This window comes from Oscillospiraceae bacterium NTUH-002-81 (assembly GCA_032620915.1).
Lineage (GTDB): Bacteria > Bacillota > Clostridia > Lachnospirales > Lachnospiraceae > JAGTTR01.
Map to the genome: position 1 here is coordinate 328,015 of CP136052.1, position 57,671 is coordinate 385,685.

The window sequence follows — 57,671 nt, forward strand, 5'->3', positions numbered from 1 at the left end:
GATATTGTGGGATAAATTTAGAAACATTAAAAATATTGCCTTAATGGGATTTATAGCTACAAGTTTAATTGAAATATCACAGATTTTTACTTTTAGAACGAGTGATATAAACGATATTATTACAAATACTGTTGGTACTATAATTGGATATTTTATTGTACATAGGATAACTGATAATTTTACGAAGCGAATCTTTTCAAATTCAAAAATGGGTGACTTTTACATAATATGTGTATCTGTAGCACTTATTATGTTCTTCCTTCAACCATTTATTTCATCATTGTTATGGGAAATGGTGCTGTAACTTCCAGTTTGGAGAATTGAAAAAAACGAAATTTACCTATTAAGACATATAAACTCTTGAAAATAAAACTCCTATATAGTATGATTTTATAAACTACTATATAGGAGCTTTTGTATGGAAATGAATGGAGGATTTCTTGTCACAAAAATAAAACAGCTTGGGGACCGGATTTTTGAGAAGATTCTCAGCGAAAAGAATATTGATGCGTTCAATGGAGCCCAGGGGCGCATTCTTTATGTGCTGTGGCAGGAGGATGGAATCTCGATCAGGTCACTCTCGGTCAAATGCGGATTAGCGATAACATCTCTTACGACGATGCTGGAAAGAATGGAACATCAAGGACTGATAAGCCGTGTTCAGTCTGAAACGGACAAAAGGAAAACACTCCTGTTTCTGACTGAGAAAGCACATGCCTTAAAGGGCGAGTACGATTCTGTATCTGATGAGATGGGCAGCATTTACTACAAGGGTTTTTCAGAGGAAGAAATTACCCGGTTTGAGGAATGCCTCGACCGCATCAGAAAGAATCTTGAGGAGTGGCAGAAGTCATGAGTATTTGTATCAAAGATCAGATTCAGAACATGAATCTCGTCATCGGCTGCACAGTGGGGTGTGCATATTGCTATGCCCGCAACAATGTGAAACGCTGGCATATGATCGATGACTTCGCTGATCCTGAGTTCTTTCCGGGTAAGCTCAAGATGATGGAAAAGAAACGTCCGCAAAACTTTCTTCTTACCGGCATGAGCGATCTCTCCGGATGGAAGCCGGAATGGAGAGACGAGGTATTTGCAAAGATCCGTGAAAATCCACAGCATCAGTTCTTGTTTCTTACCAAGCGCCCCGATCTGCTGGATTTTGATACCGATCTGGAAAACGCATGGTTTGGCGTTACGGTGACGAGGAAAGCAGAACTGTGGCGTATCGACGCCCTTCGGAAAAATGTCAGAGCAAAGCATTACCATGTTACCTTTGAGCCGTTATTCGACGATCCCGGCACAGTTGACCTTTCCGAAATCAACTGGATCGTTGTCGGCACTATGACCGGGGTTCAGAGCAGGAAGGTTCATACGGAGCCGGAGTGGGCATGGTCTTTGACAGACCAGGCACATACGCTCGGCATTCCGGTGTTTATGAAGGAAGACCTTGTCCCTATCATAGGGGATGAAAATATGATTCAGGAAATGCCGGAAGAATTTAATAAAGTGTTAGAGGTACAGAGATCATGGCAGAAGTAATAAATGGAATCCTCATTCGTGAGGTGGAAACAAAGAACATCATGACCAAGTCCAGTCTGCCGGTAGGCGGTTACTCGGTCAATCCCTATGTAGGCTGTACACATGCCTGCAAGTATTGCTATGCTTCTTTTATGAAGCGCTTTACCGGACACACGGAGGAATGGGGTACTTTCCTTGATGTGAAGCATTGGCCGGAAATTAAAAATCCGAAGAAATATGCCGGACAGCGGGTGGTCATTGGTTCTGTGACGGATGGCTACAATCCACAGGAGGAGCAATTCGGGAATACCAGAAAACTTCTGGAGCAGTTGATTGGCAGTGACGCAGATATTCTGATCTGCACAAAGTCTGATCTTGTGGTAAGGGATATTGATCTGCTGAAGAAGCTTGGACGAGTGACCGTTTCATGGTCGATCAACACACTGGATGAAAATTTCAAGAACGATATGGACTCTGCTTCGAGCATTGAACGGCGTATCGCTGCTATGAAGCAGGTATATGACGCAGGAATCCGTACAGTCTGTTTCGTATCCCCGGTATTCCCCGGGATCACGGACTTTGAAGCCATTTTTGAGCGGGTAAAGGATCAGTGCGATCTGTTCTGGCTCGAAAACCTCAATCTTCGGGGCGGCTTCAAAAAGACGATCATGGATTATATCGCCGGAAAATATCCTGATCTTGTACCGCTTTACGATGAGATCTATAACAAGCATAACCGCAGCTACTTTGAAGCGCTTGAAGTAAAAGCTGAGGAAATGGCTAAGGAGTATGATTGTCCCTTTGCGGATAATGAAATGCCTTATGGAAGAGTCCCGCAGGGATATCCGGTGATCGTAGATTATTTCTATCATGAGGAAATCCGTGGGACAGAGAATACCGGAAAAAGAAATCGCTAAACAAAAATTTGATCCAGCTCTTTGAACGAGGAAGACCCCTTGTCCGAAGGGTAAGAAGGTGCAACCGAAAAGGCTTAGAGCAATTCGTGTTTATCGCACTGTTTAAAAATATAATCCGTTAACTTTCTTATCAAGGAAGAAAGTTAACGGATTTTTTGCGCTGAAAATGTTCCATATTTGGGCAAGTATCCTAGTATATTGTTGAAGACTCATAAAACAAGTCATTCACAATATACGCATCCTGGTGTATGATAAAATGGGTATAAATACTGGCAGGGACAGGTTCTCTGTATACAGAGAAAAGCAGGATGAAGAAGGCGTAAAACGAAGAGAGGCTTTTTATAAAATGAAAATGGAAAATTATGAAGAAAAAATATATTCTTTAGGTGAGACTGTAACGGGACAGACACAGGCTATGTCACAGGCAGTACAGAAAACACTGGAAAATAATGGCGGGGTAGGTATAATGACAGGATCTTATGACCAAAACCTGTCTATTTTGTCTGTGGATAATCTGCTGTTGCATAGTACAGGATATACATTCGATACTTTCATGGAACATACAAAAGGCTCATTGATAAACTTCTTTTATGACGAGGAAGATATACTGGAGCGAGACCGTTTTTTGCAGCTTCACGGAACAGGGGAAGCACAGATCCTTGCAGCAGACGGTACAGTGAATAATGTACGGCTTTGTAAAGAGGATACGACAGATGAGACGGGCAGACAGATCTGGGTTATGTCCGTACAGGTCAACTGGGATCATGTAAATTTGGCACTGCTCAATGAAGCTATCTATTCCGGCTTCTGGTATTTTGACTGTGACGAAAACAGTGAAATTGTGAATGCAAACTGGAGTCATGAATTCCGAAAAATGCTCGGCTATCATGACACTATGGACTTTCCGAATAAACTGGAATCCTGGTCAGATCTTCTGCATCCACAGGATAAAGAAAGAGTAATGGTGCAGCTTCAGGCGGCAATTAAGGATAAGACGAACCAGATAAAATACCAGGTAGAGTATCGTATGAGAATGAAGGATAATCAATACCAGTGGTTTCGGACATCGGCAGAAGTAATACGCCGTCTGGATGGTTCTGCCAGCAGGATTGCCGGGATTTTTATTAACATTGATGCGGAGAAAAAAGAAATCATGCAGGCACAAAAATCTGCTGCTTTCCACCGGGCTTTTACGAAAGCAGATCTGTGCGAGTATTATGTGAATCTGGAAGCGAATACTTTTGATACCTTTAAGGTTGAACCGTCCCTGATGACCGTCTTTGAACAGAGTTATACGTGGGATGAATTGATTCGGCATTTTGTGGATTCCTATGTTGTGGAGACAGATAAGAAGGCGGTATCCTCTTTTTACGACCGTGGTTATATTGCAGAAAGGCTGAAGGGTCTGGAAACGGAATTGGCTTTAGAGTGCCGTATCACTCTGAATGGAGAAGAACGATGGGTCCGCAATGTGGTCATACGTGGCGAAATAGAGAATTCAGAATATGCCATGATCTTTCTGCGTGATATCACAGAGGCAAAGGTAGAGAGCGCACGGCATCTGCAGATGGCAGCGGATAATGCTTCCATGGAGCAGCTGATTCAGAGTATTGTGCGCCTGGTTGACCGCTTTGTTGTCTGTGATCTGGAAAATGACAGATATGAATTCTACACTCTGAATGGACAGATGATATATAAACCTCTGGGATCTTATCATGATTTTCAGATGCAGGTTCTTGAAAAATATAAGACACAGGAGCCATTGGAAGCTATAGATATCCTGATAGCTCCGGATAATATTCGGAAGAAACTGAAAAGTGAAAATGATATTTATAAGTTTGAGTATTGCAGCCTGGATGAAAAGACTTATAAAATCGCTTCTTATATTCCACTGGAATGGAAGAATGGAAAGCTGGAAAAGGTATTGCTGGCATCCATGGATGTGACACAGGAGAAGAAAGCAGAGATTGAATCCCGTCAGGCACTGAAAGAGGCTTACCGGTCCGCAGAAAATGCAAATCGTGCGAAAACAGAATTCCTTTCCAATATGTCCCATGATATCCGGACACCGATGAATGCGATTGTCGGTCTGACGGCAATCGCAGGAGCAAATATTGAGAGTCAGGACAGGGTTATTGAATGTCTCAGCAAGATCACAGAATCAAGCCGTCATCTGCTGGGGCTGATCAATGAAGTGCTGGATATGGCACGTATTGAAAGTGGAAAAATGACGCTGGCACAGGAGGATTTTAATCTGCCAGATCTGGTGGATAATCTCATTACACTAACAAAACCGGTGCTTGATGAACATAAACACAATTTTGATATACGCATTAATCACATTGAACATGAGGCTGTCTGTGGTGACAGCCTGAGGATCCAGCAGGTGTTTGTGAATCTGATGAGTAATGCAATCAAGTATACACCGGATGGTGGGAATATTACTTTTTCCATAGAGGAAAAGCCAAATGGATTTTCGGAACTTGGATGCTATGAATTTACAATTGAGGATAATGGGATCGGTATGTCACCGGAATTCCAGAAAATCATGTTTGATCCTTTCAGCCGCGCAGATGACCACCGGACAACCAAGGTTCAGGGAACTGGTCTGGGAATGGCAATCAGCAGAAATATTGTAAATCTGATGAATGGTAATATTAAAGTGGACAGCACCTTACATAAGGGAACTAAAATTACAGTAACCATTTATCTTGAACTTCAGGAAAAAGAAAAAGAACAGGATAAAAATCTGATGAATCTGCCAGTTCTGGTTGTAGATGATGATAAGACATGCTGTGAAAGTACAGTTGCCACACTGAAAGAAATCGGTATTACAGGTGAATGGGTTCTTTCTGGCAAGGAAGCTGTTGAACGTTGTTATGCACGTCATGAGCTAAAAAATGATTATTTTGCTGTTATCCTGGACTGGAAGATGTCGGAGATGGATGGTATAGAAACTGCCAGACAGATCCGGAAACGGATCGGGAAAGAGATTACCATCATTGTACTGACATCCTATGAATTCAGCGAAATTGAAGAAGAGGCAAAGGCGGCAGGTGTAGATGCTTTTATTGCAAAACCGCTGTTCCGTTCCCGACTGACGGCTACACTGCGGCAGTTTACTTCAGGCAGAAAAGAAAATACAGCGAGAAATTATCTGGAGAAACTGTCAGAAGCAGATTATACAGGAAAAAGGATTCTGCTGGTTGAGGATAATGAGTTGAACAGAGAAATTGGTGTTGAAATTTTGCAGATGACAGGGGCAGAAGTGGAAACAGCAGAAAATGGAAAAATCGCAGTTGAAAAAGTGGAAGCATCTCCGAAAGGTTCGTATGATCTTATTTTTATGGATATCCAAATGCCTGTCATGAATGGTTATGAGGCAACTGCAGCAATCAGGAGCCTTCATGGGGAAAAGGGAAAACTGCCTATTGTTGCCATGACTGCCAATGCTTTTGCAGAGGATGTACAGTTGGCCAAAAATACAGGCATGAATGGACATATCGCGAAACCGCTGGATATGAATAAGCTGAATGATGTTCTGGAAAACTGGCTGTAATTGCCTTTCTGGATGCATGGGAAAAGCAGCTAGGAACCAATCCGGCAACTCGACCATTTTGTGAGGTTGTAGGAAGTGGGATAGGTGTGAAGGAAAAGCAGATTAAATCGGAATTGACAGAGGTAATGAAATGTTTGAAGAATTAGGAATTAGTTTTGGCACAGCACTAATCGTCTTGCTTGCATTATATTTAATAATTAAGTGGGCGGTCAAAAATGGAATAAAAGAAGCCTATAGGGATATTACAGGGAAAGTCATTACCGAGGATATTGAGGCAGAACAAATATGTAACGAAGAGAAAAAATAGTTAATAAAGAGAGGCGCATATGCTATGCCAGGTATACTTGTGGTTGAAGATGATGAAAATTTAAATCGTGGAATTACATTCTCACTGAAAAAATCCGGATATGAGGTTTTTTCAGCAGAATCAGTGAAAAAAGCGAAAAGAATTGCAAGTGATCATAATGTGGATGTTACCATTTGTGATGTGAATCTTCCGGATGGGAATGGACTGGAATTTGTAAGGTGGATGAGATGCAATTATAATACATACATTATTTGTCTTACAGCACTAGATCAGGAGATGGATCAGGTCATGGGATATGAAGCAGGGGCAGATGATTATATTACAAAGCCGTTTAGTCTTTCGGTACTTCTTTTGAAAATAGAAGCACATTTCCGCCGCAGACAGGAGAAAACGGAAGCCGGAAAGATGATTTCGGGAGATATCGTATTTATCGCAGGAGAAATGAAAGTTCTGATAAAGAGTCGTGAAATCAGTCTGACAAAAACAGAGTTGAAAATGCTGACTTTTTTTCTTCAGAATCCGAAACAGATTCTTTCAAAAACACAAATATTGGAAAATGTGTTTGATCTGGAAGGGGATTTTGTGGATGAAAATACAATCGCTGTCAATATCAGAAGACTCCGTGAGAAAATCGAAGACAATCCGGCTGCACCGGTCTATATAAAGAATATCAGAGGTCTTGGGTATATATGGAATCAGGAGGTAAGGCAGTGACAAAGAGATATCGCAAGAAGATTACAGTAGTGCTCTCCTTGGTATTAGCTGTCATATTATTGTTTGCAATATTAAATTGCTTTACCACGTATGTGTTTTATGAAGATTATAAATATAAAATGAATCTTATGACAGAGATTGCTGCAAAGGAAGAATTTTCCGGGCTGGATGCTGTTTCGGAATTGCTTAAGGATAAGGATATTGAAACTAACGAACAGGGAAGGCGATTATTGGAGCAATATGGATACTGGGGGAATAAAGGGAATGCATTTTATTCGCAATTCCGGCATCAGGTTATGGTGACCGGTGCTGTAAGCACTGTGATATGCGTGCTTCTTTTGACTTTTTTACTTTATTGGAAGAAAAAAGAAGATGCGTGTCATCAGAAAATTTTAGACCAGTTGGAAGAAATTCTGATCAGATTCCGTGAAAATAAATTTGATGATTTACTGAAAACGGAAAATCATGCAGAACTGGAAAAATTGAATGACCAGCTTGAAGCAATCGGACATCATATTCAGTTGATAAAGGAAGAAGCAAGGGCAGAAAAGGAGAACACGAAAGAAATGGTTTCTGATATTTCTCACCAGTTAAAGACACCGGTTGCAGCTTTGGATACATGTTTTAGTGTGCTGATGCAGAATGACTTAAGTGCCACAGAACAGGAGGAGTTTCGTATCCGTTGTCGGAGTGCTCTGGATGGACTGGAGACATTATTGCAGTCGCTTCTTGAAATATCCAAGATGGAAACTGGACTGATTCAGATTAATAAGAAAAAACTTCCGCTTATAGATACTGTCATATCTGCTGTGAACCCCACTTATCCTAAAGCGGATGAGAAAGAAATTGAATTCGTTTTTGACTATGAAAAAGAGCTGGAAACATGCATGATTATGCAGGATAAAAGGTGGCTTGGCGAAGCTGTGATCAACGTTCTGGATAATGCGGTCAAGTACAGTCCGGGTGGTTCAAAAATATTTATCCGGTTACAAAAAAGAAACGATCTTGTAAGAATGGAAATTGAGGATCAGGGAATTGGTATTCCGCAGAATGAGTATCACAAAATTTTTCAACGATTTTACAGAGGAAGTTCCAAGGAGGTCATGGAAAAGAGTGGTACAGGAATCGGACTTTTTCTATCGAGAGAAATTATCGAAAAACACGCAGGTACGATTACGGTAACCTCCGGCAAAAAGAAAAAAGGAAGCACGTTTGTGATTCAATTACCATATGATTGTTGCAATTAACTATACCGGAGCAAAAAATGATGTAGATGCAATATGTATTGCTTGTGGTTATAAATGGAAAAGTCGTGCAGATCATTTAGCAGATAGATGTTGGTGTCCTGCATGTAGAAAGAAAAATAATTGTCTTGTTTAGGTTAGAAATCCACCCGTTTTTATTTAGTTGCATTATTGAAAAAAAGGAAGTCTGAAAGGCTTCCTTGGAGAAGAGAAGGTACCACCAAAGTACCATTCAAAATGAAAGATATTAAAAAAGAGAGAACAGATTTCTCTATTCCCTCTTTTGATAATCCTTATTCTATGCGGTTTTCGGATTAGCCGAAGTATCTCTTAAGCAGTCCTTCGAAAGCTTTTCCGTGTCTTGCCTCGTCACGAGCCATCTCATGAACGGTGTCATGGATTGCGTCCAGGTTAGCAGCTTTTGCACGTTTTGCAAGGTCGAACTTACCAGCGGTAGCGCCGTTCTCAGCCTCAACTCTCATCTCCAGGTTCTTCTTGGTGCTGTCTGTTACAACTTCGCCCAGAAGCTCTGCGAATTTTGCTGCATGCTCAGCCTCTTCATAAGCTGCTTTCTCCCAGTACAGGCCGATCTCCGGATAGCCCTCTCTGTGAGCAACTCTTGCCATAGCCAGATACATACCAACCTCGGAGCACTCGCCCTCGAAGTTTGCTCTTAAGTCGTTGAGGATATCTTCGCTGCAGCCCTGTGCAACACCTACAACGTGCTCAGCAGCCCATTCTCTCTCTCCGCCAACCTCTTTGAACTTGTCAGCGCCAACATGACAGACAGGACATTCCTTCGGTGCAGCCTCTCCTTCATAAACATAACCACATACAGTACATACGAATTTTTTCATTGTTTTGATCTCCTTTTCTGATTGTTTTATTTTGTTTTCTTGTTATTAATATCAGTAATTGTTACTGATATTAATATAGCATCTTTTGTTTCATTTGTCAATAGAAGTTGAACATCTTTTTTTGCTTTTGTAGCTATCTTTTATTGCTGCTGTCGGAGCCTGTCCATGCGGGTTCGAATGACCGGAAAACGGTTCCGGCAGCAGCGGGATGTTGCTTCTGATCGACAACGGGAACGGTTATTGCGCTTTTTTATTTTGCAGGCAGTCGGTACAGGTGCCGTAAAAATAGGTGACATGTCCGTCGATGTGTCCGCCGAATTTCTTAGAGGCAATGTCGTGAACCGCCTCCAAATCCAGATTCTCCATATCCATGTCCATGACCTGTCCGCAGGTTTTGCAGATAAAATGGTAATGGGGCTGGACATTGGCATCGAAGCGGTCCGGGCCCTGGCCGGGCGTCAGCTTCTGAATCTCGCCAAGATCTGCAAGGAGAGACAGGTTGCGGTAGACCGTGCCGAGACTGATGTTCGGGAATTCCTGGCGGATATTCATGTATACGGTGTCTGCCGTGGGGTGATCATAACGGGTCTTGAGAAATGCCATGATGGCCTCTCGTTGTTTGCTGTGTTTGATCGCCGGCATATTGCTCCTCCTTTCATAACAATAATTATTACTGTTTTTATTATAATGAGGTTATGAGTATTTGTCAATATTTTTTTCTGTTATGAATCAAAATATGGGAACGATATTTTTAAAGATGAATTTTGGGAAAAATCCGGGTATAATGAAAATACAGTTGGAAAGGGAATATTTTATGCTGGAAAAAGAAACTGCAAAAATGTGGTGTACATGGAAGTGTATATTGCAAGTGGAAATTCGAACTGTAATAACAAGGAAGAAGGAGAATACGGATGGAAACTTTATATGACGTAATCATCATTGGTTCGGGCCCGGCGGGGCTGGCGGCGGCGATCTATGCCAGACGGGCGTGTCTGGAATCCCTGGTGCTGGAAAAAGAATATATGAGCGGCGGACAGGTACTGAACACCTACGAAGTGGATAATTATCCGGGACTGCCCGGGATCGGCGGATTTGACCTGGGGATGAAAATGAAGGAGCACGCGGATCAGCTGGGAGCGGTGTTTGTCATCGGTGCGGTAAAAGCGGTGAGAAGAGAGTCTTCTATTATAATAGTAGAAACGGCGAAAGCGACATACCGGACGAAGACGATGATCATTGCAGCCGGCGCCGGACACCGGAAGCTGGGCATTCCCGGGGAAGAGAAATTTGCCGGGCGGGGCGTATCCTACTGTGCCACCTGTGACGGCGCGTTTTTCCGGGGAAAGACGACAGCGGTTGTGGGCGGCGGCGATGTGGCCGTGGAGGATGCCATTTTCCTGGCCCGGATGTGTGAGAAGGTGTACGTGGTGCATCGAAGACATGAGCTGCGGGCGGCAGGCAGTTTGCAGGAGAAGCTGTTCGCGCTTCCCAATGTGGAGATGGTGTGGGACAGCCAGGCGGTACGCATCGAAGGAGAAGAAATGACGCAGCGCCTCATCGTAAAAGATGTGCACACCGAAGCGGAACGGACGCTTCCGGTGGACGGCGTGTTTGCGGCCATCGGCATCACCCCCCAACAGTGCCCTTTATGAAGGACTGGTGGAGCTGGATGCGCAGGGTTATATCGTGGCCGACGAGACCGGCCGGACCAGTGCGCCGGGGGTGTTTGCGGCAGGGGATATCCGCACGAAAGCATTCCGGCAGATTATTACGGCTGCAGCGGACGGCGCCAATGCGGTGCACAGCGTGGAAGCTTATCTCAATGAACGGGGCTACAACATATAGAGGTTTGAGGGCCTTTGGAAAATACATCCAGTAGTTGACAATAATTCTCGAGATTGTTATAATCAGTGTAACATATTTAATAATTTCGTAACAAATGCGAAACGAGAATGAAATGATTATTGGAGGACCTGATGAATAAATTTGTAGTCAGAACTGCGGCGTGCTGCCTTGCGGGGGCATTGCTGGTGGGAAATACCGGGATTCATGCGCAGGCTGCAGGGAAGGCATCTTCTTTCGGCGCAGGCATGTCTGTGAAACTGACACAGGCGTATGCCGTGAAGTCGGATGAGATTGACAAAGAGATTGAGAAAACATTGGAGGACGCTACGGTAGCGCCGGAAAACACAGAGAGCACCGTTGCCACTTTCGGCGCCAAGTTAAGTGCCGGTGCGGCAGCAGATATTTTAAAGGAAGAAGGCGCGGTATCCACAGCGGATGTCACAGCGGCAGAAGTACCGGCGCAGGAAGCACCTGTTCAGGAGGAAGCACCTGAGGCACAGCCGGAGCAGGCAGTGGAAACAGAGGAGGCAGTTCCTGCAGATGAGAGCACACCGGCAGATACCGAAGCAACTGGTGAGGAAACCGTTTCCGAGGAAGAGACGGAAGGTCAGACCGAAGATCTGAACAGCAATGAACTGGCAGAGGCGGAGAGCGTGGCAGATCCTGTGGAGACAGACAGTGAATATGCCAACATTGCCATCGCACAGGTAAGCAATTACGTGAATGTCCGGGACATCCCCAGTGAAGAGGGAGAGGTTCTCGGTAAGCTTTACAACAATTCCGCAGCGACTGTGGAAGGAGAAGAGGACGGCTGGTACAAGATCACATCCGGCAGCGTTTCCGGCTATGTGAAGTGTGAATACGTGGTAACCGGAGCAGAGGGAGAAGCCCTTGCCAAACAGGTAGGCCGTAAGGTTGCCGTGGTAACGACCACCACCCTGAAAGTCAGAAAAGAGCCCTCCACAGAGGCACCGGTCCTGGGACTGGTTCCCATCGAGGATGAACTGACCGTCACCGATGAGACAGACGGCTGGGTGAAGGTATCCATCGAGGAAGGCGACGGCTGGGTTTCCACGGATTTCGTATCCTGTCATCTGGAGTTTGTAGAGGCAGAGTCCAAGGCAGAAGAGGAAGCCAGACTGGCAAGAGAAGCCGCAGAGCGGGAATCCGCATCCAAGGCAGCATCCAAGAGTGACGCGAAGATCAGCGCATCCTCTTCCGGCAGCAGCAAGGGACAGGCCGTGGTCGCTTATGCGAAGCAGTTTGTGGGCAATCCGTATGTGTACGGCGGCACCAGCCTGACGAACGGTACAGACTGCTCCGGCTTTGTCATGAGAGTGTATGAGCATTTCGGCATCAGCCTGCCGAGAACCTCTGGTCAGCAGAGAAGCGCTGGATACGCAGTTGGCAGTCTTTCCGAGGCACAGCCCGGAGATATCATCTGCTACAGCGGACATGTGGCAATCTACATGGGCAACAACACCATCGTCCATGCAAGCTCACCGAAGACCGGTATCAAGATTTCTTCACCGGCCAACTATCGAACCATCGTAGCAATCAGAAGAATATTCTAATCCTTATACAAAGAAGGACGCCTGCGGGCAGTGTCATTTGGGTAGGACATTGTCAGCGGGCGTTCTTTTTTGTATGATATAAAAAAGTGGTTTGCAGGACATCATGCAGGATCCGGCATGGGGAAAGCGCCTCCTGTCACGGCAATGATTTTGAGAAAGGGCAAAGTGCACAAAAAATAAAATGTCAATAAAAAACGATTTTTAATTATCCAAAATGTGGGGATTAGTTTTCCACATGGATAAACGCAGGAAACGGGATAAAATCGAGTTATACACGAAGTTATCCACATTATCCACAGAAATTCGTGTGGATAATGTGGGGATCTTGGGGAAAATCAGGAACGAATGTTTTGTAAGATTATCATAAAATGTCGATTCCGGGGGAAAAGATACGAAAATCTATTGACTTTTCAATAGTTTGTAAACGGCAAAATGTGGAAAAAGGTTATAGAATATTCAGACAATATTGGGCAAACAGAAGCTTTTCAACCGGGGAGAAATCGTGTACAATAAGACTGTCATTAAAATAGCAGGAGAAGAAGAATATGCGTCTTAGAAATATCAGAGGCTCCAGAGAAGTGATCGGAGCCAGTGACTTTGTGATTCATGAGCCAAAAAGAGTGCCGTGGCGCCTGGCGGGAGGTCTTTGGAAACGAAAACCCCATTCATATAGAGATCGGTATGGGAAAGGGACGTTTCTTAAGCGAGCTGGCAGCGCTGCACCCGGACATCAATTATGTGGGCATTGAGAAATATTCCAGCGTGCTGCTGCGGGCCATCGAGAAGCAGCAGGAGGATCCCCGGGACAACCTGAAGTTTATCCGGATGGATGCGGAGGAGATCGCGGAGGTATTTGCGCCGGACGAGGTGGAACGGATTTATCTGAATTTTTCTGATCCGTGGCCGAAGGATCGTCATGCCAGACGGCGTCTGACGTCCAGACAGTTCCTGGCGCGTTACGACCAGATCCTTGTGCCGGAGGGCCGGGTGGAGTTCAAGACCGATAACCGGCCTCTGTTTGATTTTTCCCTGGAGGAAGTGGAGGCAGCGGGCTGGAAGCTGTCGGCCAGCACCTACGATCTGCATCGGGATCCGGTGCTGAATGAGGGAAATGTAATGACCGAATATGAGGCAAAGTTTTCCGCACTGGGCAATCCCATACATAAATACATTGCCTATCGAGTAAAATAAACAAAAACGGGAGCGTTTCATGGGAAAACGATGCCGATGCTGTCGCAGACGATGGTGGCTGCACAGGGAAAAGTGCTGGAATCAGCGGCTGCTCTGCCTGCGGCGTCATCTGGACGAGGTAATGAATATTTTAAACGGAAAATAAGTTACAGTTCCCTGTAACCTATACACATAGAAGAGAAGGAGAGATGAATATGGTAAAAGTATTGAGCAGTACAGATTTTGATGAGAATGTAACGTTGTCTGAAATCCCGGTGCTTGTGGATATGTATGCAGACTGGTGCGGCCCGTGCAAGATGATGGCCCCGGTTGTGGAGGAGATCGCCGAGGAGACCGAAGGACAGGTGCTGGTGTGCAAGCTGAACGTGGATCAGGCCATGGATATCGCCCAGAAATATAAGGTGGTGAGCATTCCGACTTTCCTGATTTTCAAGGGCGGACAGCTGACAGACCGGGTGATTGGTGCAACAGATAAGGAAGATCTTCTTGAAAAGCTGAAATAGGCAGAGGCCGGTGCGGAAGGGTAACTTTCTCACCGGCATTTCTTTTCTTTGCCTGACGTCAGAAAGCCCATTGCTTTTGAAAAGGGAATCTATTATAATTTCAGTAGAAGCAGATTTGACGTGATTTTGGGAGGCGTAAAATGTCAAGAAATGACTGGTATAATCTGGGAAATGATATTCGGGACATTGTGCAGAATGCGGTGGATACCCAGGATTTTGATAAACTGAACCAGGCCATCAATGGCGCCATTACGGGCGCCATCAAGACGGCAGAGGAAGGCCTGAAAGATGCCGGGATTTTGCCGGATGCGGCGCGGTATGCCGATCAGACGGCAGCAGCGGGGCAGCCCAACGGGACATCAAGGGAGGCCGGGCAGAATGGCAGATCTGGTGTTTCCGACGCAGGCAGTCAGGGGACAGGTGCCGGAACGGAAGGCTATGCGAGAACCGCGTCGGGAAGAGGTGCCCAGGCAGCGGCTTCCAGGCGTGCGTCAGAGCGCACCGGCCAGCGCAGAAGCTCGGAGCTGTTTGCATCGGTGAGCAATCAGGCGGCAGCGGGAATCGTCATGATGATTCTGGGCTGGTGCGGCGTCGCGTTCTTTGGGTTCTGGACGCTGATCTTTCTTATTGGGACGATCGTTCTTTTTGATGGTGCGGCAGTGGTGCTGGTGCTCATTATGGCGGCGCTGTTTGCGGCTGTGCTGTTTGTGGCCGTCAAAGGAACGAAGAAGTACCTGCGTGCCCGGAGATTTCCCAAATACATAAAGGCACTGGCCGGAAAGACTTATGCCAATGTGGAGGATCTGGCCCGTTTTGTCGGGAAACAGGTAAAAGACGTGCAGAAGGATCTGCAGTACATGATTGATAAGAACTGGTTCCTGGAGGGACATCTGGACGAGAAGAAGATGTGCCTCATGGTGACCAACGAGGTTTACCGGGAATACCAGGCGACTGCAAACCGGGCAAAGGATCTGGAGAAGCAGAAGGAAGCGGCGAAGAAGGCTGCCCAGGAGAGCGGCATGACGCCGGAGGTGCAGGCGGCCATTGAGGAAGGCGAGGCATACGTCCGCCGGATCCGGCAGAGCAATGATGCCATTCCGGGAGTGGAGATTTCGGCAAAGATCTCCCGGATGGAAATGATCGTGCAGCGGATTTTTGAGCGCATCGCCCAGCACCCGGAGAACCTGTCAGATATCCGCAGACTGATGGAATATTATCTGCCCACCACGGTGAAGCTTCTGGGAGCCTACGAGGAGCTGGACCGGCAGCCAGTACAGGGCGAGAACATCGTGAACTCCAAGAAGGAGATCGAGGCTTCCCTGGATACGCTGAATGTGGCTTTTGAAAATCTGCTGGATGGCCTGTTCAAGGACACGGCCTGGGATGTTTCCACGGACATTTCCGTGCTGCACACGATGCTGGCCCAGGAAGGGTTGACGGGGAAAGATTTTTAGAAATAAAATTTAGAAAAAAGAGAAAGTGAGGATAAAAGCATGGATGTTGATGTAAAGGATATGACAGTGCCGACCCTGACCTTTGGTGCGGAGACAAAAGAGATGCCCACAGTGGTGGAGGAGACAGCGGTGGCCGAGACACAGGAGCCTGCATGGGATGACAGCCTGCTGTCCGATGAAGAACGGCAGATGGTGGACAATTTTGTGGGACAGATCGATCTGGACAATTCCAATGCGATTTTACAGTATGGCGTGGGAACCCAGAAGAAAATGGCTGATTTTTCCGAGACAGCGCTGAAAAACGTGAGAACCAAGGATCTTGGCGAGGTGGGAGATCTGCTCTCCGGTGTGGTAACAGAGCTGAAATCCTTTGATGCCGAGGAAGAGAAGGGATTCCTGGGATTTTTCAAAAAGCAGTCCAACAAGATCACTGCCATGAAGGCAAAATACGACAAGACAGAGGTTAATGTCAATAAGATTTGTGACGTTCTGGAAGGACATCAGGTACAGCTGATGAAGGATGTGGCCATGCTGGACAAGATGTACGATCAGAACCTGGCATATTTCAAAGAACTGTCCATGTACATTCTGGCCGGAAAGAAAAAGCTGGCACAGGTGCGGGAACAGGAGCTGCCCCAGCTGCGGGAGCAGGCACAGCGCAGCGGTCAGCCGGAGGATGCCCAGGCAGCCAAGGATCTGGAAAACAAATGCGAGCGTTTTGAAAAGAAGATCCACGATCTGGAGCTGACCCGGATGATCTCCATCCAGACGGCACCCCAGATCCGTCTCGTACAGAACAACGACACCCTTATGGTGGAGAAGATCCAGTCCACCGTTGTGAATACCATTCCGCTGTGGAAGAGCCAGATGGTGCTGGCTCTGGGCGTTGCACACTCCAATCAGGCCGCAGAAGCCCAGCGGGAAGTTACTGATATGACCAACGAGCTGCTGAAGAAAAATGCAGAAAAGCTGAAAATGGCCACCATCGAGACTGCCAAAGAGTCCGAGCGCGGCATTGTGGATATGGAGACGCTGAAAGCAACCAACGAGTCCCTGATCTCCACGCTGGATGAAGTCATGAAGATCCAGCAGGAAGGACACCAGAAGCGCCAGGAGGCTGAGGCAGAGATCAACCGTCTGGAGAACGAGCTCAAAGGCAAGCTTCTGGAAATGAGAGGGTAGAAGCTTTACAGAAATTGACAGAGCATGATATAATGAGCGTAAAAGAAAAGGAAGCGACGTCGAAGACGGCATTTACTTTTCTTACGCCATTAATGAACGAACAGCCTGTGTAGCAGGCGATAGAGCGCGTTAGCGCGGGTTCGTGATATAATAATGCACGCAGGGAAAAATAAGCGGCTGCGTTAGCAGACATTTGTTTTTCACAAGATGGGCAGAGTGCTTGTGCGGGTGTTGTAGTTGTAGTCTATATAGTTCTGTGGGGGAATGATAATCCGCATAAGATTCTGATGTGCGCAGGAGAAGTGGCATCTCCTGCGCACTATTTATGTTCTGGGAATCTGCCATGCGGGCTTCTCGGGAAACATGTGTTGGGGTATTTGTTGATAAGAAGGAACACGAATAGACAGATTTTTATATAAAATTAACAAAACTAAAAAAATAAAAAAAAAAGGCTTGCTTTTTTCTAAAGGCTATTATATAATAATTCTTGCGTTGAGGAACGCACCAAACGATAAGCGCTTTTAGCTCAGTTGGTAGAGCACCTGACTCTTAATCAGGGTGTCCAGGGTTCGAGCCCCTGAAGGCGCACTATAAGCACTGTTTTCGACGGAAGAGCCGTCGGGGGCGGTGTTTTTTGTTATATCTTTTGTCGAAAAAATCGAGTTGACATTTCACAGGCGGACTGCTATCCTGAATATAACAAAGAGATGCTGTCGATAGACGGTTAGCCCTTTATGCTAAAAAAATAACCGCTTAGTTTTTCGGGCTGGGGCGGTTATTTTTTTTGCAATCTTATAGACAAGACTTATAATCGCAACGATTAGAAGACAGAATTGTATCAAATCTGAATATGTAACCATTGACATCACCCTCCTTTCTGGAGGGCTTTTTTATACCCTCCGAAGAGGGCTAACCGCCTACCGTTATTGGCAGCATCCCATAGAAAGACTATAACAGATAGAATTTGACTTCACAATTATAATCATTCGACAAAAAACGATGCGAGTGGCGAACGTGCTTTGTATTGTTATGTAAAATATATTTGACACAACAAAGAAGATAATGTAAAATATAATTGACAAAAAGAAGAGGATATAAGTCCACGAAAAAGGATATAAAACGTGTCGGAGCAGAAAGGCTGGAAGAATAAGTCATGGACAGGATGAGATGTTGTGGACGGGGCAAGTGGTAACGGAGCGTGTGACAGATAAAGAAGCGATTAGAAACAGAGGAATGATAGATGGGAAGAAATGAACGAATGCGGCAGGCGCGGCAGGATGCAGGTCTGTCCCAGGAAGAACTGGCCAGGAGGATTGGTGCATCCAGGCAGACAGTGAATATGATCGAGCGGGGGGATTATAACCCATCGTTACATTTGTGCATCAGCATCTGTCAGACGCTGGGGAAAACGTTGGACGAGCTGTTCTGGCCGGAGCATGAAACATCACAGGAGAAATAATGAGCACAGAAAGGCACAGGAAGACCAGAGACGCCAAATGAGTGCAGAAGGACGACGGGAGACCAGAAGGGCCAGAGGAATGTGGAAAGGCACAGAGGGGCCGAGCGGTTTGTGAATACGGATAGGAAGAATGAAAACCGGTACGTGAGAGCGTTGACTGAAAAGGGCAAAAGGAGGAGAAGGAATGAAAAAATTGCTGACATTATGGAGAACCTTGTGGAGCGGGGAGGAGACGACCCGGGATGAGCGGACGAAGGAGGAGCTTCGCAGTACCTGGCTTCTGGTCCTGGGTGCAGGCTGCCTTCTCCTGCTGGGGGTGACGGTATATTATCTGGTGCGGCAGGACGTGAACCGCAGCCAGCTGGCGGCCGGGATCACGGGGATTGTGGCGCTTCTGGCGGGGGGCCTGGGGTTAAGCTGCTGTTTTCGGGGGGTTTTGCGTGTGGCTGACCGGTGGAGCGGCCGTCTGGTGGTGCTGGCGGGTGTGTTGTCCATGGCGGTGCACTGGGGAATGGTGGTGCCGATCCGTCAATATTTTCAGAGCAGTATTTTCTTCGTGGATTTTCTGCTGATCGGAGCGGTGGTGTTTTATCTGCTGTGCAACAGTGCCTACTGTGCATATGAGACGCTATGGAGAGAGCGGGAGGAGGCACAGGACGCAGAAGATGTGAAGACGACAGATGCGGATGTGTTGGAACAACGGGCACTTCGACGTTTTCGAAAGAAACGGGCCTGGTGTGTGGTTCTTTTCCTGGCGGCGGTGGCTGTACCGGCGTTATTGCAGAGCGTTGTGTTTTCAGACCGGGTGATGGGACAGGCGCAGCGGCAGTATGAGATCAGTGAGGATGCGGCCCGGACACCGGAGTATCAGGAGCTGGAAACGCTTGTCGAAAAATGGCAGCAGCGGATGGACGGCGACTGTGCGCTGGTGACCCGTGGAGCCCTGCGGGCAAAATTTTTCCCGGAGGAGAATCCTTCTTATGAAAATGGCGGCTGTCTGTATCTGAAAACGGATGAGATGCAGATGCGCATCGGTTTTGTGGGAACGGAGCTGATCCAGAGTGAGTATGTGCTGCCGGAGGAAGAGGATTATCTGCGGGCGCACTACCTGTATCACAACGGCATCTGGGAGCGGATGGAGGACATTGAGGCTGCCCAGCATCATCAGGATCCGGATTATCCGGTGAGTATGTGGGATTATGAACTGGAGGGTATGACGGGATGGACGGTGGAGATTTCGCCGCTGTGGATGAAGGACAACGTAGAAGTGACCACGCGGGGCGGAATGACCGTTTACCGCTATGCATACAGCGAAGATTATCTGAAGGAGATCACGAAGGATCTGGGAAAAGATGAGCAGAGCAACTGGATGGTGGTACAGGCGCTGGAGATGACGGCGGATGCCGACGGCAATCCGGTGACATGTACCTGGGAGCTTCGCCATAAGGCCGAGGGGACAAAGGAACAGGCCACAGAGCGGCTGACAGGACAGTTTTTGCCGGATGTGGATGTGGCCGGATTGCAGGAAGAGATGTGTGCCTCCGGGCCGTACGTGCCGGACGCAGCGCAGAAAATATGGGAAGAAGAGAGATAACGATAAAGTATTAACAGTGATGGCCCGCAGAAAGCGTAAGGTAATCACTCCTCCGAAACGAGCCACTCCGGCACCAGTACCCGCACGTTTCGCCGCTGGACGTCCACCAGTCCTTCCTCCCGCAGCTTTTTCAGCTCCCGCATCATGGCGCTGCGGTCGATGGACAGATAATCGGCCAGGGTGCTTAAGGTGAAGGGCAGCAGGAAAGTATCAGTACCGCTGCGGATGGACATGATATGGAAATAGCTCTTTAATTTACCGCGGATGCTGCGCTGGCTTAAGATTTCCACTCGTTCTCCCAGCTTGGTGGCCTTCTGGGACATGAGCAGCAGAACATTTTCGATGAGGTGGGAGTGTCCTTCGCAGGCCTTGCCGCAGGGGGTGAAAACGTGGCGGTAATCAAAAAAATGGATCTGGCAGGTTTTATGGGCGAGAACGGAATAGTTTTCCAGATTTCCGGCATGGAGGAAGAAGATTTCCCCGAAAACATCACCGGGAAGCAGCTGTTCCATGAGGGTCTGGGTGCCGTCAGCGGAAATGCGGACGATGGCGGCCTCGCCCTCTGTGAGCAGGCCGATTTTCCAGGGGCCGTTTCCATAGGAACAGACCCACTCGCCGGCCTTGTATTTGCGGGTGCTGATATGAAAACAGGTTTTCATCTGTGCCAGGTTCAGAGGTGCGATTCCGGCAAACAGCTGGCTTTCTGCTTCTGTCATAAAAAGACCTCCATTTCTCTGAAAAAAGTTTAAAAGTGTGACATTTGCAACAGAATAAGCGTATACCTTATTCTATAATAAAACCATACCAAATGTCAAATCGAAAACAAAACGAAAGAGAACAAAAGGAAACCATAAACAACAGCCGCTCCATCGATCATACATCATAGCTTCCATGCGAGGATATCCGGTAAAGCAATGGAAATCATATAGGAAGCGTACAGAGGCGGGCGGCCAATGAAAAAGAAAAGGAGGTAGCTGTGGGAGATACCTGCAGCGAAGAGCGTATGAGTAAAGTAAAATTTTATATCTGTGAACACTGCAAAAAGATTGTGACTGTTTTGACGGATGCACCGGCACCGCTTACCTGCTGTGGAGAGGCTTTGAAGGAGCTGCAGGGCAATGTGACGGACGCTGCGGTAGAGAAGCACCTGCCGGTGATCGCTGTGGACGGCAATCAGGTGAAGGTAACCGTGAGTTCTGTAGAGCATCCCATGGTGGAAGTGCATTACATTGACTGGGTATGTCTGGAGACAGAGAAGGGCATCCAGGTGCATCATCTTACCGTGGGCGAGAAACCGGAGACGGTGTTCGGCCTGGCAGATGGCGACAAGGTAGTTGCCGCATATGCATACTGCAATCTGCACGGACTTTGGAAAACCGAGGCGTAAAACATGTTGGATCTGGAGGTTCTGAAAAAACATAAACCATCGTTTATCGGATTGGAACAACAGAGAAAATTCTCAATATGCATCCCCCTTCTGGCCGGTAAGGCCGGATGGGAGGTGCTTTTTGAGGTTCGTTCGGAAAAGATCGGCCGCCAGCCCGGGGATGTCTGCTTTCCCGGCGGGGCGGTGGAACCGGGGGAAGACCCGCTGGATGCGGCTTTCCGGGAGACGCGGGAGGAGCTGTGTGTCCAGCAGGAGCAGATGGAGCTCATCGCGCCGCTGGACTGGTATCTGAACTATAGTGGGAATCTGATTTTTCCCTATGCGATGATTTTGAAAAATTATGAGAATACGTGGAGCCCGGATGAGGTGAAGGAGACATTTACCGTGCCGCTGTCGTTTTTTCTGGAAACGGAGCCGGAGCTGTATGTGTCGAAGCTGCGGGTGGAACCCGACGAGGCGTTTCCCTATGACCGGATCCGGGGCGGTCGGGAGTACCCGTGGAGAATGGGAAAACATCAGGTATATTTTTACCAGTACGGGGATCGGGTCATCTGGGGCATGACGGCCCGGTTGATACTTTCGTTCGTGGATATTTATAAGAAAGAGACAGCACAGGACAAAAAATAAATTTTAATCAGAATGATTTGGAAGAGGATTCTTTTATAAAAGAACTGCCACAGACGATCCACAGATTTAGATATCTGTTGGAATATCTGTGACAGTTTTACTTTACGCCTCTTTTTTCACGGGTTCGGGAATGGAATCGGGTTCTGCTGCCATTCTTGCATATTTCTCATAGCGCTCGATGGCATTTTCCTCCGCCATGGCAAAGAGCTTGTCGGAAACATCCGGGAATTCCTTGGCCAGGGAGGAGTAACGCACCTGGTTCATGATGTACTGGCGGAAGCTCTTGGTGGGCTTCTTGGAATCCAGGGTAAACGGATTCTTGCCGGCTTCTTTCAGCAGCGGGTTGTACCGGTACAGATGCCAGTAACCGGACTCTACGGCGTCAGCAGCGTTGCGCTGGGAGTGTCCCATGCCCTCTTTCAGGCCGTGGTTGATGCACGGTGCGTAGCAGATGATCAGGGACGGGCCGTCGTAGCTCTCTGCCTCGCGGAAGGCTTTGATGAGCTGCTCCTTGTCGGCACCCATGGAGGTCTGTGCCACGTACACGTAGCCGTAGGACATGGCCATCATGCCCAGATCCTTTTTCTGGATCCGTTTTCCTGCTGCGGAGAACTTCGCAATAGCGGCTGCCGGGGTTGCCTTGGAAGCCTGACCGCCGGTGTTGGAGTAAACTTCCGTGTCGAATACGAGGATGTTGATGTTTTCCCCGGATGCCAGCACGTGATCCAGTCCGCCGTAGCCGATATCGTAAGCCCATCCGTCACCGCCAACTGCCCAGATGGATTTCTTTACCAGGTAGTCCTTGCGGGCCAGGATGTTGTCGATATCTTTCTTTAACATGGCGTCGTCCACGGTGCCCATCTCGTCGATGACCTGCAGCAGCTGTGCGCTCTTGGTCTTGGACGCTTCGCCGTCGTTTCTTGCCTCGATCCACTCATCCACAGCTTCCTTTAATTGCTCGGGGATATCCCGCTGGAGCATGTCTTTCATGGTCTGGGTGATCTTATCCTGCATGTGCGCAGCGGCCAGCAGCATGCCGTAGCCGAATTCTGCGTTGTCCTCGAACAGAGAGTTGGACCAGGCCGGGCCTCTGCCGTTTTCGTCTGTGGTGTAAGGCATGGACGGTGCGGATGCACCCCAGATGGAGGAGCAGCCGGTGGCGTTGGCAATGATCATCCGATCCCCGTACAGCTGGGTCAGAAGCTTCATATAAGGAGTCTCGCCGCAGCCTGCGCAGGCACCGGAGAACTCAAAATACGGTTTTACAAACTGGCTGCCCTTGACGGTGAACTTGTCTGCGTCCTTTGCTTTTGACGGAATGCTCATGGCGTAGGTCCAGTTCTGCTTTTCATGAACCACATCGGCGTATTTTTTCATTACTAGTGCAGGCTCGGGTGCTTTACAGATGTCAGCGCAGTTGCCGCAGCCCAGGCAGTCCAGAGGAGATACCTGGATCCGGTACTCATATTTGTTCAGGTTTTTACCGGTGGCTTTCAGTGTGTCGAAGCTGTAAGGCGCTTTCATTTTTTCTTCCTTGGTCAGCAGTACCGGGCGGATGGCCGCATGCGGGCAGACAAAGGAACACTGGTTACACTGGATACATTTATCCGGCTGCCACTGGGGCACGTGGGAAGCCACGCCGCGCTTTTCGTAAGCGGAGGTGCCGGTGGGGAAGGTGCCGTCCTCCATGCCTGCAAAAGCGCTGACCGGCAAGTCGTCGCCCTCGCGCTTGGCCATGGGCAGCAGTACCTCGTCGATGAATTTCGGCAGGTTGGTGCCTTTTTCCTTCTGTTTTTCCAGAAGCTTCCAGTCCTCGGGGATGGTGACACGGATCACCTCGTCAATGCCGCAGTCCACCGCCTCACAGTTCATGGCAACGACTTTTTCACCTTTTTTACGGTAGGTTTTTTCAATTCCTTCTTTTAAATAGGTGATGGCATCATCCAGCGGGATCACGTTGGTGAGCTTGAAAAATGCCGCCTGCATGATCATATTGATGCGGTTGCCCAGGCCGATGCGCTCGGCGATCTGGGTAGCGTTCACAATGTAAAAATTCAGTTCTTTCTTGGCAATGATGCGCTTCATTTTCTCCGGCAGCCTGTCGTTGAGCTCTTTCTCCGTCCAGATGCAGTTCAGAAGGAAGGTGCCGCCTTTTTTCAGATCCTTCAGCATGTCGTACTGCCGGATGTAGGACTGATTGTGGCAGGCTACGAAATCTGCCTGGTTGATCAGGTATGCGGACTGGATCGGATGTTTGCCGAACCGCAGGTGAGACACGGTCAGTCCGCCGGATTTCTTGGAGTCATAGTCAAAATAACCCTGGGCGTACAGGTCGGTCTTGTCACCGATGATCTTGATGGCTGTTTTGTTGGCACCGACGGTTCCGTCAGATCCCAGACCCCAGAATTTACATTTGATAGTTCCTTCCGGTTCTCTTGCAATGCCTTCGATGAAGGGCAGAGAGTGGTTGGTCACATCGTCCTCAATACCGATGGTGAAATGATCCTTCGGCCGCTTATGATACAGGTTATCATAAATGGACATGATCATGCCCGGGGTGGTGTCCTTGGAGCCAAGGCCGTAGCGGCCGCCGTAAACCTCCGGCGCGTTTCTCTGGGCATAAAGCATGGTGCGCACATCCTGGTACAGAGGCTCTCCGAGAGCGCCGGGCTCCTTCGTCCGGTCAAGCACAGCGATGCGCTCTACGGTCTTCGGCAGCACATCCAGGAAATACTTCCGCACAAACGGGCGGTACAGGCGCACCTTGATGAGGCCGACCCGGTGGCCCTGGGCGATGAGGGTGTTCATGGTTTCCTCGATGGTTTCACAGACAGAGCCCATGGCAACGATGACGTTCTCGGCGTCAGGGGCGCCCACATAGTCGAAGGGCTTGTAGCTGCGGCCGGTGAGTTTTTCCAGCTCCTTCATATAATGGACAACCACTTCCGGGATCTCATCATAGAATTTGTTGGCAGACTCTCTTACCTGGAAGAAAATGTCCGGGTTCTGGGCAGTACCGCGGATTACCGGGTGCTCCGGATTCAGGGCACGGTTGCGGAACTCCTGTACAGCATCCATGTCGATGAGCTTGCCGAGGTCATCGTAGTTCAGCACCTCGATCTTCTGGATCTCGTGAGAAGTACGGAAACCGTCGAAGAAATGCAGGAACGGGATGCGGCCCTTGATGGCGGACAGATGGGCAATGGCTGCCAGATCCATGACCTCCTGCACGGAGTTGGATGCCAGCATGGCAAAACCGGTCTGACGAGTGGCCATGACATCAGAGTGATCACCGAAAATATTCAGTGCATGGGTGGCAAGGCTGCGGGCGCTGACATGCATTACGCCGGGCAGCAGCTCTCCTGCAATCTTGTACATATTGGGAATCATGAGCAGCAAACCCTGGGATGCAGTGTAAGTGGTGGTAAGGGCACCTGCTGACAGGGAACCATGGAAAGTACCTGCCGCGCCGGACTCAGACTGGAGCTCAGCGATCTTGACGGTCTGCCCGAACAGGTTCTTACGGCCGTAGGCTGCCCACTCATCAACCTGCTCCGCCATGGGAGAGGATGGTGTGATAGGATAAATGGTAGCAACATCTGTGAATGCATAGGATACATGTGCGGCAGCGGTATTGCCGTCCATAGTTTTCATTCGTTTGTTATTCATAATATACTCCCCTTTCGTTCCGACTGACCGGGGCTTTTGTGCGCCTCCGACCGGATTGGGCCTATCGTAGCACGAAATAACAGGGAAATCTAATTCGCAGTTTTCTCAAAAAATCACGCAGATAATTCATAAGAGGAACTTTTTTCCGATATTTTCGGAAAAATTATCCGGGTAAGGCGTTTTGTAAGATGATATTATAATATGTAATGATACGAGCAAGAAACGTGAACACTAGGGCGTCGAGGTCAGAGGCCGTTCGTGCTTGCACGGTAAGGCAGATGACTTTGGCACCCGCCAAACATGAGAAAGCAGCGATTTACGAAGTAAATCTGCGGATTTCGAATGGTTGTAGAATTGCGAGAGCTGTTTGGCAGCGAAGCAATTCGTAGGTGTCACTTTTGGGGGAGGGCGAAAATGAACAACGAATGGCAGCACTTGATGTACTTGAACTGGCAGCACCTGATGTATTTTCTCGTGGCGGCGGACACGGGCAATTTTACGACGGCGGCGGAGCAGATGTTTATCACCCAGTCCACGCTGACGAAGGCCATGAACAACCTGGAGACGACGCTGGGGGTGCCACTTTTTGAAAAACGGGGGCGCAACATCCGCCTGACCTCCTACGGGGAGACGTTTTATGAAGATCTGAAGAAAATTTCACAGGATCTGAGCGGGAGTATCCACAAGCTTCATGATATGATTGATTTAAAGAGCGGGAACATTTCCATTTCCGGTTCCTATACCATGTGCGCGGAATATCTGCCGCATAAAATCCGCCGGTTCCGGAAGGATTATCCGGATATCGATTTTTCCATTAAATATACAGGAACGGGTTTTATCTTAAAACAGCTGCTGGAGGGGACAACGGAGCTGGGCTTTTGCGGAGACTACGATATCAATGCAAAGCAGTATGAGACGCTGGAGCGTCTGCTGGTGAAAGAGGAGGAGCTGATCGTCATTGTGCCGCCCCAGTGCCGTCTGGCAAAGACAGGGATCATAGAGGATTTTTCCGCATTCCGGGACGATTCTTTTATTGTCAATTCCAAATCCAACACAGGAACGAATTATGTGCTGAACCGGTTGTGCGAGGAGGCCGGATTCAAACCGCATATCGCTTTTGAATCCAATGATGACCATACGATGATCGGCATGGTAGCTTCGGGCTTGGGGATGGCGGTGATCGCAGACAGCCCGTCCCTGCTGGTGAACAACGTGTCGGTGCTGCATTTTGCCAGACCGCCGGTGAAGCATCAGTATATGGTATACAATCGGGAGCGAGAGCTGACACCCCTTGTAAAAAGCTTTGTGGATTTTATCCGGGAGGAAACTACACGGGAGAGACACTAGATTGTCCGCGAAAGAAAGACAGATGATTTTGATAGACGGAAAATTTTTCTTGCATTTGAGAAAAGAATGCATTAGTATTCATAAAAGAAGTGTGATAGAATAAACAGACAATGGGAAAAGGAGGAGTGGCTATTATGGAAGCTGCAAATATTCGCAAATTCCGGAAAGTAATGGTAGCGAACCGTGGAGAGATCGCGATCCGTATTTTCCGTGCATTGAATGAACTGGGAATTACCACCGTTGGAATCTATTCCAAGGAGGATAAATATGCGCTGTTCCGCATGAAAGCGGATGAGTCTTATCAGCTGAATCCCGATAAGAACCCCATCGACGCATATCTGGATATTGATGAGATCATCAAGATCGCAAAGAAGAAAAATGTAGATGCCATCCATCCGGGCTATGGTTTCCTTTCAGAGAATCCTGATTTTGTAGAAGCCTGTGAGAAGAATGGCATCGCATTCATCGGGCCGTCCAAGGATATCATGAACGCCATGGGAGACAAGATTTCTTCCAAACAGATGGCCATTTCTGCCAATGTGCCCATCATTCCGGGTGTGGATCATGCGGTGAAGACGGTGGAAGAAGCCTCCAAAGTAGCGGAGATGGTAGGATATCCTATCATGCTGAAGGCCTCCAACGGCGGCGGCGGACGCGGTATGCGTATCGTCAACTGCGCGGAAGATCTGCCCAAGGAATTTAAGGAAGCCAGAGATGAGTCCAAGAAGGCTTTCGGTGACGATAAGATCTTTATTGAGAAATATTTAAGAAGCCCCAAGCATATCGAAGTGCAGATCCTGGGCGATAAATATGGCAATGTGGTACATCTGTACGACCGTGACTGTTCCGTACAGCGCCGTCATCAGAAGGTGGTAGAGTACGCGCCTGCATTCTCTGTTCCCATGGAGACAAGACAGGTGATCCTGGACAGTGCTATCCGTCTGGCAAAGCAGGTGGGCTACCAGAATGCCGGTACCCTGGAGTTTCTGGTAGACGCGGATAACAATCCGTATTTCATCGAGATGAATCCCCGAATCCAGGTAGAGCACACCGTAACCGAGGAGATCACGGGAATTGATATTGTGCAGGCGCAGATCCTCATTGCAGAGGGCTATGCACTCAATTCCAAAGAGATCAATATTCAGTCCCAGGATGATATTCATGTGAACGGATATTCCATTCAGACCCGTGTGACCACCGAGGATCCGGCCAACAACTTCCTGCCGGATACCGGAAAGATCAGTGTATACCGTTCCGGTTCCGGTAACGGCATGCGTCTGGACGGCGGTAATGCCTATACCGGTGCAGAGATTCTGCCGTATTACGACAGCCTGCTGGTAAAACTGATCTCCCACGACCGTACCTTTGAGGGCGCTGTACATAAGTCCTTGCGTGCCCTGAAGGAAATGCGTGTCCGTGGCATCAAGACAAATATTCCGTTCCTTGTGAACGTACTCAATCATCCGGTTTTTGTTTCCGGCAAATGTTATACTACATTTATTGAGGAAACCCCGGAGCTGTTCGACCTGCAGAAGAGTCAGGACCGCGCAACAAAGATCATCGAGTTTATCGGTGATAAGATGATCAACGTCAATGCAAACAAGGAGAAACCGGTATTTGAGAACCGTGTGATCCCGGTATTTGACGAGAGCAAGCCGATATACGGCATGAAGGATGAATTCAAAAAGCTGGGCGCAGAGGGACTGGCGCAGAAAATCCTGAAAGAGAAGAAGCTGTATGTGACTGATACAAGTATGCGGGATGCCCAGCAGTCGCTGATGGCAACCCGTATGCGTACCAAGGATATTGTGGGGGCAGCAAAAGCAACCAATGCATTTATGCAGAAAGCCTTTTCTGTAGAGGCATGGGGAGGCGCTACCTATGATACTGCTTACCGTTTCCTGAAAGAGTCTCCGTGGCAGCGGCTCCGTATTTTAAGCGAGCGTATGCCCAACACGCTGATCCAGATGCTGCTGCGTGCATCCAACGCGGTTGGTTACAGCAACTACCCGGATAACGTGGTACGGGAGTTTATCCGTATTTCCGGCGAAGAGGGCGTAGATGTTTTCCGTATTTTCGACAGCCTGAACTGGGTAGAGAATATGAAGATGCCCATTGAAGAGGCATTGAAGACGGGTAAGATCGTTGAGGGTACCGTATGTTATACCGGTGATATGCTGAGCCCCAACGAGACAAAATATACACTGGATTACTATGTGAAGAAGGCGAAAGCGCTGGAGGCCGAAGGCTGCCACATGTTTGCCATCAAGGATATGGCAGGCCTTTTTAAAGCCCTATGCGGCAAAGGAACTGGTAAAAGCGCTGAAATCCGAGCTGAAGATCCCGGTACATCTGCATACGCACGATACCACCGGTGCCGGTGTGAGTACTGTACTCATGGCGGCAGAGGCCGGTGTGGATATCGTGGATCTGGCCATCGAATCCATGAGTTCCCTGACCAGCCAGCCGTCCATGAATGCAGTTGTAGAGGCACTGCGCGGCAGCGAGCGTGACACCGGTCTGGACTTCGATGAGCTGAATGAACTGACCCATTATTACGCACGGGTGCGGAAGCTGTACAAATCCTTTGAAAGTGAGATGGATTCTCCGAATTCCGAGATTTACAAATATGAGATCCCGGGCGGTCAGTACTCCAATCTGCTGGCGCAGGTACAGTCCATGGGCGCAGGTGACAGCTTTGAAGAGATCAAGCATCTGTATAAGCAGGCCAATGATCTGCTGGGTAATATTGTGAAGGTAACCCCTTCCTCCAAAGCGGTGGGTGATTTTGCTATCTTCATGTTAAAAAACGGTCTGAATAAGGATAATATCCTCACCGAGGGCCGTGACCTGTCCTATCCGGAGTCTGTTGTGGAATATTTTAAGGGTATGATGGGGCAGCCGGATGGCGGATTCCCGGCTGAACTGCAGAAGATTGTGCTGAAAGGCCAGGAGCCGGTTACCGTTCGTCCCGGAACTTTGTTGCCGGATGTAGATCTGGAGGCTGTGAAAGTACATCTGAAGAGTAAGTTTGACCTGTCTGCTTTCAGTGAGAAAGACATGGAGCAGAAAGCGATCAGCTATGCGCTGTATCCGAAGGTATATGAGGATTACTGTGAGCACTTTGAGATGTATAATGATGTCACCCGTCTGGAGAGCCATGTATACTTCTATGGCCTGCGCAAAGGAGAGGAGACCACTCTTGCCATCGGCGAAGGCAAGGAGCTGATCATCAAATTCATCGAGCAGTCCGAGCCAAACGAAGAGGGCTACCGCACGCTGACCTTTGAGGTTAACGGAACCATGCGTGAGGTGCGGATTCTTGACAAGCATCAGGCTGTTACCGCAGAACGCCGCCTGAAGGCTGACAAGTCCAATCCGGCACATCTGGGATCCTCCATTCCGGGCACTGTGGAGCAGGTACTGGTCAAAGAGGGCGATCCGATCACTGTGAACCAGCCGCTGATGATCGTCGAGGCCATGAAGATGGAGACAACTGTGGTATCCAAGGTCAACGGTACCGTCGACAAGCTGTATGTAAAACCGGGTGATCGGGTGAATTCCGAGGATCTGCTCATCAGCTTCGTGGTAGAGGAGAACGCAGAAGAGAAATAAATGCCGAAAATTTTACGGCGAAAAAGAATTTGATAAAAGGCCGTCGGGCGGTGAAAAACCGTTCGGCGGCTTTTTATGACTGCGGATAAACCGCATGAACAGGAATAAAGGAGAAAACCCCAGCCTTGTGGTACCCTCCTTTTTTGCGTATACTGTAATAGGCGTTTGCGAAACGCCAAAAGCCGCATAAATACGGCATAAGTGTGTATGTATCTCTTTTTTCTATGCTGTGGCACAGCAAACGATCTTATTTCTGCCTTTTCATTATCAACTTCTTAGCTCACAGCTTGTCAAGAGCCTGTTGCAACGCAATGTGTTAACACTCTTTACAACCTGTGAGCTAAGGCGTATCTTCTCAATGGCGGAAATCAAATAATGATAACAAGTGAATATATTTTAGCGAGGCATTTTACTTTTACAGTAAGGTGCTTTTTTGTTTATGACACTTCTTTATATCCATAGCAAAGGAGGATTGATAATAAATGGCACAGATTTATGGGTATGTACGGGTTTCCAGCATAGACCAAAACGAGGAACGACAAATTGTCGAATTGGCAAAAAGAAATGTACTTTCTAGAAATATCTACATAGACAAGCAGTCTGGAAATAGTTTTGAGCGTCCGCAATATAAAAAACTGGTCAGAAAGCTGAAACAAGGCGATTTACTTTATATACTAAGTATTGACCGTCTGGGCAGGAACTATCTTGAGATACAGGAGCAATGGCGAATACTGACGAAAGAAAAAGGGATTGATATATGCGTCATAGATATGCCTTTATTGGACACAAGGAATGGGAAAGATTTAATGGGCACATTCATTGCTGATCTTGTGTTACAGATACTATCATTTGTTGCGCAGAATGAGCGTGAGAACATCAGAAAAAGACAGGCACAGGGCATAGCAGTGGCGAAAGCAAAGGGCGTAAAATTTGGCAGACCAGAAATTGTACTTCCAGAGAATTTTGGGGAACTTGTCTATAAATGGGAAAAGAAAAGGCTTCCTTTGTCGGAAGTCTTGGAAGTGTGCAAAATGAGTGGAGCTACGTTTTATAGGAAATTAAGAGAATATCGCTTATTACAGCAGAAATAGTCTGTTCTGAACTATTAAAAGGTACACCTTTTAATATCCACTATATCACTATCTAATATAGCTGAAAACGCCTGTTTTTTCAATAAATTAATCATTTAGAACAGCTTTGAAGATGTTATTTTTGCTAAGATTGCCAGATTATATTTTTTGCAAAAGGTGTACCTTTTGAGAAAAGTCAAGGAAAGGAGCAGAAAGTAAATATGAAACAAAGCTATTTGAAAAAGCCTTATTCATTTTTGCTGGTAAGTGCAATGGTATTGACTATGTTTCCGGCATTTAGTACCAGCGTTCATGCAGAAGAAAATCAATCGCCAACGAAAGAGCAGTTTTCAACTGTTGAAGAATTAAAAAGCTATGATACAAATGATAATGACGGAGTGAAAAACCCTGCAAAAGTCTATTTCGGAAACAACAATCAACAGTGGTGGATTGCAGGAAGTCAAAGTAATAATAGCTTAACGTTATTTTCTGCAAGTTCTATGGGAGATGGAGTACAATTTGAATCAAATTATATGGCCAATAAAACATATGATGATAAGTGGAACTGTACCTATCCTAATGGAGAACCGGCAGAAGTTTTCCCGAATCATTACGGAGCGAGTTATATAAGGAATGTTACCTTAAAAGAGATGGAAACTTCTTTTTTTACAGGTTCAGAACAGGCACTGATAAACGAAACAACGATTTATACGGATGATACGAAAAACAACAGCGTCTATTCCACAACGGAGAAGCTGTATTTGGCTTATGGAGACCAAGAAGATTATAATCACATTACTGTGGGAAAGAACAGCGCAAATGATTTGAATGACGGTCTTCGTATCGATCCAAGTTATTGGGGAGAATCTATTCTTGAATTATTTTGGATTCGTTCACCATTTGTTAGTAATGATGATCCGAATGATGGAAGTAATGTTTTGACCGCGTGGCCTTCTAAGAATTATCCTGCTTTTAATGGAGCGCAAACAAACAATGATTCTTTAGAAAACATAAGACCAGCTTTTGAACTGAATTCATCAACGATTCTTTTTGCATCGGCTGTTCCGACAGCAACATCTACAGGTAATTTAACACTGCAGGATACGGATGGAGATGGAGCGTTTACATTACGCTATGACGCCAGTAAGTATAGCAAGAACCTAGGTTCAGCTGTGATTTCTTATGATGATAGCAAGGTTATCTTAACAGATGTTCCAAATGGTACATATCTGGTTTCGCAAAACAGCAATGGTGCGTATGCGAAACAAATTACGAATGAAACAGAAGTTTCTGCAAGTGGTATGAATTTAGATAATTTTGCGAATTGCAAGATATGGCTGGAAACAACAGATACAGCAAATAGAATCACATATGCGGCTTTGGCAGAGAAAGAACAAGAAACTGCTGTGAATATTGTTGCGGGTGCGGGATTGAATATCACATCGAATAATGGTGTGCAGGAAGTTGTTCCAAACACGGCAATTACAGATATTATAGTGGAAGCTGTTGACGGATATTTTCTTCCGGATGGTTATGAGGACAGAATCCAAGGTTTGAACGGATTGACAGTAACAAAAATGACTAAAAATGGTTTTGCCATTTCAGGTACGCCGATAAGTGATGTGAATATCACACTGCCACCTGCAACAAAGAAAGTTTACAGCATGATTTTAAGTGGTAACGGAACATTTACAGGAACTTGCGTAGGATATCAACCAATTATCGCAAAGGAATTTACGATTACAAATGACGGAAATATTGATTTAGAGAATATCGATATATCTATCACGGGTACAGATAAGGATAAGTTCGAGTTGATTGGCGACGGTACTATAACTATCCAGCCAAGCGATACTATAAAAGTAACAGTAACACCAAAAGATAGTCTAGCAGCAGGTGTATATCAGGCAACGCTTACTGTAACAGCGGATAATATTAAAACAGCAACAACGGAGCTACAGTTTACTGTAAACGGACATGATTATGTTGCAGTTGTTACACCACCTAGTTGCACAGAGAAAGGATATACGACATATACTTGCAGGAATTGTGGCCATAGCTACAAAGGAAACGAAGTAGATGCGACAGGTCATACGTGGGGAGAATGGAAAGTCATCAAGGAAGCAACAACCACAGAAACAGGCAAAAAAGAACGTGTTTGTGAACGTTGTGATTATAAAGAAACAGCAGTCATTTCTATGATTTCCAACGAAGAACAGCCTACTACTTCTACAAAGTCAGATACAGCAGTTAAGACAGGCGACAGTACAAATATTTTGCTGTGGGGTATGGTAACGGTCATTTCCCTTGCAGGAGTAATAACGTTATTGTTCTTCAAGCGTAGAAAATGCAGATAAGGTAGAATGAGGTGCTGTCGCAAAATCATCAACAATAGATGCTTGAGCGGCAGCCTCTGCCGTTATAGACATAAACCGGGATGAAATCTATTTTTCTGGATTTCATCCCGGTTTTTTGCCGTACTTTAATAAGCCTTTGTTTTTTTACATATTTTAGGCTGACTGTACTTCAAATAAATACGTTCTGGTTCGCTCCTTCTGGATTTTTGCGTGCAGTTTATTCAGGTTATACCCCATGCAAAAGCAGCTTTGACGGAGAAACACATTTGATTTGAAATTTCATACACAGAAGTTATAAAATTGTGCGTGAAATTATTGATTAATTCAATTTGAATGATATAATAAAATATAAGCACAAAAACAAGTTGAGTGTGTGTGGGTTTTAATAAAAAGTTGGTGAATATGTGGATAAGAAAACTCTTTCAAAACAAGTAATTATAGAAAAGGGCGGTATTGCAAAAACATCAGATTTTGTTGCAGCTGGCATACCCGCTGTCGACATTGTGAATCTTTGTAACACCGGATACCTTGAACGCATTCGACACGGATACTATCAACTTGCCGATTGGGACACATCTTCTGAAGAACAGCTTATTGCAGCATTGATCCCAAAGGCAATTATTTGTGTGGAATCGGCTCTTTTTCATTATGGCTATAGTGACTTTGCACCTCGGAAATGGTCGATTGCTGTTCCGAGATCTATGTCTCGAACAAAATTGGATATAGATGCACTGGAGTTGCAAACTTACTATGTGCAATCAGAAATATATGAACTGGGCAAAACAACTGCCGATTTTAACGGCGTCATGCTACCTGTATATGACCGAGAGCGTACAATCTGCGATTGCTTCAAATATCGTTCAAGATTGGACAATGAAATCTTCAACAAGGCATTGAATGCCTATGTGAATGATTCAAAAAAAGACTTGAGAAACCTTTCTGGATATGCAAAGAAGTTAAGAGTACACAAAAAGGTTACTGAGTTGATGGAGGTGCTGCTGAATGGCTGATACTGCTGCGTCTGTACTGGCACTCTTAAAGAATAAAGGTAAGGAAACCGGGAGGAGCTACCAGCTTTGTCTGCAGCTTTTCTGCCAGGAAGAATTTCTCCGCAGGTTGGAGAAGTCCCAATATGCAGAAAACCTTGTTCTAAAAGGTGGATTGTTTATCTATTCCATTACCGGCTTTGACAGCCGTGTGACGGTAGATGTAGATTTCCTGCTCAGGAAAGTTTCGAATACACCGGAAAAGCTGAAAAAAGTTCTGGAAGATATCATCGCCACACCAACAGGTAATGATTTTGTGACATTTGAAATCACAAATATTGCGCCTATTGCTGTAGCAAAAAAATATGCCGGCATCGGTGCTTCCTTAGTCGCAAGGATTAAGAACACTAAAACCCCATTCAGCATTGACTTTGGTGTGGGAGATGTCATCGTGCCAAATCAGGAAAAGCGCAAGATTCCGACCCAGCTGGCGGATTTTGCAGCTCCTATGGTAAACACATACTCTCTTGAAACAACTATTGCTGAAAAAATAGATGCCATTCTCAATCTGATGGAGTTTTCCAGTCGGATGAAGGATTACTATGATATTTATTATCTTGCCAATAAATTTGACTTTGATGGTGTTGTCTTAACCGAAGCTTTGAAAAAAACTTTTGAAAATCGTGGACATGTATTCACCGTTGAGCAGTTCGAACAAGTGATGGATTTTGAGAATGACGAAGCTATGCAGAAAAAGTGGAAGGCATTTTGTCGGAAAATTGATATAAAAACCGATAGTTATAGTACCGTTCTGCGTACAATCAGATGCTTTTTGAGAAAACCAATCGTGGCAGCAATCAATAAGGATACTTTCAATCAAGAATGGGTTGCGACCACAAACGAATGGCGTCAAAGGGGGCAGTGCGATGGCTAAGATAATGGAGATTATTGCAAAGGAAACTAAAGGTAAGAACTATCATACATACAAATATAGCTACGATTCTATCGGTCTGCCTTCTATAAACTATGATGATGATCCCAATAAAATAATGAAGTGGAAAGACTCCGCCGAAACTGGATCGCCAAAGCGATCTAAGCAGACATTATCTGTTCAACTTCTGTTTGGCGTTTATAAAAATTGTATGTTTTCATAAAAATAATAGAATTCAATTGTATGCAGAAGGGATGATAAAGTAAGTGGTCGAAATGTCGGATAAAGCATATATGTATCTCCAATAAAATTCAAACAATCTGTTTAAGATAGAAAAGGCGATACCTGGTTATGAAAACCAAGTATCGCCAATTTTTTTCTTGTCGCGCTTCTGTACGGCAGCTAACCTATGCCAGTATTGTTCTCATACTGTCTTATTGGAAACCACCTTGTGGTACCCTACATTTTTGCGTATACTGTAAGGGATGGGTATACCAGTGGCACCAGTCCGGCAGTATTTGCCGGTAATACGGAGTGGTTGCGTTTTAGTTGCGCTGTGGTTGGTGGACTTTTTGTCAATCGGCTGGTACATTTGGTGAAAAGAACAATCAAAGGAGGCAATGGCTATGTTAGGAGCATCAGTCATACTGGTATTGGGACTGCTTATTTACGGAGGAATTCTGTTTCTCTTTGTTCTTCTGGTGATGGCGCTGCTGAAATATCTGCGGACGAAAAATACAGCGCCGGAGGAACGGCTGCTTCGAAGGTCACTGGGGGAGGTCATCAAAGCGCATCGGGAGAGCTGCAAGATGACGCAGGAGTTTGTGGCGGAGTCGCTGGGAGTCAGCCGGCAGGCGGTGTCCAAGTGGGAGACCGGGGCGTCAGATCCCAGCACGTCTAATCTGTTCGCACTGGCACGGCTGTTCGGCGTGCGGGCGGAGGATCTGCTGCGGGAGGTAGAGCAGTGACTAACAACAGACAGGAGGGAAAATGATGTATCAGGCATCTGAAAAAAGATATGAGGAAATGCGGTATCACCGGGCCGGAGACAGCGGTCTGCTATTACCGGAGGTGTCGCTGGGACTGTGGCACAATTTTGGCGATACGGGTGTGTATGACAATATGAAGGCGCTTTGTTTTACGGCATTTGACCATGGGATCACACATTTTGACCTGGCAAATAACTACGGGCCGGCACCGGGCAGTGCGGAGAAGAATTTCGGAAGAATGCTGAGAGAAGAACTGTCAGCGTACCGGGATGAGATGATCATCAGTACCAAGGCCGGATATGTGATGTGGGATGGCCCTTATGGAAACTGGGGCGGCCGCAAGCATCTGCTGGCCAGCCTGGATCAGAGTCTGCAGCGGATGGGACTGGAGTATGTGGATATTTTCTATCATCACCGGATGGATCCGGAGACACCGCTGGAGGAAACCATGGGTGCGCTGGCCCAGGCTGTCACCAGTGGGAAAGCGCTTTATGTGGGACTTTCCAATTATAACGGGCCCACACTGGAACGGGCGGTAAAGATTTTGCAGGAGCTGCATTGCCCGTTTGTGATCAACCAGAACCGGTACTCGATCTTTGATCGGACGATTGAGCAGAATGGGTTGAAAGAGATGGCAAAAAAGCTGCACAAAGGTCTGATCACGTTTAGCCCGCTGGCACAGGGCATGCTGACCAACCGTTATCTGGACGGGATTCCGGCGGACAGCCGCATCCGTACTGATGGCCGTTTTCTGAAAGAAGATACGGTGAACAGCCGCATCCAGCAGGTGAGAAAACTCAACGCTCTTGCTTTGCAGCGCGGTCAGACACTGGCGGAGATGGCGCTGGCATGGCTGCTGCGGCAGGAGGAAGTGACCAGTGTGCTCATCGGCGCATCCAAACCACAGCAGATTTTGGATAATATCAAAGCAATGGAAAATACCGGTTTCTCAGAAGAAGAGCTGCTGAAAATTGAAGAGATTAGCCAATCTACAAATGCATAAAACGAATGTCTGGCATAGTGCAACAAGAAGCCATATCGGGTGACTGGTAAATGCTTGAGACACTATGCCTAGCAGAATCCTTCATCATAGATGAAAAAAGGTTGATTGTTCTGTAATTGCCTATGTAAGGCTATTGTTTGGACATTGCCCACAGATTTTTGATCTGTCCCTTTAGTTGCCCGAAGCTCCAGTATTCTGCACTGTTTTCCGGGCTGTTGGGGTCATTGACGGTGAATCCCTGTGCAGTGTAGCCAGTGATGACGATGAAATGCCCGCTGTAGGTGAAGTCTCCGGGGCCGACCACGGCGATGATGGGGCAATGGCTGTCCAGCGCCTGTTTCAACTGGTCTTCTTTGAGAGAGAGCTGTCGGGCGGAGAGCCCCAGCAACGCACAGCCCTCACTGATCAGCGACCAGCTACTGCCGCTTCCCGGGACGACATAACCGTAGTTGGTGGCAAGGTCGGCCACATAGGCAGGGTTGTAGCGGGCATTATGAGTCAGTGAAATGGCTGCCATGGACAGACAGGTGGGGCCGCAGCCGGTGTAGCCGATGAGGCCGCTTCCATAGGAGCGATAGCCCCAGCGGGTATCCCATTGGAGCAGCAGGGGAACGCCGGGGGTGGAAGCTTCCACGGATAGATCGATGGAAATTGCCTCGTTGGTCGTGGCGGGCAGCGGTTGCTGTGCAGCGTCTTCTGCCAGTCGTCCGTTTGCTGCATCGGTTTCCAGAAAGTCTTCTGATGAATGCTTCGAGGTGGACGATGTCTCGGACAGGTGCTGTGGATAGTTGTAGACGTAATCGACGGTCTGTGGGTATTTCTGCGCAAAAGTTACCATGTCCTGTGGATAAAGGTCGTTGCTCTCTATGACGGCAAGCTTTTCTTCATAAGTGAGACTGTCAGCGGGCACCAGGGAGATTCCGGCGGACGTATTCCCGTGAACGAGGGTGTTGCTACCATTAGAATTTGCAGTGCCGGATGAAGTCGCATGGAAGATTTCCTGCGCGTGCAGTGTGCTGTCAGAAGCGTTTGCCTGGGAATGGGCCTCGGGCAGCCAGAATCCGGCGAAAAAGGATGCACACAGAAAAAATGTAAAAATTGGGTGTCTGGAAAGACGAAACATGGCCAAACCTCCTTTGTGGGTTTGGCCATGATTGTAAAACGGCGATGTATCAAAGTTGTTACCTACCATCGATCTGTTAAATCTGTATCCTCCACAACTTCCCCGTCTACCCGTTCCATATTCCGGTATTCTTCCTCTTCTTTCAGTTTTTTCTCTACCCGGCGGACGCTGCGCGTCAGGCAGAACATGCTCCAGAGGCTCATGATGCCGTCTGCACACAGGCTGGCGCCCACGAACATCATCAGGGTGCTGGCTGCGGCGAAGGGGTTCCAGATGAGGATCGCGCCCAGAGCAATGGAAATCAGTGCGAACACGAGAATGAGCCACCAGCGGGGATAATCTACCCGTTTCAGGTCAATGGCATTCTGAATCTTCATAATGCTGCTGAGGATGATAAAAATACCCAGCAGGATCGGCAGAATGCTGACGATGTACTGCGGTCGGATGAGCATCATGATGCCCAGCGCCACGGCGATGATGCCGATGACCAGATCATAGCGGAAAACGGAGATCAGCCGATCCCGGACAAAATAGCCGATAAGGTGAACGATGCCGTATACGATGGTCAGAATGCCGAAAGCATAGCACAGCGTCATCAGAGAAAGCTCCGGCCAGAACAGGAAGACCAGGCCCAGCACCACATATCCAAAAGAGATCCAGTTATAAGAAGTTTTTAATTTTTTCAAACTGTCACGCATTTGATTCCCTCCAGTCAGCGACCCGTGGGTCGTTTTTCTGAACATAAGTATACAACAAAATGCCACCCGCGAAAATAGGCGGATGACATTTTTTATGAATTGTTGTCGCAGATAATAGTCGCTCAGCCGCGCCATTCGCAAAACCGCATCTTTGATGCTCTCCGCTGCGCTGCAGCTCATTTTTGCTCATTACGTGGCGCTCCGTTCATCCTGTTCTGCGGTCAGTCTCTCATGTAAGCATGAATCCTGCCCACAGTACGGATGACTGAGCTTTTATAAAAACATCGATAGCACAACCGTGATAATCCCGCACACGCCGATGGCGAGCCCGCTCATGGCCCCCTCGGTTTCACCGATCTCAATGGCTTTGGAGGTGCCCACAGCATGGCTGCAGGCTCCGATGGCAATGCCCACTTCAACCGGATTTTTGATGCGCAGCAACCGGATCATCACCGGGGCGATGATGCTGCCCAGGATACCGGTGAGCAGCACAGCTACAACCGTGACCGGCGCGATGCCGCCGTGAGACTCCGCTACGCTGATGGCGATGGCGGTGGTGACGGATTTCGGGGTGAGGGATGCGGTCATGGCCTCATCCAGCCCGAATAGATGGCACATAACAAGGACGCTGCCCATGGAAGCCAGGCATCCCACGGTGCAGCCCACCAGAATGGGCAGCCAGCTTTCCTTCAGGATCCGCCGTTTCGTGTAGATGGATACGGCCAGGCAGGCTGTGGCCGGAGCCAGGAACATGTTGATAATGGCGCCTCCTTCGTTGTAATCGTCATAGGGGATGCCGAAAATTTTCAGAAAAACAATGACGAGAATGATGGCCAGAAGCAGTGGATTGCACAGGGCTATCCTGGTGCGTTTCTGGATTTCCAGCCCGATGAAAAAGGCCAGGATGCTGATGGTAATGCCGAAAAACGGCGATGCAAAAATATCACGCATGATGCTTCCCTCCATTCATAAGCTTCAGGGTCAGCCGGATGGAAAGTGCGGCTGCGATGAAAGTGATAAAGGTGCTGACAACGCTGATCACCAGAATGGGAACGAGATTCTCTATGAGGATATCCAGATAATTGATCATGCTGACACCGGCGGGAATGAAGAAAAAGGCCATGTTAGACAGCAGAAAGTCTGATTTTTCCCGGATGTGCTCCAGCTTGAGAATGCCGGTGAACAGACAGATCAGCAGCAGGATCATGCCGATGACGCTTGCCGGAAAAGAGAACGGGAGAAGTTTTTCCATCACAAGACTGATCCAGCACAGGCCCATGACGATCCCAATCTGTTTGATGATTTTCATAATAATTTGTGCCTCCTTATATATGTCAATGTTTGAGCCAGTGGCCCCGGAAATAATAAAGTACAAATAAAAACGATGTAAATATCCAGGTCAGCGGATAACTGCTGACCAGCATGCGCACGGTGTGATGTGCCGGCATCCAGAAGAAAATCCACAGAACACGGAGCACACAGATGCCGAAGCAGGTTATAAGCATGGGGATCACCGTATTGCCCACACCGCGGATGGTGCCGGAGTAAATTTCCACGCAGATATAAGTAATATAGAAGGGCGCCATCGTCAGCAGGATCTGGTAGCCGTTGGAGATAACCACAGCATCGGTGCTGAACATCATCAGCAGGACGCGCCCGAATACTATCATGATAACCGAAAGGAAGAGGGAGTATGCGGCATCCATGGCAAGACAGATGCGGCTGCTTTTGCGGATCCGGTCAAATTTGCCCGCGCCGAAGTTCTGCCCGGCAAAGGTCATGATGGAAACGCCGAAGGCGTTGCTCCCCATCCAGTACAGGGCGTCGATCTTGTTAAATGCCGTCCATCCTGCCACCACGTCCGTGCCGAAGCCATTCAGGGTTGCCTGAATGAGGATGTTGGAAAGCTGGAACATGGAAGACTGTACGCCCGCCGGAAATCCAATATAAATGATGCGTCGAAGGATCGGAAAATCAAACCGGATCTTTCGAAGGGTCAGCTTGTAGGCTTCTTTTGTGCGCACCAGTGTGATGATCACGAGCAGAGCGCTGATGATCTGGGCCAGAACCGTTGCCAGAGAAGCCCCTGCAATGCCCATGGGGATCACTTTTACCAGCAAAAGATCCAGCACCACGTTGATGGCGCAGGCCACGATCAGGAAATACAGCGGCCGTCTGGAATCTCCCACCGCCCGCAAAATCGCAGTGCCCACATTGTATACAAGAACGGCGATCATGCCGCCGAAATAAATCTGCAGATAAATGATGGCCAGCGGCAGCACGTCATCCGGCGTGTGCATGGCCCGCAGTACCGGCGGTGTCAGAAAAATGCCGAAGATGGAGATGAGCAGTCCGCCCACCAGCGCCATGGCGATGGCCGTGTGGATCGTGTCGGACATTTCTTTCAGTTTCCGAGCGCCGTAAAACTGGGAAATAACGACAGAAGCGCCGGAGGAAAGGTTAATAAAAAAGAGTACGACCAGATTAATCAGTACTGCTGTGGATCCCCCGGCTGCGGCCAGCGCTGTTTTCCCTAAGAAACGACCCACGATGACAGCATCGGCAGTGTTATATAGCTGCTGAAAAAAGTTCCTATAATAATAGGAAAGAAAAAATTCAGAAGCTGTCGCCAGATGACACCTTCTGTGATCGGATTTGAAATAGTCTCCCTGTTCTCCATTGGTAAAAATCCCCTTCGCGCCAATTCCATATTCCTGATTGGTAATTACTGGTATAGCATAGCGCAAGGGGTTTGTAAAGATATTAAAAAAATATGAGCAGAAAGTAGCTGCGAATGGCGCGTCTGAACGGTTACTTCTTTCGAAGCAGGGTATACAGCACATGCGCCCCTTCGTACGTCTGCCGCGCTTCCTGCACCGGGGTATAGTATTCCAGCATGAACGCGGGCACTTCCTCCCCGCGCACCACCACATATTCCACCCGCTGTTCCCGCACGCAGGCGTCCTGGGCGTCCATCATTTCCGGGAAGGATTCGGAGGAAATGTTCTGCATCTGGAAATATTTTTCCGTGGGAAGCACATCAGCGGCGGTGTAGAAACCGGCGTCCAGAAAGCCGTAGTTCAGCAGGGTAGGCTGTTCGCTTTCGTTGATGATGGCTGCGAACTGATACTGCACCAGGCTGTCCGGGGATTTGCCGATATCCGCGGTGTTGGGGCTTTTATAATAAGCAAATACGAGACAGATGATCGCCAGCAGCGCCTCCGGCAGCATTTTCGGGAAATGGCCGCCCATGGTCTGGGGCAGCAGGTCCTTTCGGGGCAGTTTTTCCAGAAGGGAACCGATGCCGCTTCCCAGAGCGACGAAGCCCAGCACCGGGAAGATGCTGAAAATATATCCGTAATAAGGGAAATTGCTTCCCGTGTAGACGAAAAAGGCCAGCAGGATGGCTTCGGCGGCCAGCACGATTTTTCCTCTGCCGGACAGGAAGCGGCGGGACAGGAGAAAACCGGCCACGCCAAGGATGGTGAAAACGGAGAACTGGATGTTGCGCAGGAAGGTGTCTCCGGTGCGCAGCAGGATCGTCAGCAGGAGACTGGCGATACCGGCAGATTTTTCACTGTCATAGAGAAAAATATTGTTGTAAAAATACACCTGGAACAGGTTGCCCAGGGCGTGATTTCCTGCAAAATAGAGCAGCACCGGTACCGTGGGAACTGCCATGCCGCCCAGGAAGACGAAGCAGCTCTTGATGCCCCGCAGAAGCTTCCGGTCTTTGACACAGAGGAAAAAGAGCATAGCCATGTAGGCCAGATGAAAGCCCAGAAGGGTATATTTTACCCAGAGAATGCATCCGGCCAGCACGCCGTCTATCAGTAGAATGCCGTAGGGCATGGGACGGCCCTGATATTCCCGGAAATAGGCCAGGGTGTGATAGAGGGTCACCGCCAGCAGGGCTGCGCACAGTTCTTCTGCGCTGTCGCCCTGACAGAAGCTTTCCGCGGAGAGCAGCAGGGCACACAGCACCGGAAGAATGCCGTAAGCGGCAGCAGGGCGCAGATAGAGGCGGATGATTTTTGACATATGATATAAGAAGCAGGTGAGCGCACCCACCTCCAGAAAATAGACGCCAAGAAAGGCCGGGCCGGGAACAAGGGCACAGAGGGCGTGGGCCGCATACAGAATGGGGCCTTTCTGCTCGTACAGATCCCGGTAGGGAACGAGACCGTGCAGCATGCCTTTTCCCAGGGTCAGGAAGTCGTTGGCATCGTACCAGTCATTGAACGGATAAAGAAAGGAAGATTTGGAGCAGACTGCCAGGAAAACAAAGGCCAGCAGCAGGCTGTACAGCAAAAAATGTCGGTTTTCTTTTTTCAATGGATAAACGCTCCTTTCTTTTCTTACAGTTTAGAGCGAAAAGCAGGCAGTGTCAAGAAAACGACTTGTAATTTGCGCTCATGGGTATATAATAGAAACAACTTTGAACCCTTGCACAGAGAGGAGTTTACCATGGGGAAGGTATGGGTAATTGGAATCGCGGGAGGGACAGCTTCGGGAAAGACCACGATTGTCAACCGCCTGAAAGAGTACTTTAAAGATGATATCAGCCTGGTGGGGCATGACAGCTACTATCTGGCGCATGATGATATGCCGTTCGAGGAGCGGTGCAAACTGAATTACGATCACCCGGATTCGTTTGAGACGGAGCGGATGATAGCCGATATTAAGAAACTGAAGCAGGGCATTCCGGTGGATTGCCCGGTGTATGATTTTGCCGACCACAACCGGTCGAAGAAAACGGTGCGCATCTAGCCCAAGCCGGTGATCATCGTGGAAGGCATCCTCATTCTGGAAAATGAGGAGCTGCGCAAGCTCATGGATATCAAGATTTTTGTGGACACGGATGCGGATGAGCGGATTGCCCGCCGTCTGATCCGGGATATGAAGGAGCGCGGCAGAAGCGCAGAATCTGTGGTAAATCAGTATATCAACACGGTGAAGCCCATGCATGAAAAATTTGTGGAGCCATCCAAGAAATATGCGGATATTATCATTCCCCGGGGCGGGGAGAACCTGATCGCCATTCACATGCTCATTGAGCACCTGAAGGTGATCATGCATCAGGACAGCGAAGCGTAAGACGAGAAAAAGCAGGAGGAATAGGAAGATGAAAATTGTTGTACTGGCAGGAGGAATCAGCACGGAGCGTGACGTCTCTCTGATTTCCGGCACCCAGATTTACCGTGCATTACAGGCAAAGGGCCACCAGGTGGTGCTTCTGGATCTGTTTATGGGTCTGGAGCAGGAGACCGGCGACCTTTCTGATATTTTCGAATGGAACAGGGACTGGTCGGCTAACATTGGCGGCATTACAGAGAAAGACCCGGATATTTCCAAGATCAAAGCCATGAGAAAGGATCAGTCTGCCAACGTGTTCGGCGCTCATGTGCTGGATGTGTGCCGGATGGCGGATATCGTTTTCCTGGGGCTTCATGGCAGCAACGGCGAGGATGGCCGGATCCAGGCAACCTTTGACCTGATGGGCATTCGTTACACCGGCTGCGGTTACATCAGCAGCGCCCTGTCCATGGATAAAGGTCTCACGAGAAAATTCTTACAGATGAGCGGCATCCCGGTGGCCAAGGGCCTTACCGTGCACAAGGGAGAGCCGGTGGCGGACAGCGAGGGCAAAGTGGGCTACCCGTGTATCGTGAAGCCGTGCTGCGGCGGTTCCAGTGTGGGCGTGTCTGTGGCAAATGACGCGGCAGAATATACGAAAGCGCTGGAAACTGCTTTTTCTTTTGAGGATGAGGTGGTGGTGGAGCAGTTCATCAAGGGACGGGAGTTTTCCATCGGCGTCATCGACGGCAAGGCCCTGCCCATCATCGAGATCGCACCCATTCAGGGCTTTTATGATTATAAAAACAAATATCAGGCGGGAAGCACCATCGAGACGTGCCCGGCGAAGCTTTCTGACAGCCTGACGGCACAGATGCAGGCTTATGCAGAGCAGGTCTATGTGGCGCTGGGCATGCAGTCCTACGCCCGGATTGATTTTCTGACCGATGAACAGGAAAACATTTACTGTCTGGAGGCCAACACCCTGCCGGGCATGACACCCACCAGCCTGCTTCCCCAGGAGGCAGCCGTTCTGGGCATGGATTTCAATGATCTGTGCGAGAAGCTGATCCAGGTATCTCTGGAAAAATATGAGAACGGGGGTAAAAAAGCATGAAGCAGATGACCCTTGCCAACATAGCGGCAGCCTGCGGCGGCAGGTATCACGGCGATCCAGCGACAGTGGAAGTGGAAGTCACCGGCATTACCAGTGACAGCCGAAAAGTAGAGCCGGGATTTCTGTTTGCGGCCTTAAAAGGCGAGCGGGTGGACGGTCACGCGTTCGTGGCGCAGGTGTTTGAAAAAGGCGCGGCAGCGGTGCTGGTGGAGGACGCTCCGGCGGAGGCAAAAGGCCCTTACATCCAGGTGGCTTCCTGCTATCAGGCGCTGAAGGATATCGCGGAATTTTACCGGAAAACGCTGACGATCCCGGTGGTGGGTATCGTGGGAAGCGTGGGAAAGACCAGTACGAAAGAAATGATCGCCTCGGTGCTGGAACAGAAGTTCCGGGTATGCAAGACCGAGGGCAACTTTAACAACGAGCTGGGCGTGCCGCTGACCGTGTTCCGCATCCGGGAGGACGATCAGGTGGCGGTGCTGGAAATGGGCATCAGCGATTTTGGCGAGATGCACCGGCTCAGCCGGATCACCCGGCCCGACATCTGTGTGATGACCAACATCGGTCTCTGCCATCTGGATCATCTCCATTCCCGGGATGGCGTGCTGAAAGCAAAATCCGAGGTGTTTGATTATGCGGCGCCGGGCTGCGTGGCCTGTTTAAACGGGGACGACGATAAGCTGCGGACGCTGGAAAGCCGGGGAGAGCTGCGGCCCTGTTTCTTTGGCATGGGCGCGGAAAATGACATCCATGCGGAACAGGTGGAGAACCGTGGTCTGGACGGCATCGATTGTGATATCTGCACGAAGGCGGGAAGCATCCGAGTGCATATCCCCATCCCGGGCATGCATATGGTCTACAATGCTCTGGCGGGAACGGCTGTGGGCCTGACCCTGGGCCTGACGCTGGAAGAGATCAAAGCGGGCATTGAAGCCCTACAGCCCACCGGCGGCCGGAATCACATCGTGCATATGGGAACCTACACCGTCATCGACGACTGCTACAACGCCAACCCGGTATCCATGGGCGCATCTCTGGACGTGCTGAAATGTGCGCTGGGCCACACGGTGGCGCTGTTGGGCGATATGGGGGAGCTGGGCGCCGACGAGGCGAAGCTGCATTATGGTGTGGGTGTTCATGCCGCAGAAAACGGCATTCAGAAAATTGTGTGCGTAGGTGCGCTTTCGAAACATATGGCGGCTGGCGCCAGATCCGTGGCAAAAGAAAGCCAGGAAGTGGTATACTTCCCGGCCATCGAGGATCTTCTGGAGCATCTGGGAACCATTGTGCAGCCCGGAGATACCGTGCTGGTGAAGGCGTCCCATTTTATGCATTTTGAAAAAGTAGTGGAGGCGTTACGCCTCATGGGCAATTAACATGTCCTCAATCTGTTTGCGGCAGTAAGCACCGAGGAATTTCTTTTCTTCCTTCGGAAGTTCTGCCGGATAGATGGGTTTGCCGTACTCGATGATGATGTCACAGGGACGGACAAAGGGCATGTGATCTTCGAACAGCTTCGAAGAATTGGTGATGGCGAAGGGAATGATCGGGCAGCCGGTCTTCTCGGCCATCTTCAGGCTGCCTTCCTTGAAGGGAAGAAGCCGGTCGTTGGATTTGTTCCGTGTCCCCTCCGGGAAAATACACACGGAAATGCCGTTTTTGATCAGGTCAATGCCTGTCAGGATCGTTTTTAAGCCCTGCTTGATGTCCTTGCGGTCAAGGAACAGGCAGTGGAGTCGTTTCATCCAGATGGAAAGAATCGGAAAGCTTTCCATCTCTTTTTTTGCCACATAACCGGTGAGCCGCGGCACCCGGGAATAAGTGAGCAGAATGTCAAAATAACTCTTGTGATTTCCCACATACAGAACCGCCCGGTCTTTGGGCACATTTTCTTCTCTGATGACCTGGATGCGGGCACCGGTCATTTTTAACATGAGGCGGAAAGCCGCCTGTACCATGCGCAGCTGCTGATAATCTGCCTTTTCCGGGTTGATCTTGTGATAGATCCATTCGATGCCCAGTACCGGGAGCAGAAGCACCAGGTAAAGGAACAGTGTCAGTGCGATAAGAATTGTACGAATCATAAATCAGTCTCCTGTCTGCCGAAAAGTTTTGTCATCTGCCGGAGGCCCTCGGCCATGCCGGCGTCAAGCTCGCCGCTTCGGAACCGCCAGCACCAGTTGCCTGCCGGGGTTCCCGGGGTGTTCATCCGTGCTTCGCTGGGCAGCTTGAGCATGTCCTGCACGGTGAAAATCGCGTAGCGGGCGATGGTGCCCAGGCAGATGCGGATGAAATCCCAGCTGATGCTGCTGGCGTTGGTGTTCATGTAGCGCCGCACCTTGTCCCGGTTGGCTTCGGTGGTGTGGTCATACCAGCCCACCGTTGTGTCGTTGTCGTGGGTGCCTGTATAGCAGATGTAGTTGGTGGTCTTGAACTGGTGAGGCAGGAAGCTGCTCTCGTAATCGCCGTCGAAGGCGAACTGGAGGATCTTCATGCCGGGCAGGCCGAACCGGTCGCGAAGCGCGGTAACGTCCTCGGTGATAGAGCCCAGATCTTCGGCGATGATGGGAAGCTGTTCTCCGAAGGCTTCCGTGAAAGCTTCAAACAGATCGGCGCCGGGTCCCTTCATCCAGCTGCCGTTCTTGGCTGTGGTTTCTCCTGCGGGTACCGACCAGCAGGCACAGAAACCCCGGAAATGGTCGATGCGAACCAGATCCGTCAGCTCCAGTTGATGGCGGATGCGGGCGATCCACCAAGCGTAGCCGTCCTTTTTGTGCACGTCCCAGTTGTACAGCGGGTTGCCCCAGAGCTGGCCGTCCTCGCTGAAATAATCCGGCGGCACCCCGGCCACCTCCGTGGGAAAGCCCTTGGAGTCCAGCAGAAAATATTCGGGATGCGCCCACACGTCCGCGCTGTCAAAGGCGGTGAAGATGGGAATATCCCCGATGATGCGGATGTGCCGCTCGTTGGCGTATCTGTGCAGCGCGTCCCACTGGGTGTGGAACACCCACTGCAGGAAAATCCGGTAGCGGATGATGTCGGCAAGCTTGTCATTCCAAAGGGCGCGTACCTCCGGTGTGGGATGGATCAGCTCTTCGGGCCATTCGGTGAAGCAATGCCCCTGATGGTAATTTTTGCATGCCATGTAAAAGCTGTAATCGTCCAGCCAGAATTTATTTTTCTCATAAAAATCGGAAAAATCCGTGCTCATCTTCGGATCAACGGATGCCCGGAACCGACGGTAGGCCTTGTGGAACAGCACGTCCTTATAGTTGATGACTGCGCCATAATCCACGCAGGTATCGTCAAAGTCCGGCCGGGGCACGCTGTCAATGTCCTCCTGGGTCAGAAGGCCGACTTCCAGCAGCTTCTCCGGGCTGATGAGCAGCGGCTGCCCGGCAAAGGCGGAAAAGCTCTGATACGGCGAATCGCCGAAACCGGTGGGGCCAAGGGGAAGCACCTGCCAGAGCGTCTGCCCGGCGGCCTCCAGAAAATTGATGAAATCGTAAGCCCCCTGTCCAAGATCGCCGATGCCGTAGGGAGACGGGAAACAGGTGGGGTGGACGAGAACGCCGGAATAGCGGCGGCCGTCATCCGTATATTGGTAAGTGGTGGTTTTCATAAAATCACTCCTGCTGAGAACAAATACAATCAATAATGATACCTGATGATTGCTTCGTGCTGCGCACTCCCACAATCATCGCCCCTATTCGCATATCGTGGGATTCACATCCCACTTTTATGCTCATATAGGGGGCGGGTTCCGAGTCCTTGCATCCACTGATGAGCAAGCTCCTGTGGATGCGGCCTTTTCACCCTGGTATCATTATAAGTCACTCATACGTAAAAAGCAACGCGCGTCATAATTTTGCAGGAGAGAAAATAAGATAGAAGGAGAAGGAAAAAAGGAAGAAAAGCCATTGAAAAAATTGCTGCTGTTGCTGTTTGCGGGACTGCTTCTGGCAGGGTGCGCGGCCCGGGAGGAGCCGGAGGGCGATCCAGTGGAATTCACGGTGATGACGCAGGAGGATGCGCCGGAGGAATTGAAGCGCCAGATGGAAGAAAAATGCCGGGAAGGTTTTCGGCTGACCTATGAGGATGAAGGGTGGCTTTATGCGGCGGTGGGCTATGGGGCCCGGTCCGGCGGGGGCTACAGTGTGCAGGTGTGCGCGTGCCGGGAGACGGAGAATGCCATCTACGTGCACACGACCCTTCTGGGGCCGGACAGCGGGGATGCCCGGGGCGGCGGCGATACGTACCCGTGTATCGTGCTGAAAATGGAAGCGCGGGACAAAAATGTAGTCTTTCAGTAAGGGGGAGAGCGGTTTGGAAATTTTGAGAAAAAACGTACATATGAGCAGGAGAAAATCCCAGGTCATCAGCCAGGTGACGCTGGACAGCGACTGCAATGTGCCGGACGCCCGGCCAGATGTGGAAAAGCTAGTGCTGGACCGGGGCGAGGTGCGGGTGGAGGAAGTGAAGCCGGACAAAGACCGGATCAGCCTGAAAGGCTATCTGGAGGTGGAGGTGCTGTATGCGTCCGCCGGTGCCGGGGCGGGCATCCAGGCGGTGGACACCCGGCTGCCCTTTGACGAAGTCATTCATATGGAAGGCATCGAACCCGGGGACAATCTGAAAATCGACTGGGAGATGGAGGATCTGCGCGTGTCTGCCATCAATTCCCGGAAGCTGGGCATCCGTTCCATTGTGACGTTTACCGCAGCGGCGGAGGAGATTTATGACGAGGAGCTGGCCCGGGGGCTGGAGCAGAATGTGGATGTGCAGCAGAAAAACCGGGATATCCGGGTGCTGAAGCTGATGGTGAACAAGAAAGACACTTTCCGGGTGAAGGAGGAGGTGCTGCTGGCCGGGAATCAGGCCAACATTGCCCAGCTGCTCTGGAAGGATGCCCAGTTACAGGGCGTGGAAACCCGGCTGCTGGACGATCAGGTGTCCCTGAAAGGAGAAATTCAGCTGTTTGTCCTGTATGAGGGGGAAAATGAGGATCAGATCCAGTGGGTGTCCAGCCGGATCCCGTTTTCAGGCATGGTGGACGTCAGCGGCTGCAGTCCGGATATGGTGGGCGATATCCGCGTCAGCATTTTGCAGAAAAACGTGGAGGCGAAGCCAGATCGGGACGGCGAGGAACGGGCGCTCCAGGCAGAGGCTGTGCTGGAGCTGGATCTGCGGATTTATGAGGAAGAGACCGTGCCTCTGTTGGAGGATGCCTACAGCCTGTCCCGGAAGCTGCTGTTGACCCGGGAACAGGTGAAGCTGGATACGCTGCGCATGAAAAATTTTGCCAGAGCCACCTACCATGACCGGCTGAAGGTGCGCATGGAGGATCTGTCCGTGCTGCAGATTTTAAGCTGCACCGGCCGCGTGGTGGTGGAAGAGACGAGACGGGTTGCAGGCGGTCTGGAGGCTGAGGGCGTTGTGCTGGTAGAGATCATTTATATCACCGCCAGTGACCGGACGCCGGTGTGCCGGGCCCGGGGCGAGGTGCCCTTTACCCACCTGCTGGAGGTGCCGGAACTGGATGAAAACTGCACGTATACGCTGGACGGGGCGCTGGAACAGATCTCCGCCTCTATGGTGGATTCAGAGGAAGCGGAAGTGCGGGCTACCATTGATTTTCATTTGCTGGTGCATGCACCGCTGCTCTGCGAAAATATCCGGGAAATCCAGGAAGCGCCGTTGGATTACAAAGAATTACAGGAACTGCCGGGCATTGTGGGCTGTATTGTGGGAAAACCGGAAGCGCTGTGGGAGATTGCGAAAAAATATTATACCACGGTGGAAAACATCTGTCGCATGAACGGGATTTCCGGCGATCACATCCGCCCCGGGCAGAAAATCCTGGTGGTAAAATCGGTGAAAACAGGAGAAATATAACTGACCAGAATTAGTTGATTTTTTTACGGTATTTGCGGTATAATAAAATGTATACAAAATACAGGGGGAATACAAAGGACAATGGATACGATCAGGCTGAAAGCACTTGCCAAAATCAACATAGGACTGGATGTTTTGAGACGCCGGGAGGATGGGTACCATGATGTAAAGATGATCATGCAGACCGTGGGCATCTACGATCAGATATGCCTGAACCGGGAGAAAACGCCGGGTATTCGGGTGAAGACCAATCTTTTCTATCTGCCGGACAATGAAAATAATCTGGTGTATAAGGCGGCAAAGCTTCTGATGGATGAATTTTCCATCGAGGACGGCGTTTCCATTGATCTGAACAAATATATTCCGGTGGCTGCCGGGATGGCCGGCGGCAGCTCTGATGCGGCCAGTGTGCTCTATGGCATGAATAAAATGTTTTCACTGGGGCTTTCCCAGGACGAACTGATGCGGCGGGGCGTGAAGATCGGCGCGGATGTGCCCTACTGCATCATGCGGGGAACAGCGCTGGCTGAGGGCATCGGAGAAATCCTGACGCCGCTGCCGCCCATGCCGGCCTGCTTTGTGCTGGTGGCCAAACCGGGCATCAGCGTTTCTACAAAATTTGTCTATGAGAATCTCCACGCCAACGATCTGCGGCCGGAGCAGCATCCCGACATTGATGCGGCCATTGCGGGCATCCGGGCGGGGGATCTGAAAGCGACGGCCCAAGCCATGGGCAATGTGCTGGAGCTGGTGACGGCCAGGGAATATCCGGTCATCGAGGAGATCAAGAACTTTATGAAAAAGCGGGGGGCGCTCAATGCCATGATGAGCGGCAGCGGCCCTACGGTATTTGGCCTGTTTGAAAACAAGACGACGGCGAGAAATGCGTTTTATCAGCTGCGCCGGACAAACCTTGCCAAACAGGTATACCTTACCGAAATATACAATAACAGGAGGCAGCGGGTATGATGGAAGACAGCATGAAGGATATGATGGACGAGTATCTCCCTCTGCGTGATGTGGTTTTTCACACACTGCGAAGAGCGATCCTCAAGGGAGAGTTAAAGCCGGGCGAGCGGCTCATGGAGGTGCAGCTGGCCAATCGGCTGGGCGTCAGCCGGACGCCGGTGCGGGAGGCGATCCGGAAACTGGAGCTGGAAGGCCTGGTTACCATGATCCCCAGGAGGGGCGCAGAGGTGGCAGAGATCACCGAGAAGAATATGCGGGATGTGCTGGAGGTGCGCCGTGCACTGGAGGAACTTGCGGTGAAGATCGCCTGCGAGAAGATGACAGATGAAGAGATCGAACTGCTGCGGCAGTCATCAAAAAAGTTCCGGGATACGATGTATAACGACAATCTGACGGCCATTGCGGAAAACGATGTGGAATTCCACGAGATTATTTATGATGCTACCGGCAACAAGCGTCTCATCCAGATCCTGAACAATCTGCGGGAGCAGATGTATCGATACCGGGTGGAATATCTGAAGGATTACAACTGCCACGGCATTCTGGCCGATGAGCATGACGAGATCGTGGAGGCGCTGGAGCGGCGGGATCAGGCGACCGCCTGCCGGGCCATTGTGGATCACATCAATAACCAGGAAATGAGCATTATCAACAGCATTAAGGAAAAACAGGAATAGAAATATTATTTATAGAAAGAATATGATGAAAAAAGGGGCTGACGGGAGTTGGCCTCTTTTTTGGGAATAGAATAGATGAAAATGTGGCAACCTCCTGATAAAAAGCAGGAGGTGTTCTTATGTTGCTTGAAAAAATAAGGAAGTATGTGGTGCCCCTGGCACTGGCAGCAGGCGTTCTATGCGCGGGGATCGGCGCCTGGTGGGATATCCGGGCTGCCAAAATTCAGCAGGGAATTGCCGCCCAGGTGATCCGGTTTCATGTGCTGGCGGACAGTGACAGCGCCTGGGATCAGGCCAATAAGCTGGCTGTCCGGGATACGGTGCTGGATTATTTGAACGATGTTCTGCCAGAAAATATGAATGTTGTTCAAACGGCGAATTTCATCGAAAATCATCTGAAAAATATCCGGCAGGTTGCCGAAGAAACATTGGCGCAGAGAGACTGCAGCGACCCGGTGCAGGCGCGGCTTGTACAGGATGATTTCCCGGAGAAAACCTACGGAGACTGCACGTTTCCGGCAGGAACCTACGAGGCGCTGCGCATCAGCATTGGCCGGGCAGAGGGGCATAACTGGTGGTGCATGATCTACCCGGGGCTGTGTTTTAACGGGGAAAGTGGCTTTTCCATTTCGGAAGAAAATAAAACGCTGCTAAGGGGCGTGCTGACGGAAGAGGAATTCCAGACGGTGGCCGGGGAAGGAAGGATCCGTCTGGGCTTTAAAATTCTGGGATTTTTGGAGTGATCTGCAGCTGCTTTGCCATTTTCAAAAGATATTTATATTTTTGTTGAACAGCGTTCACTTCATAAATGTAGCAGTCAATGAGATCCGGGTCAACCACATTTTCAAAGTGATCATAGGCATTGTCAAGCGCCTGTTTTGTGCGGGCCAGATCCTCCAGGATCAGATTTTTTTCATATTCGCGCACAGTCATATACTTCATATACGGTACCGCCTTTCTGTCGGGGCTGGATAATATTTCCTGTCCTTTCAGTATAAGCAGAAGAGAAAATATTATACCCGCTTCGCATAATTTTTGCCGGACGTCCATATTATTTAGCAGAAGACAGACGCAATGAGGCTGGTGCGCAATGAGAATGGAAGGAATACAGGGGATGCTGAATCAGGAAACTGCCGGATGGATCGTGGGCATGTGTGCCCTGGTGCTGCTCATCGGCCTGGGCGGTCGGTATATGAGAAGACTGGCGGCAGTGGCGCTGCGGGCGGCGGCGGGAACGGCAGGCATCTATTGTCTGGATCTGCTGTTTACGGCTTTGGGGATCGGGCTTCATGCTGGGATCAATTTGTTCAATATGCTGGTGGTCGGAGTCCTTGGTTTGCCGGGGATTGGGCTTTTGTACGCGGTTCTGGCGATTAAAACATTGTGAAAAACCGATAAAACGGGGGAAGTACGGTTTGGTGATTTGCGCCATAGACGACTGTCTGGGGCGCTGCTATAATGCAATCATACAGCAAGCGCTGTATAAAAACTCTCACAGAACGGATCCGTTCTGGGCGGCGGACAAGCTGCCATCTTTGCAGGTTCCTGCAAATTTTCAGAAATATAGGAAACATTTACTTGCCGAAAATTTTGGCCGAACGGAGAATGGCAAGGTGTTTTGTCTGCGTAGATGCAAATCTGCAGGGAATCGGCAGAGAACATGGAAAGGGGTATGATCAATGGCAGAAGAAATGAGTACGCGGGGACGAGGCATCTGTGCGGTATGTGACAAAGAAGCAGTGTACGCGGGACAGCTGACAGAATATTTCAGTGCGAAGGGAGGACTGCCTTTTGAGGTGCAGGCGTTTTCTTCGACAGAACCGCTGGAAGCCTATGCCAGAGAGCACCCCATCGACCTGTTGCTCATTTCGCCGGATCTGTTGTCGGAGAAACTGAAGCAGCTGAAGGTGAAGAAGATCATGCTGTTGTCGGACGGCAGTCAGCCGAAGGGGGAGAATCTCCCCTCCACGTATAAGTATCAGTCTTCTGAGGGGATCTTGCGGGAAGTGCTGGATTGCTATGGAACAGTAGTGGAACCGGAGCGGACGTCCCAGGTCAGAATGCAGCGGGCACAGTTTCTGGGCGTGTATTCCCCGGTGAGAAGATGCGGGCGGACATCGTTTGCCCTGATGCTGGGGCAGGTGCTGGCCGCAGACAGCCGTGTGCTGTATCTGAATTTTGAGGAATACTCTGGATTTCGGGGCCTTTTTGGCGTGCCGGATCGGGATTTCTCGGAATTGTTGCTTCATCTTCTGCAGGGGCGTCCCGGGGTATTTGGAAAGCTGCGGGAGCTGGTACAGCCTCTGGGGCGGATGGACTATATTCCGCCGGGCACCTCCCATACGGATCTCAAAGTGATGGAATGGGAACACTGGGAGCGGCTGCTGGAAAGCATCCGGGAGGAAGATGGCTATGACTGGGTCATCCTGGATCTGGGGGACTGCCTGGAAGGCCTGTTCTCCATTCTGGATCAGTGCGACAGGATTTACGTACCGGTGAAGGACGACCCGGTATCCGCGGCCAAGCTGGAACAGTTTCTGTGGGTATGCGAAAGCCTCGGTTTTCAGACAGGGGAGCACCGGCTATTTCAGGTGACACCGCCCCCCGGAGGATCTGCAGCGCATCCTGCAGGAGGACTGTGAGGATACGGCACTTTACCGGTATGTAGAGCGGCTGCTGGGAGACAGGGCAACATCAGCAGGGGGTGTCTGACGAAAAGACGATCGAAGGAAGGTGAGAAGCTGTGAATGCGGAGCAGGTAGAGCGGCTGCGGGAGCGGGCCATCGGGGAACTTCGTATGGCAGATGATGCTGCTGATGAAGAAACCGCGGGCGTGATCAATCATCTGGCCGCCGGGGAAGGCAGGCTTGCTTATGTGCCGCTGCGGGAGAAGGCAGATGTGGCTCGAACGGTGTTCAACTCTATCCGACGGCTGGATATTTTGCAGGAACTTCTGGACGATGAGAAGATTACCGAAATTATGGTAAATGGAACTGTTGTCTTTGTGGAAGAGGACGGCAGGATCCGCAAATGGGAGAAAGAATTCTCATCGACAGAGGTGGTGGAGAATCTTGTACAGCGTATTGCCGGACGATGTAATCGGATCGTCAATACGAGACAGCCGATGACCGATGCCAGACTGGAAGACGGTTCCCGAGTACATATGATCATTCCGCCTGCTTCTGTGGACGGGCCGGTGATCACGATCCGGCGATTCCCACAGAATCCCATCCGCATGCAGGATCTGCTTGCCTGGAAATCCATTACAGGAGAGGCGGCAGATTTCCTCATCTGCCTGGTGAAAGCAGGGTACAATTTGTTCGTCAGCGGAGGGACAGGAAGCGGCAAGACAACGTTCCTGAATGTGCTGTCCGGGTATATTCCCGTCCAGGAGCGAGTGGTGGTGATCGAGGATAATGCGGAGCTGCAGATCCGGGGACTGCCCAATCTGGTGCGGCTGGAAGCCAGAGGAAAGAATCTGGAGGGAGAAAACGAGATCACCATCCGGACGCTGGTGCGGGCAGCCCTGCGGATGCGGCCCAACCGGATCATCATCGGGGAAGTGCGGGGAGAAGAAGCGATCGATCTTTTGCAGAGTATGAATACCGGCCATGACGGTTCCTTAAGTACGGGACATGCCAACAGCACAAGAGATATGCTGAGCCGACTGGAGACGATGGTACTGATGGGAATGGATATTCCCATGGAGGCGATCCGCAGGCAGATTGCGTCAGGCATTGACATTCTTGTGCATCTGGGGCGTCTGCGGGATGGCAGCCGCCGGGTGCTGGAAATCTCGGAAATGCTTGGTGTGCAGGGGGAGGTCCAGATCCAGCCGCTGTTTGCGTTCGAAGAGCAGGGCGAAGCAGAAGACGGACGGGTACTGGGAAGGCTACAGAAGAAAAAGGAACTGTTTCACCGGGAGAAGCTGCTGGCAGCGGGAATTTCCCTCGGGACGGATCCCAAGTGGGAGGAAGAAATGAAAGCTGCGGAAGAACAGAATCCGGCGTGATCCTGAAAATAAGGAAATAAGGTTTTTGGGAGAAGAGACAAGCTGGAAAATCGGAGGCAGCGACGTTCGTTATATGAAAGGTAAGATCGTGTCCTGTGAATCACAGGAAAGCAAGGAGTTGTGCGGGTGGCAGATAAAATGTTGGAGATGCAGGGGGATGGAATATGTGGCTAACAGACAGATTGTTTTGGAAACAGGGCAG

General features: G+C 49.3%; 50 protein-coding genes, 1 tRNA gene and 4 pseudogenes (2 of these 55 only partly in view). 40 read left to right on the plus strand and 15 right to left on the minus strand.

From position 1 onward, the window contains the following. From RJD28_01585 to RJD28_01620, 8 genes are all read left to right on the plus strand, one after another. Positions 1-304, plus strand: partial view of a VanZ family protein gene (locus tag RJD28_01585; protein ID WNV58282.1) — the 3' portion only. The gene continues 290 nt to the left of window position 1, outside the view; 304 of the gene's 594 nt are visible here — the last part of the coding sequence; its start codon lies beyond the left edge, outside the window; the stop codon is at positions 302-304. 114 nt (positions 305-418) lie between these two features. Then, the gene (locus tag RJD28_01590) at positions 419-856 is read left to right on the plus strand and encodes a radical SAM mobile pair system MarR family transcriptional regulator (protein WNV58283.1); all 438 of its coding nucleotides are present in this window, start codon (positions 419-421) and stop codon (positions 854-856) included. Further along, positions 853-1,542 (plus strand): radical SAM mobile pair protein A, encoded by a 690-nt coding sequence (locus RJD28_01595; GenBank protein ID WNV58284.1) that lies wholly within the window; start codon positions 853-855, stop codon positions 1,540-1,542. The genes RJD28_01590 and RJD28_01595 overlap by 4 nt, the downstream gene beginning before the upstream one ends. Further along, positions 1,530-2,438 (plus strand): radical SAM mobile pair protein B, encoded by a 909-nt coding sequence (locus tag RJD28_01600; protein WNV58285.1) that lies wholly within the window; start codon positions 1,530-1,532, stop codon positions 2,436-2,438. The genes RJD28_01595 and RJD28_01600 overlap by 13 nt, the downstream gene beginning before the upstream one ends. Before the next feature lie 352 nt (positions 2,439-2,790). Beyond that, on the plus strand, positions 2,791-5,997 hold the full coding sequence (locus tag RJD28_01605) for a response regulator (GenBank protein WNV59533.1): 3,207 nt from the start codon (positions 2,791-2,793) through the stop codon (positions 5,995-5,997). Between the two features lie 130 nt (positions 5,998-6,127). Further along, entirely contained in the window at positions 6,128-6,304 is a 177-nt protein-coding gene (locus RJD28_01610) for a DUF6019 family protein (GenBank protein WNV58286.1), read from the plus strand. A gap of 24 nt (positions 6,305-6,328) precedes the next feature. Beyond that, positions 6,329-7,018 carry a response regulator transcription factor gene (locus tag RJD28_01615; GenBank protein ID WNV58287.1) on the plus strand — a complete coding sequence of 230 codons (690 nt, stop codon included), beginning with the start codon at positions 6,329-6,331 and terminating at the stop codon, positions 7,016-7,018. Continuing rightward, a complete protein-coding gene (locus RJD28_01620; protein ID WNV58288.1) occupies positions 6,994-8,265 on the plus strand; it encodes a HAMP domain-containing sensor histidine kinase in 1,272 nt (423 codons plus the stop codon). Before RJD28_01615 ends, RJD28_01620 begins: the two co-directional genes overlap by 25 nt. 311 nt (positions 8,266-8,576) lie before the next feature. Here the strand turns inward: RJD28_01620 and RJD28_01625 are convergent, their stop codons facing one another. Both RJD28_01625 and RJD28_01630 read right to left on the minus strand, forming a co-directional pair. Next, positions 8,577-9,119 (minus strand): NADH peroxidase, encoded by a 543-nt coding sequence (locus RJD28_01625; protein ID WNV58289.1) that lies wholly within the window; start codon positions 9,117-9,119, stop codon positions 8,577-8,579. Positions 9,120-9,356: 237 nt separating this feature from the next. Then, a complete protein-coding gene (locus RJD28_01630; GenBank protein WNV58290.1) occupies positions 9,357-9,761 on the minus strand; it encodes a transcriptional repressor in 405 nt (134 codons plus the stop codon). Positions 9,762-10,030: 269 nt separating this feature from the next. Between RJD28_01630 and trxB the strand changes: the two are divergent. The 7 genes and pseudogenes from trxB (at position 10,031) to RJD28_01665 (ending at position 17,456) form a co-directional block, all read left to right on the plus strand. Continuing rightward, positions 10,031-10,964 (plus strand): annotated as a pseudogene (gene trxB, locus RJD28_01635) (thioredoxin-disulfide reductase). 131 nt (positions 10,965-11,095) lie between these two features. After that, positions 11,096-12,538, plus strand: coding sequence for an NlpC/P60 family protein (locus tag RJD28_01640; GenBank protein ID WNV58291.1), 1,443 nt, complete (start codon positions 11,096-11,098; stop codon positions 12,536-12,538). A gap of 545 nt (positions 12,539-13,083) precedes the next feature. After that, positions 13,084-13,729, plus strand: a pseudogene (gene trmB / locus RJD28_01645) (tRNA (guanosine(46)-N7)-methyltransferase TrmB). 188 nt (positions 13,730-13,917) lie between these two features. Beyond that, positions 13,918-14,232 carry a thioredoxin gene (gene trxA / locus RJD28_01650; protein WNV58292.1) on the plus strand — a complete coding sequence of 105 codons (315 nt, stop codon included), beginning with the start codon at positions 13,918-13,920 and terminating at the stop codon, positions 14,230-14,232. 140 nt (positions 14,233-14,372) lie between these two features. Then, positions 14,373-15,686 carry a 5-bromo-4-chloroindolyl phosphate hydrolysis family protein gene (locus RJD28_01655; protein ID WNV58293.1) on the plus strand — a complete coding sequence of 438 codons (1,314 nt, stop codon included), beginning with the start codon at positions 14,373-14,375 and terminating at the stop codon, positions 15,684-15,686. Positions 15,687-15,725: 39 nt separating this feature from the next. Next, entirely contained in the window at positions 15,726-16,868 is a 1,143-nt protein-coding gene (locus RJD28_01660) for a toxic anion resistance protein (GenBank protein ID WNV58294.1), read from the plus strand. A gap of 515 nt (positions 16,869-17,383) precedes the next feature. Next, positions 17,384-17,456 (plus strand) — tRNA-Lys (locus RJD28_01665). A gap of 149 nt (positions 17,457-17,605) precedes the next feature. Here RJD28_01665 and RJD28_01670 read toward each other — a convergent pair. Continuing rightward, the gene (locus RJD28_01670; protein WNV58295.1) at positions 17,606-17,734 is read right to left on the minus strand and encodes a putative holin-like toxin; all 129 of its coding nucleotides are present in this window, start codon (positions 17,732-17,734) and stop codon (positions 17,606-17,608) included. A 374-nt stretch (positions 17,735-18,108) separates the two neighbouring features. Here RJD28_01670 and RJD28_01675 point away from each other — a divergent pair, with 374 nt between their 5' ends. Together RJD28_01675 and RJD28_01680 are read left to right on the plus strand one after the other, a co-directional pair. Continuing rightward, on the plus strand, positions 18,109-18,327 hold the full coding sequence (locus RJD28_01675; GenBank protein WNV58296.1) for a helix-turn-helix transcriptional regulator: 219 nt from the start codon (positions 18,109-18,111) through the stop codon (positions 18,325-18,327). Between the two features lie 184 nt (positions 18,328-18,511). Further along, on the plus strand, positions 18,512-19,921 hold the full coding sequence (locus RJD28_01680; protein WNV58297.1) for a hypothetical protein: 1,410 nt from the start codon (positions 18,512-18,514) through the stop codon (positions 19,919-19,921). Positions 19,922-19,965: 44 nt separating this feature from the next. Here RJD28_01680 and RJD28_01685 read toward each other — a convergent pair whose 3' ends face one another. Further along, entirely contained in the window at positions 19,966-20,637 is a 672-nt protein-coding gene (locus RJD28_01685; protein WNV58298.1) for a Crp/Fnr family transcriptional regulator, read from the minus strand. 287 nt (positions 20,638-20,924) lie between these two features. Here RJD28_01685 and RJD28_01690 point away from each other — a divergent pair, with 287 nt between their 5' ends. After that, positions 20,925-21,308 (plus strand): desulfoferrodoxin family protein, encoded by a 384-nt coding sequence (locus RJD28_01690; protein WNV59534.1) that lies wholly within the window; start codon positions 20,925-20,927, stop codon positions 21,306-21,308. 3 nt (positions 21,309-21,311) lie between these two features. After that, the gene (locus RJD28_01695) at positions 21,312-21,935 is read left to right on the plus strand and encodes a CoA pyrophosphatase (protein WNV58299.1); all 624 of its coding nucleotides are present in this window, start codon (positions 21,312-21,314) and stop codon (positions 21,933-21,935) included. Between the two features lie 102 nt (positions 21,936-22,037). Here the strand turns inward: RJD28_01695 and nifJ are convergent, their stop codons facing one another. Further along, positions 22,038-25,604: a pyruvate:ferredoxin (flavodoxin) oxidoreductase gene (gene nifJ / locus RJD28_01700; protein WNV58300.1), complete on the minus strand. Its 3,567-nt coding sequence runs from the start codon at positions 25,602-25,604 to the stop codon at positions 22,038-22,040. A gap of 414 nt (positions 25,605-26,018) precedes the next feature. Between nifJ and RJD28_01705 the strand changes: the two genes are divergently transcribed. The 9 genes and pseudogenes from RJD28_01705 to RJD28_01745 all read left to right on the plus strand — a co-directional run bounded on the left by RJD28_01705 (position 26,019) and on the right by RJD28_01745 (position 37,902). Continuing rightward, a complete protein-coding gene (locus RJD28_01705) occupies positions 26,019-26,951 on the plus strand; it encodes a LysR family transcriptional regulator (GenBank protein WNV58301.1) in 933 nt (310 codons plus the stop codon). A 134-nt stretch (positions 26,952-27,085) separates the two neighbouring features. Continuing rightward, a pseudogene (locus tag RJD28_01710) lies at positions 27,086-30,566 on the plus strand (pyruvate carboxylase). Positions 30,567-31,048: 482 nt separating this feature from the next. After that, positions 31,049-31,657, plus strand: a complete 609-nt coding sequence (locus RJD28_01715; GenBank protein WNV58302.1) for a recombinase family protein — start codon at positions 31,049-31,051, stop codon at positions 31,655-31,657. 200 nt (positions 31,658-31,857) lie between these two features. After that, entirely contained in the window at positions 31,858-33,993 is a 2,136-nt protein-coding gene (locus tag RJD28_01720; protein ID WNV58303.1) for a hypothetical protein, read from the plus strand. A gap of 404 nt (positions 33,994-34,397) precedes the next feature. Further along, entirely contained in the window at positions 34,398-35,003 is a 606-nt protein-coding gene (locus RJD28_01725; GenBank protein ID WNV58304.1) for a type IV toxin-antitoxin system AbiEi family antitoxin domain-containing protein, read from the plus strand. After that, on the plus strand, positions 34,996-35,913 hold the full coding sequence (locus tag RJD28_01730; protein ID WNV58305.1) for a nucleotidyl transferase AbiEii/AbiGii toxin family protein: 918 nt from the start codon (positions 34,996-34,998) through the stop codon (positions 35,911-35,913). The genes RJD28_01725 and RJD28_01730 overlap by 8 nt, the downstream gene beginning before the upstream one ends. Continuing rightward, a complete protein-coding gene (locus tag RJD28_01735; GenBank protein ID WNV58306.1) occupies positions 35,906-36,133 on the plus strand; it encodes a hypothetical protein in 228 nt (75 codons plus the stop codon). The genes RJD28_01730 and RJD28_01735 overlap by 8 nt, the downstream gene beginning before the upstream one ends. A gap of 403 nt (positions 36,134-36,536) precedes the next feature. Continuing rightward, the gene (locus tag RJD28_01740; protein ID WNV58307.1) at positions 36,537-36,878 is read left to right on the plus strand and encodes a helix-turn-helix transcriptional regulator; all 342 of its coding nucleotides are present in this window, start codon (positions 36,537-36,539) and stop codon (positions 36,876-36,878) included. Between the two features lie 25 nt (positions 36,879-36,903). Beyond that, on the plus strand, positions 36,904-37,902 hold the full coding sequence (locus RJD28_01745; protein ID WNV59535.1) for an aldo/keto reductase: 999 nt from the start codon (positions 36,904-36,906) through the stop codon (positions 37,900-37,902). A 130-nt stretch (positions 37,903-38,032) separates the two neighbouring features. On the opposite strand, the gene RJD28_01750 is transcribed toward RJD28_01745, so the two are convergent. The 7 genes from RJD28_01750 to RJD28_01780 form a co-directional block, all read right to left on the minus strand. After that, entirely contained in the window at positions 38,033-39,025 is a 993-nt protein-coding gene (locus RJD28_01750) for a C39 family peptidase (protein ID WNV58308.1), read from the minus strand. Positions 39,026-39,087: 62 nt separating this feature from the next. Next, a complete protein-coding gene (locus RJD28_01755; GenBank protein ID WNV58309.1) occupies positions 39,088-39,723 on the minus strand; it encodes a DUF308 domain-containing protein in 636 nt (211 codons plus the stop codon). Beyond that, positions 39,716-39,913 carry a hypothetical protein gene (locus RJD28_01760; GenBank protein ID WNV58310.1) on the minus strand — a complete coding sequence of 66 codons (198 nt, stop codon included), beginning with the start codon at positions 39,911-39,913 and terminating at the stop codon, positions 39,716-39,718. The genes RJD28_01755 and RJD28_01760 overlap by 8 nt, the downstream gene beginning before the upstream one ends. 83 nt (positions 39,914-39,996) lie before the next feature. After that, complete coding sequence (locus tag RJD28_01765) at positions 39,997-40,674, minus strand: LrgB family protein (GenBank protein ID WNV58311.1); 678 nt, start codon at positions 40,672-40,674, stop codon at positions 39,997-39,999. Continuing rightward, entirely contained in the window at positions 40,667-41,032 is a 366-nt protein-coding gene (locus RJD28_01770; GenBank protein ID WNV58312.1) for a CidA/LrgA family protein, read from the minus strand. Before RJD28_01770 ends, RJD28_01765 begins: the two co-directional genes overlap by 8 nt. Before the next feature lie 25 nt (positions 41,033-41,057). Continuing rightward, positions 41,058-42,272 (minus strand): MATE family efflux transporter, encoded by a 1,215-nt coding sequence (locus RJD28_01775; protein WNV58313.1) that lies wholly within the window; start codon positions 42,270-42,272, stop codon positions 41,058-41,060. Positions 42,273-42,534: 262 nt separating this feature from the next. Then, entirely contained in the window at positions 42,535-44,058 is a 1,524-nt protein-coding gene (locus RJD28_01780; GenBank protein WNV58314.1) for a hypothetical protein, read from the minus strand. Positions 44,059-44,190: 132 nt separating this feature from the next. Between RJD28_01780 and udk the strand changes: the two are divergent. The 3 genes and pseudogenes from udk (at position 44,191) to murF (ending at position 47,292) form a co-directional block, all read left to right on the plus strand. Beyond that, positions 44,191-44,820, plus strand: a pseudogene (udk, locus tag RJD28_01785) (uridine kinase). Positions 44,821-44,848: 28 nt separating this feature from the next. Then, the gene (locus RJD28_01790; GenBank protein ID WNV58315.1) at positions 44,849-45,916 is read left to right on the plus strand and encodes a D-alanine--D-alanine ligase; all 1,068 of its coding nucleotides are present in this window, start codon (positions 44,849-44,851) and stop codon (positions 45,914-45,916) included. Beyond that, the gene (gene murF, locus RJD28_01795; protein WNV58316.1) at positions 45,913-47,292 is read left to right on the plus strand and encodes a UDP-N-acetylmuramoyl-tripeptide--D-alanyl-D-alanine ligase; all 1,380 of its coding nucleotides are present in this window, start codon (positions 45,913-45,915) and stop codon (positions 47,290-47,292) included. Before RJD28_01790 ends, murF begins: the two co-directional genes overlap by 4 nt. On the opposite strand, the gene RJD28_01800 is transcribed toward murF, so the two are convergent. Together RJD28_01800 and malQ are read right to left on the minus strand one after the other, a co-directional pair. Beyond that, positions 47,272-48,000 carry a lysophospholipid acyltransferase family protein gene (locus RJD28_01800; GenBank protein WNV58317.1) on the minus strand — a complete coding sequence of 243 codons (729 nt, stop codon included), beginning with the start codon at positions 47,998-48,000 and terminating at the stop codon, positions 47,272-47,274. The two genes, murF and RJD28_01800, sit on opposite strands and share 21 nt — an antisense overlap. Then, the gene (gene malQ / locus RJD28_01805; GenBank protein WNV58318.1) at positions 47,997-49,538 is read right to left on the minus strand and encodes a 4-alpha-glucanotransferase; all 1,542 of its coding nucleotides are present in this window, start codon (positions 49,536-49,538) and stop codon (positions 47,997-47,999) included. The genes RJD28_01800 and malQ overlap by 4 nt, the downstream gene beginning before the upstream one ends. A gap of 298 nt (positions 49,539-49,836) precedes the next feature. On the opposite strand from malQ, the gene RJD28_01810 reads away from it, so the two are divergent. From RJD28_01810 to RJD28_01830, 5 genes are all read left to right on the plus strand, one after another. Beyond that, positions 49,837-50,229, plus strand: a complete 393-nt coding sequence (locus tag RJD28_01810) for a protease complex subunit PrcB family protein (GenBank protein WNV58319.1) — start codon at positions 49,837-49,839, stop codon at positions 50,227-50,229. Positions 50,230-50,242: 13 nt separating this feature from the next. Then, positions 50,243-51,811, plus strand: a complete 1,569-nt coding sequence (locus RJD28_01815; GenBank protein WNV58320.1) for a DUF3794 domain-containing protein — start codon at positions 50,243-50,245, stop codon at positions 51,809-51,811. An 81-nt stretch (positions 51,812-51,892) separates the two neighbouring features. Next, positions 51,893-52,780, plus strand: a complete 888-nt coding sequence (gene ispE / locus RJD28_01820) for a 4-(cytidine 5'-diphospho)-2-C-methyl-D-erythritol kinase (protein WNV58321.1) — start codon at positions 51,893-51,895, stop codon at positions 52,778-52,780. Next, on the plus strand, positions 52,780-53,457 hold the full coding sequence (locus RJD28_01825) for a GntR family transcriptional regulator (GenBank protein ID WNV59536.1): 678 nt from the start codon (positions 52,780-52,782) through the stop codon (positions 53,455-53,457). Before ispE ends, RJD28_01825 begins: the two co-directional genes overlap by 1 nt. Positions 53,458-53,576: 119 nt before the next feature. Next, positions 53,577-54,200, plus strand: coding sequence for a stage II sporulation protein R (locus RJD28_01830; GenBank protein WNV58322.1), 624 nt, complete (start codon positions 53,577-53,579; stop codon positions 54,198-54,200). On the opposite strand, the gene RJD28_01835 is transcribed toward RJD28_01830, so the two are convergent. Then, positions 54,175-54,399, minus strand: a complete 225-nt coding sequence (locus RJD28_01835; GenBank protein WNV58323.1) for a YaaL family protein — start codon at positions 54,397-54,399, stop codon at positions 54,175-54,177. The two genes, RJD28_01830 and RJD28_01835, sit on opposite strands and share 26 nt — an antisense overlap. Positions 54,400-54,547: 148 nt before the next feature. Here RJD28_01835 and RJD28_01840 point away from each other — a divergent pair, with 148 nt between their 5' ends. From RJD28_01840 to RJD28_01855, 4 genes are all read left to right on the plus strand, one after another. Then, the gene (locus tag RJD28_01840; protein ID WNV58324.1) at positions 54,548-54,844 is read left to right on the plus strand and encodes a pro-sigmaK processing inhibitor BofA family protein; all 297 of its coding nucleotides are present in this window, start codon (positions 54,548-54,550) and stop codon (positions 54,842-54,844) included. A gap of 292 nt (positions 54,845-55,136) precedes the next feature. Beyond that, a complete protein-coding gene (locus RJD28_01845; GenBank protein WNV58325.1) occupies positions 55,137-56,099 on the plus strand; it encodes a hypothetical protein in 963 nt (320 codons plus the stop codon). Positions 56,100-56,200: 101 nt separating this feature from the next. After that, entirely contained in the window at positions 56,201-57,469 is a 1,269-nt protein-coding gene (locus RJD28_01850) for a CpaF family protein (GenBank protein ID WNV58326.1), read from the plus strand. 164 nt (positions 57,470-57,633) lie between these two features. Continuing rightward, on the plus strand, positions 57,634-57,671 hold the 5' portion of the coding sequence (locus RJD28_01855; GenBank protein ID WNV58327.1) for a type II secretion system protein F. The gene runs 763 nt beyond the window's last position; the window shows 38 of its 801 coding nt (coding positions 1-38); it begins with the start codon at positions 57,634-57,636; the stop codon falls past the right edge of the window.

Excerpts from the sequence above, each read along its gene's own strand:
- RJD28_01590 (WNV58283.1), top strand. The coding sequence starts at position 419 with ATGGAAATGAATGGAGGATTTCTTGTCACAAAAATAAAACAGCTTGGG.
- RJD28_01595 (WNV58284.1), top strand. The coding sequence starts at position 853 with ATGAGTATTTGTATCAAAGATCAGATTCAGAACATGAATCTCGTCATC.
- RJD28_01600 (WNV58285.1), top strand. The coding sequence starts at position 1,530 with ATGGCAGAAGTAATAAATGGAATCCTCATTCGTGAGGTGGAAACAAAG.
- RJD28_01605 (WNV59533.1), top strand. The coding sequence starts at position 2,791 with ATGGAAAATTATGAAGAAAAAATATATTCTTTAGGTGAGACTGTAACG.
- RJD28_01610 (WNV58286.1), top strand. The coding sequence starts at position 6,128 with ATGTTTGAAGAATTAGGAATTAGTTTTGGCACAGCACTAATCGTCTTG.
- RJD28_01615 (WNV58287.1), top strand. The coding sequence starts at position 6,329 with ATGCCAGGTATACTTGTGGTTGAAGATGATGAAAATTTAAATCGTGGA.
- RJD28_01620 (WNV58288.1), top strand. The coding sequence starts at position 6,994 with ATGGAATCAGGAGGTAAGGCAGTGACAAAGAGATATCGCAAGAAGATT.
- RJD28_01625 (WNV58289.1), bottom strand. The coding sequence starts at position 9,119 with ATGAAAAAATTCGTATGTACTGTATGTGGTTATGTTTATGAAGGAGAG.
- RJD28_01630 (WNV58290.1), bottom strand. The coding sequence starts at position 9,761 with ATGCCGGCGATCAAACACAGCAAACAACGAGAGGCCATCATGGCATTT.
- RJD28_01640 (WNV58291.1), top strand. The coding sequence starts at position 11,096 with ATGAATAAATTTGTAGTCAGAACTGCGGCGTGCTGCCTTGCGGGGGCA.
- trxA (WNV58292.1), top strand. The coding sequence starts at position 13,918 with ATGAATATGGTAAAAGTATTGAGCAGTACAGATTTTGATGAGAATGTA.
- RJD28_01655 (WNV58293.1), top strand. The coding sequence starts at position 14,373 with ATGTCAAGAAATGACTGGTATAATCTGGGAAATGATATTCGGGACATT.
- RJD28_01660 (WNV58294.1), top strand. The coding sequence starts at position 15,726 with ATGGATGTTGATGTAAAGGATATGACAGTGCCGACCCTGACCTTTGGT.
- RJD28_01670 (WNV58295.1), bottom strand. The coding sequence starts at position 17,734 with ATGTCAATGGTTACATATTCAGATTTGATACAATTCTGTCTTCTAATC.
- RJD28_01675 (WNV58296.1), top strand. The coding sequence starts at position 18,109 with ATGGGAAGAAATGAACGAATGCGGCAGGCGCGGCAGGATGCAGGTCTG.
- RJD28_01680 (WNV58297.1), top strand. The coding sequence starts at position 18,512 with ATGAAAAAATTGCTGACATTATGGAGAACCTTGTGGAGCGGGGAGGAG.
- RJD28_01685 (WNV58298.1), bottom strand. The coding sequence starts at position 20,637 with ATGACAGAAGCAGAAAGCCAGCTGTTTGCCGGAATCGCACCTCTGAAC.
- RJD28_01690 (WNV59534.1), top strand. The coding sequence starts at position 20,925 with ATGAGTAAAGTAAAATTTTATATCTGTGAACACTGCAAAAAGATTGTG.
- RJD28_01695 (WNV58299.1), top strand. The coding sequence starts at position 21,312 with ATGTTGGATCTGGAGGTTCTGAAAAAACATAAACCATCGTTTATCGGA.
- nifJ (WNV58300.1), bottom strand. The coding sequence starts at position 25,604 with ATGAATAACAAACGAATGAAAACTATGGACGGCAATACCGCTGCCGCA.
- RJD28_01705 (WNV58301.1), top strand. The coding sequence starts at position 26,019 with ATGAACAACGAATGGCAGCACTTGATGTACTTGAACTGGCAGCACCTG.
- RJD28_01715 (WNV58302.1), top strand. The coding sequence starts at position 31,049 with ATGGCACAGATTTATGGGTATGTACGGGTTTCCAGCATAGACCAAAAC.
- RJD28_01720 (WNV58303.1), top strand. The coding sequence starts at position 31,858 with ATGAAACAAAGCTATTTGAAAAAGCCTTATTCATTTTTGCTGGTAAGT.
- RJD28_01730 (WNV58305.1), top strand. The coding sequence starts at position 34,996 with ATGGCTGATACTGCTGCGTCTGTACTGGCACTCTTAAAGAATAAAGGT.
- RJD28_01735 (WNV58306.1), top strand. The coding sequence starts at position 35,906 with ATGGCTAAGATAATGGAGATTATTGCAAAGGAAACTAAAGGTAAGAAC.
- RJD28_01740 (WNV58307.1), top strand. The coding sequence starts at position 36,537 with ATGTTAGGAGCATCAGTCATACTGGTATTGGGACTGCTTATTTACGGA.
- RJD28_01745 (WNV59535.1), top strand. The coding sequence starts at position 36,904 with ATGTATCAGGCATCTGAAAAAAGATATGAGGAAATGCGGTATCACCGG.
- RJD28_01750 (WNV58308.1), bottom strand. The coding sequence starts at position 39,025 with ATGTTTCGTCTTTCCAGACACCCAATTTTTACATTTTTTCTGTGTGCA.
- RJD28_01755 (WNV58309.1), bottom strand. The coding sequence starts at position 39,723 with ATGCGTGACAGTTTGAAAAAATTAAAAACTTCTTATAACTGGATCTCT.
- RJD28_01760 (WNV58310.1), bottom strand. The coding sequence starts at position 39,913 with ATGAGCAAAAATGAGCTGCAGCGCAGCGGAGAGCATCAAAGATGCGGT.
- RJD28_01765 (WNV58311.1), bottom strand. The coding sequence starts at position 40,674 with ATGCGTGATATTTTTGCATCGCCGTTTTTCGGCATTACCATCAGCATC.
- RJD28_01770 (WNV58312.1), bottom strand. The coding sequence starts at position 41,032 with ATGAAAATCATCAAACAGATTGGGATCGTCATGGGCCTGTGCTGGATC.
- RJD28_01790 (WNV58315.1), top strand. The coding sequence starts at position 44,849 with ATGAAAATTGTTGTACTGGCAGGAGGAATCAGCACGGAGCGTGACGTC.
- murF (WNV58316.1), top strand. The coding sequence starts at position 45,913 with ATGAAGCAGATGACCCTTGCCAACATAGCGGCAGCCTGCGGCGGCAGG.
- RJD28_01800 (WNV58317.1), bottom strand. The coding sequence starts at position 48,000 with ATGATTCGTACAATTCTTATCGCACTGACACTGTTCCTTTACCTGGTG.
- malQ (WNV58318.1), bottom strand. The coding sequence starts at position 49,538 with ATGAAAACCACCACTTACCAATATACGGATGACGGCCGCCGCTATTCC.
- ispE (WNV58321.1), top strand. The coding sequence starts at position 51,893 with ATGGATACGATCAGGCTGAAAGCACTTGCCAAAATCAACATAGGACTG.
- RJD28_01825 (WNV59536.1), top strand. The coding sequence starts at position 52,780 with ATGGAAGACAGCATGAAGGATATGATGGACGAGTATCTCCCTCTGCGT.
- RJD28_01830 (WNV58322.1), top strand. The coding sequence starts at position 53,577 with ATGTTGCTTGAAAAAATAAGGAAGTATGTGGTGCCCCTGGCACTGGCA.
- RJD28_01835 (WNV58323.1), bottom strand. The coding sequence starts at position 54,399 with ATGAAGTATATGACTGTGCGCGAATATGAAAAAAATCTGATCCTGGAG.
- RJD28_01840 (WNV58324.1), top strand. The coding sequence starts at position 54,548 with ATGAGAATGGAAGGAATACAGGGGATGCTGAATCAGGAAACTGCCGGA.
- RJD28_01845 (WNV58325.1), top strand. The coding sequence starts at position 55,137 with ATGGCAGAAGAAATGAGTACGCGGGGACGAGGCATCTGTGCGGTATGT.